The sequence below is a fragment of the Mesorhizobium sp. W016 genome, from assembly GCF_054719485.1.
This window is the reverse complement of sequence record NZ_JBTTIF010000002.1, coordinates 6,254,556-6,311,461: the sequence shown is the minus strand read 5'-3', so window position 1 is coordinate 6,311,461 and position 56,906 is coordinate 6,254,556. Positions and strand designations below refer to the sequence as shown.

The window sequence follows — 56,906 nt, the reverse complement described above, 5'->3', positions numbered from 1 at the left end:
GCCGCCGCCATTCTGCTGAGCCTGCATCATGTCGATGAGGTTGCTGGTGCCGTTCTGCGACGTGTCGACAAGGATGACAACCGAGGCGCCCGACGCTTCCGCGCCGGCAATCGAGCCCGGATTGGCGGCGGTGCCGTCGCCGTCGCCGTCCTGGTCGACATAATAGGTGGTCGGTCCCTGGGCCTCGGAGAGGTCGCCGATGAAGCCGCCATTGGCGCCGTCGACATCCTGGAAATTATAGGTGCCGCCGACCGGGAAAACGCCGGTGGAATTGAGGATGTCGATTGCCTTGACCGTCGACAGCTTGTCGACCGCGCTTTCGCCGTCGCCATAGATCAAGTTGATCGCCGTCGTCGGGGTGAACTGGAAGCCGATGCCGGGTCCGGCGCCGGCGCCGCCGATGGTGGAGGATGCGCCGGCCGTGTTCGGATCGCCGAGCTGGATGGTGCCGGTGCCGGTGGTGTTGGACAGGTTGACGGCGGTGGTGCCGGTCGAGGAAGCACTGGTGAGCGTGAAACCGCCAGTCGTGAAGATGCTGTTGACGACTGCATCGGCGAAGGTGATGCCGGTCGAATTGTCGCCGGGCATGGCGATGGTCAGGCTGGCGAAGTTTACCGTCGAGCCGAGCGTGCCGGAAATGTCGACGCCGGTCGAGGTGATGCCTTGCAGGTTCACCGTGCCGAGATTGAGCGTGCCGCCGCTGACATTGTTGAGCGAAACGCCGGTCGCCGCTCCATTGACCGAGATGGAGCTGAAATTGATGCCGCCGGCGCCGACTGTCGCGTTGTCGAGGTTGAGCGCGGTGCCTGTCGTCGTGGTTATCGAGTTGCCCGTGCCGCTGACGCTGACCGTGCCGGCGCCGAAAGTGCTGGCGGTGAAGCCGGCGCCGCTCGAGGTGGTGATGACCAGGCCGCCATTGGTGAAGTTGAGCGTGCCCATGCCCTGGGTCGGGCTGATGCTGGGCAACTTGACGATCGCGTCGTTGGTGCCGCTGCTGGTGTTGAAGATCTTCGACGCACCGGAGAAGGTGGCCGTCCCGTTAGACGATCCGTCAAACCGCACGCCGATGCCCGTGCCGGTATGATCGATCGTGCTTGAAATACTGTAGACGCCGTTGGCGTTGCCGGTGAAGACGAAGGCCGCCGTACCAATGCCAGTTGCTGCCGTAGTCGAAACGACCGAACCGCTCATGTTGAGCTCGCTCCAGTCGGCCACGGCCTGCACGACCATGCCGGTGTCGACCTTGATCGAGCCGTTGTAGTTCAGCGTGGCGTGAATGAGGTCGTTACCGCCGCTGACGGCGATAGCCGCACCGGTGGTGCTTGTCGTCGCGCCGATGCTGGCGACGCCGCCATTGCCGCCAACGTTGATGATTCCTGCCTGCAGGCCGTTCGTGACAATGCCGGCTTCCCCACCGTCGATGGTCAGGGTGGAGCCGGCGACGTTGGCGATGTTTATGGTGCCCACTTGCGGGCCGCCGATATCGAACCCTCGGTAGCTGACGTCGAGATCGGTCGTGCCGGTGAAATTCACCGCACCGGTGCCGAGCAGGGCGTTCAGCGAGGCGCCCATGTAGCCGGTATCTTTCAGGCCGCCAATGTTGACGTCGCCCGCCAGATTGGACCCTGTCAGCAAGACGCCGGCAGCGTCCGATGTCGATACGGCCGAGACGCTGTCGAAGGTGACGCCGGCGGCGCCGACGTCGGCGAAGACAATGAACAGACCATTGCCGCCGGAGGCGATCTTGTTGCCGGTGCCGGAGACGCTGACGGTGCCGCCGAAGGCGGCGCCGAAGCCTTCTCCGGTCGTTGTCGTTATATCCAGGCCGCCATTGGTGAAGTTGATCGTGCCGTCCGTGTTGTCATACGGGACGATGGCGGAGAGGGGGCCCGTGTAGCCGATCTGTACAGCTGTCGTCGCGCCAGAGCTTATCTTCTTGCTGCTTCCCGAGAAGGTGACGGTCGCCGCCGTGCCGTTGGCGATGCCACCGATGAAGATCTGGCCGCCATCGGCTGCGTTGCCGTCGGTCAGATTGCCCGACAGCGTCACCGAGCCGCCGGTCAGTTCCTGGATCGAGACGGCGGCCCCGGTGCCGTTGCTGGCGATGGTGCCAGCATAGGAGATGATTGCATTGCCGCCGCTCTGATCGGCCGCCGAGCCGACATTGAAGGCTGTACCCGAACCGGTGTTGGTCAGCGTGCCGGTGCCGAGCGCGACCGTACCGGTCAGATGCTGCAGGTCGACACCGCTGCCGGAACTGAAGCTGGCGCTTGTCGAGGCGAAATTGATGTTGGCCGCAATGCCGTCGAGCGCCACCGCTCCCGCATTGGTGGCATTGATCGTTCCGGTCGTGACGTTGACCGAGCCGCCTCCGGTTGCAGTGAACGCCGTTGCGGCGTCCGTGGTGATGTCGACATCGGCGAAGGTGATTGTGGCGCCGGTGTTGTTGGTCAGCGATACGCCGCTGCCGCCGATCGTCGCCTTGTCCGTGAAGTTGACCAAGCCGCCGGTGCGGTTGGCGATTGCGATGCCGCCACCGGTCAGCGTGCCGGGCGTCGCGCTGTTGGGCAAGGTGCCGCGGGTGACCGTAATGTTGCCGTTGCCGCCGTCGACATCGAGCAGCGTGCCGGCAACGTTGATATTGTTGTTGATAATCGACAGGTTGCCGGTGAGGCCGTCGACGTTGAACGCCGTCTGGCCGGCAGCGACATTGCTGACGGTGACGCCTTCGATAACGATGCCGCCGGAATTGTTGAAGCCACCCACGCTCTGGTCGATGGCGAACACCGAGCCGCTGCCGCCGCTGTAGTCGAAGGCGGTGTTGCGCACCTGATTGCTGCCGAGCAGATGAAGGGTGTCGCCCGTGCTCTTGACCACGCCCTCATCGCCGGTGACATTGCCGCCGGTGGCGCCGAGATTGCCCTGCACATTGACCGGCTGGAACGTACCGGAGGTGAGGATGGAATTGCCGTTGCCGAAACCGGTGATCGACTGTCCCGAATCGAGCGTGAACGGCGTCGCGCTGAGGTCGACGATGCCGACAAAGGCGAAGGTCTGCGTGCCAACCATGGCATCGGCCTGGGCGGCCGTCACGGTGGTGACATCGGCGCTCAGCCCGTTCGTGCCCGCGTGAATAGTGCCGCCTGTCTGCGAGATCATGACGACCCCGCCGACAGTTACCGCCAGTTGGGCATCGCCGGTGAAGACGACATCGTCGAAGTCGTAGTTGCCGAGCGCCGGATCCAGCCCGATCGTATTGACAGTGTAGCCGCCGGTTGCGGCGGTGATGAAGGATTCCAGCCCATCGGCGGAATTGCCGTCGCCGAAGGTGAAGTTGGCGTTGGCCGACGTGGCCGTGGTGCCGCCTGACGACAATTCGACACCGACGCCGACATTGTCGATCTTGGAGCCCTGCAGGAAGGTGATCGTCTTGTTGCCGGTCGTCGACGACAGGTCGATGCCGCGCGAGGTCAGGTCGCCGGTGCCGGTAATGCTGGTCAGCCCGAAATCGGCTGTCGTTGACGAGCCGCTGAAGTCAATGCCCGTCTGGTTCAGCCCTTCGCCGAGCAACACCGTCGTCGTACCGAAACTGACGTCGTTGTTTGTGCCGCTGAAGTTGATGCCCGCGCTGCCATCGGCAGAACCGATGACAACGATGGTGGGGCCAGAGAATGTGACTGACCCGGTATTCCCCCCAATATCGATGCCGTTGAGGCCCGGCGCACCGATTTCCGCATAGCCGAAGCTGACGGCGCCGGTGTTGCCGTTGAGCGCGATGCCATTGCCAAGCACCTGGCTGATGAGCACGTCGCCGCTGAAGCCGACCGTTGCCGTGCTGCCGCTGATCGAGATGCCGTCGCCGGTGGTGCTGCCGATCGTCGTCGGGCCGGTAACGCTGACGCTGCCGCTGACGCCCGAAAGGCTGACGCCGGTTGTGCCGCCGACGTGGCCGATGTTGGAGAGCGTGACACCGAGCCCGATATTCGACGCCGTAAAGGCGGATGTGGTGTTGTTGTTGACGGTACCGCCGTCGATCGAAAGCGAGCCGGTGCCAGTTGACGTGGCCTGGACGCCGCTGCCGCCATTGCTGGTCGCGTTGAGCGTCTGGAAGCTGGTGATGGCATTGCTGTTGATCAGCAAGCCGTCGCCGGCATTATCCGACACCGTCGTCGTGCCGGTGAAATTGTAGGTGCCGTCGCCCTGGATCGACAGCCCAGCGCCGCCATTACCGGTCGAGCTCAGATTGCTGCCGGAAACGTCGTTGGCGCCATCGAACAGCACGCCATTGAGGGCGGTCCCCGACACGTTCATGCCGGTCAGCACGACGCCGGTAATGCCGCTGCCATGGATGCCGTTGGCGGTACCGCCGGAGATGTTGAAGTCCTGGAGCGAGGTATTGTTGGCCAGCGTGACGACGTCGCCGCTGCCCGAAGCGGTCAGCGTTGCGGCACCGGCCGCATCCGAGATGGTGCTGCCGTGATCGACGTTGTCGCCGGTCACATTGATCGGCAGGCCGCCGAGCGAGAAGGTGCGGCCGTTGCCGAAAGAGGCCAGGGTCTGCCCCGCTTCGAGCGTAAAGCCGTCGGTGTCGTCGATGACACCGCGATTGACCAGCACGAAAATCGCGGTGCCGTCGGTATTGTTGTCGGCGTCGGTGATCGAAGCCAGGTCCGAAAGCGAGGTACCGTCGCCTGTGCCGCCTGCGGCGACAAAGATCAGCTGCGTCTGGTCGAACAGTTGCGGCCCGTTGAACGTCGTCGTGCCGAATGCGTATTGGCCCGAACCGGAATTGAGGCCGCGTGCGTCGAGCGAGGCGAGGTTGCCGCCGATCGAGCCGCCACCGAAGGTGAATTGGGCGTTGGCGGTGTCGGCCGGCGAGCCGGCAATGCCGAGCCGCACGCCGGTGCCGACATTGGCGATGATGCCGCCATTGGTAATGATGATCGTGCCGCCGTTGGTCTGGACAAGGTCGATGCCGATGGACGTCGTGCCGCCGGTGCCGTTTATGTTCAGCGACTGCGCCGTGAAATTGGTCTGGCTGTTCGAGAAGTCGAGGCCGATGCCGGAGCCGAGCCCGGAGATGATGATGTTGCCGGCGATGACGGACGCATTGACGCCGGTAAACACCATGCCGTCGGTGCCGGGATTGATGATGTCGATGTCGCCGAAGCGGATCGCGGCCGGCGAATCCGTGATCGCGATGGCCGGTCCGGTCGTGTTCGAGATCGTCGTCGCGCCGTTGACGGTGAAGCTGCCCGAAAGATTCTCGAGCACGACGCCCGATGCGCCGCCGGTCTGGGTGATCGAATCCAGCACGATATGGGCGGTGATCGGATCGATGAAGACACCGACCCCGTCGTCGCCGAGCGCCTTGTTGCCCGACACCTGGCCGCCGGTGATGGTGATCGAGCCGGCGATCCCGGTGCCCTTCACGGTAATGCCGGCATCGTTGTTGTCGAGCGCGTTGAGGGTGGCGAAAGTGTAGGTGCCGTGGCCGGTTATATCCAGGCCGTCGTCGCCATTGCCCTGCAGCAGCGTCGTGCCGGTGAAGTTATAGGTGCCGTCGCCTTCGATATGCAGTCCGTCGAGGCCGTTGCCGGTCGCGGTGAAGTTCGAGCCATTGACGCCGGTCGATGTGCCGGTGAAGTCGGCGCCGTGGCCGCCGGTGCCGGTGACCGTGACGTTGGTCAGCGTGGCGCCGGCGATGTTGTTGCCGAAGATGCCGTCCTTGCCGCCGGTGATGGTGATACCGCTCAGCGTGTTGCCATTGGCGAGCGTCAGGACGTTGTTGGCGGGGTTAGTGCCCTGGATGGTGCCGTTGGAGCCGCCGAAATTGTAGGTGCCGATGCTGCCGTCGGCGAGCCGCGCCTGGACACCGCCGCCACCGCCGATAACGGTCTGTCCGTTGGCGAGCGTCACGCCGGCTGTCGTAATGTTGCCCTTGCCGCCCAGCGCGACGACGACGCCGTTAGCGCCGGCGCCGGCGACTGCATTGTCGAGCGTGGTCGGGTCGCCGATCGTGCCGAGGCCGAGCGCGTCGTTGTCACCATCGGCAAAGAAGAACTGGCCGAATGCCGTGTTGGTGGCGGCATTGATCGCCACCCGCGTCGACGTGCCGGTAACTTTGTCCTGGCTCTCGATGCGAACGCCGATGTCGCCGCGTACGCGCTCGTTGACGCGTTTGCGCAGGCCGGGGCTGACCGGATAGACCGGCTCGGCGCCGTCATCGGCCGAAGACGAGCCCTTGTCGAAAGCGTTGAGCGGCACCGTCAGCCGGATGCTGCCGGCGAACTGGGTGTCATCGCGGTTGTCGTTGCGCACCTCGCCGGTGAAGGTCAGCGACGTGCCTTTGCCGATGACGTCGCCGATCGAATATTCCAGGCCGGCCTTGGCGCCGGTGATGCTGCCGTCGTCGCCGTCGGGATCGCCGAAATGGTAGGCGCCGACATCGAAACGCAGTGAATGGTTCTCGGGCAGGTTGAGCGGCACCTGAACGCCGACCTCGCCCTCGATGCCCCAGGCCGCGTAATCGCGGTGGGCGATGGCCGATATCTGCTCGATCAGCTGATGACCGACCAGCGACAGGCTCGACTCTTGCCCGGCCGTGCTGCGGTCGCCGCTGATCGGCAGATAGACGTTTACGTGCGCATCGTATTTTGAGGTGATGGCCTCGAGGCCGAGCGTCGAGGCGACGAACTGGTGACTGTCGTGGTTCTGGATGTTGAGATAGGCGTAGCCGCCGATCATCAGATCCGGATTCACGATGCGGCGAACGCCGAGGCCGACGTCCTGGCCGAAGCCGTCGTCGAAATCGTATTTCGAGCGCACATCGAGAAAGAGAACGGATTCGAGGTTCTGCTTCAGCGGCAGGAAACCCTCGATCGCCGTGTTGCCGCCATTGTTGTTGGCGCCGATGATGGCGCGGACCTGCGGCTGCCACAGTCCGGTGTCGCCGGCATGGGCGGCTATGCCGGAAAGGGCAAGTGCCAGAGTGGACAGCGCAGTCGTCTTCCAGAGATGCCTGGAAAAACCTGACCGGCGATACTTGCTATTCGCCCGGAAGCTTCTTCCGTGCGTCGCCATGCCATTGATCTGCCGAGTTTTCTCGGTCGTCTCCATCCCTTGCGAACCCCGACGAGTACACGCTCCGTCGCTAATACTATCCGAATCCCAGTGTATAGCGAGCATGATTGTTTGCTTTACACGTACAAAATTTCAAAGTTGTTTATTGTGACAAGTCAGCAACAGTAATTTAGCCCGAGCTCATGTACCGTATTGGCTTCCCCGCCAGGCTCGGCTGTTGTATCAACGCGCTCGGCGAAACCCTGACACGACGAGGATCGGATGGCTTCATTGCTGAGAACCGTTTGTGGCCGGGCCGCCTGGGTCGGCGCGCTATGGCTGGTCGTGACGGCAGGGTCGGCGCTTGCCGAAGAGCCGAAGTCAACCACATCTGCCGAGACCAAGCCTGCAGAAGGCAATCCGTGGGCGCTAAACTGCGCCAGCGGATCGGCCGGCATCGAGCTTCAATGCCAGGTCTCCCAAAACCTTACCGAGGCCAAGACGGGGCAGCGCGTTCTTACCGTTACGGTTCGCCGCGACAACGGCAATGGCAACCTCGCCATGCTGCTGGCCTTGCCGCACGGGCTGTTCCTGCCTTCCGGCGCCTCGTACCAGATCGACCAGGGGCAGAAGACGACCATCGCCATCCAGACCAGCGACCAGAACGGCGCCTATGCCGCGACCCCTTTGTCGGCGGACCTCGTCAAGGCGATGAAATCGGGAACCAACCTGAACATCGGCATGGAGTCGGTGACGCGCAAGCCGGTGACCATTCCGGTCTCGCTTGCCGGATTCACTGCCGCGATCGACAAGCTTCAAGCGTTGAAATAGCCGGCCTATCTCGGCAGATGCGTAAGCATCAGCTTACGTTATGGACTGGCCGGGCTCACACGTGCTTGCGGCCGCCTGTCTCGCGGAACCAGCTGTCGGGGTAAGGATACCACCAGTCCTGGATCGCCGGTCTGTGGTCGATGATGACCATCTTGGAGCGTCGGAAGGCGTCGAGTCCCTGGCGTCCCAGCTCGCGGCCAAGGCCTGATGCCTTCCAGCCGCCGAAGGGCAAGGCGTCATTGTCGATCAGCGGGTTGTTGACCCAGACCATGCCGGCCTCGAGCCGCTCGGCCGCCTCATGCGCCTCAGCGAGGTCGGTGGTGAACACCGAGGCGCCGAGGCCGAACGGGCTGTCATTGGCAAGCCGGATCGCCTCGTCGAAATCCTTGACGCGGCAGATCGCGGCGACCGGTCCGAAACACTCTTCGCGCACGATCGCCATATCGGGGGTGACGCCGGTCAGGATCGTTGGCTCGTAGAACCAGCCAGTGTTGTGCGCCGGCGGAATGCGCCCGCCGGCAACGGCTATAGCGCCGTTGCTGATAGCATCATCGACCAGCCGCATCACTTTCGCCCGGGCGGCTTCGCTGACCAGCGGGCCGATCTCGGTCTTGTCCATGCCATTGCCGATGCGCAGCGCCCGCGTATTCTCGGCGAACAGCTCGACGAAGCGATCGTGAACCGAGTCGACGACAAAGAAGCGTTCGGCCGAGGTGCAGACCTGGCCGGTCAGGTGGAAGGCGGCGGTGACGCTGCCGGCTGCCGCCACGTCGAGCGGCGCGTGCTCGCTGATGATCAGCGGATCGCTGCCGCCGGCTTCGATGACGCAAGGCTTCATGCGCTCGGCGCAGGCGACTGCCACGGCTTTGCCGGCGGCGACCGAGCCGGTGAAGGCGACAGCGTGGGTGCGCTCGGAGGCGATCAGCGCCTGCGCGGTGGCGGCCGTGCCAGGCAGGCAGGCGACCAGCCCTTCCGGCAGTGAACGGAACACCGTCATGTAGTCCAGCGTCGACAGCGTCGTCGCTTCGGCCGGCTTGATGATGCAGCCATTGCCGGCGGCAAGCGAGGCCGCAACGGTCCAGCACATCAGCAGGATCGGGAAGTTGTAGGGCATGATGTGCACGGAGACGCCATACGGCTCGTAGCGCGCATACTGGAACGACCCGGCCTGCGTCGTACCGGCGATCTTGCCGGCGTCGTCGCGCGCCATCTCGGCATAGTAGCGGAAGATCGGCGCGCAATTGGCGATCTCGCCGATTGCTTCGGGATAAGGCTTGCCCATCTCGCGCACCATCAGCTCTGCGCAGCGGGTGAAGTCCGCCGCCTCGATGGCGTTGGCGACCGCATGCAGATGCTTTGCCCGGCTCTTGGCATCGAGCTTCTTCCAGGCGGCTTGTGCCGTGGTTGCGGCACACAGCACCGCATCGACCTCACCGTCCGTTGCGGCGGAGATCGAGCCGACGGTCTCCAGCGTCGCCGGATCGATCACCGGTTTTGCCGTGCCGGTCATCGGCCGGTAGTCCGGATTGACGAAGAAAGCCGGCCGTTCAGCGGAGAATTGCATGGTCGTCCTTTCAGGTCCGCTCAGCGGATCATGTAGACCTTCTTGATGGTCTCATGGACGGTGCAGACGCCTTTCCAATTCTGAGGAAAGAACGCCGCCGTGTCCGGCTCGATCTGGATGACCTCGCCCGATTCGTGCACATAGGTGCAGCGGCCCTCGAGGAAGTGGCAGAACTCGTCGCGGGTGACATGGCAGTGCCATTTGCCGGGGGTGCAGACCCACAGGCCGCATTCCGAACGGCCCTCCGGCCCCTTGTAGAGCAGCTTGCCCGAGGTGTGGGACACGCCCTCGATCATGGTCGGGATGACGCCCCAGTCGACGAGGTCGGTGATGGCAAGCGGGGATTGCATGATGGGCGTGGTCATGGCGATTTCCTTTAAAAAAGTGCTCAGCGGCACATGAAGGCCTTGGTCAGTGTTTGCGTGATGGTGGAGGTGCCGGCCCAGCCGGCGGGGAAGAACACCAGCATGCCGGCCTCGACCGGGATCTCTTCGCCATTCTCGCGGACATAGGTCCCGCGGCCCGACAGGAAATGGCAGAACTCGTCGGCGGCAAAGGTAACCTTGCGGCTGCCTGGCGTGCACGACCACAGGCCGCATTCGCTTGAGCCGTCCGGGTTCTGCGAGAGGATCCTGCCCGAGGCGCGCGGCGAGCCGGCAAGCGTGTTGCTGCCCCCGCCCCAGTCCTCCAGTTTCACGGTCGAGGCCTTTGGCCAGTGCGGTGTCGGCATATTGGGAAGCTCCGTTGCTGTTCAAGCCAGCATGTAGACGTTGCGCATGGTCTCATGCACGGTGCATTCGCCTGTCCAGCCGGCAGGGAACATGACCACGGTCCCGGCTGCGACTTCTACCACCTCCCCGGCATCCGACCGGTACGTCGCGCGGCCGGCGACGAAATGGCACAATTCGTCGCGCGGAATTGAGAGCCGCCAGCGGCCGGGCGTGCAGACCCAGATGCCGGATTCCGGCTGGTTGTTGGGTCCTTTGTGGACAAGCCTGCCGGTCGAGTGCGACGCGCCGTCCAGCGCGTCGGACTGGGCGCCCCAGTCGACGAGGTCGGTGCGGGTGGAGGCTTGGTAGAGGTGTGGGGCGGAGGAGGTCACAGCAGCGCCTCCAGCAGCCCGGCTGCCTTCTCAGGCCCGTTCTGGGCCTGCATCTGCGCCGAGGTCTTCGCCAGCCTGATCTTCATCTTGGTGTCAGTCAGGCAGGCTTCGATCCTGCTGATCAGCTGGGCGTCGCTCCAGTCGTAGCGCGGCATACCGAAGCCGTGGCCGGTTTCCTGGACGCGGGTGGCGTTGTCGTGGCCGTCCCAGACATAGGGCATGATGATGGCCGGCTTGCCGAAATAGAGGCACTCTGTGAACGAGTTGTTGCCGCCATGGTGGATGACCGCATCGACTTGCGGAATGACCGAAGGCTGCGGAAACCAGCTCTCGACGATGACGTTGCCCGGCACATCCGTGTACTGGTCCTTGTAGCCGCCGACATTGACCAGCGCGCGGTAACGGGTCTTGCCCAGTGTTGTGATGATGCGCTTCAACAAATCGACATCGCCGGCGCCGAGGCTGCCGAAGGAGACATAGAGCAGCGGCCCGTCATTGTTCTCGGCGAAGGTCGGCACGGCGTATGGCTTTTCCTGCCGCACGCAGCCTTCGAGATACTGGAATTTCGTCGTATCAAGCGGATGGCGGCGTTTGAACTTTGCCGCTTCGGGATAGAGCAGGAGATTGAGATAGGGCGAGGCCTCGAAGAACTGACCGACCGGGTATGGCGCTTCATTGTTTGCGGTGAGGAAGGCGTTGAAGTCGTCGTGGATCGGCTTGATCACCGCATTGAAATGATCGCGATAGCGCTGGTGGCCGACATGGTCGTTCTCGCCGCAACCGGAGAGATGCGGCGGGATGTCCTCATCCTCGATCTCGTTTTCCGAGCAGGAGATGACGCGCACCCAAGGCTTGCCGAACTGTTTGATGGCCGGAAACAGGATCACATTGTCGACGCAAATGACATCAGGCTTGATGGCGGCCAGGACTCGCGGCAAATCCTTCTGCGCCCATTTGGCGCTGTCGACGATCGCGGTCCAGCAATCCTTCACGTAATTGTCGACCTGATCGTAGGGCGATTTGCGGAAGTTCGGGATGTGGCCGTTGATGAAGTCTTCCCAGAATTTCGCCATCTGCTCGGGCGGCATCGGCTCCGACAGGTTCACCGGATGCGCTTCGAAGCCGTAACCCTTGTAGACATCGACAAAGCCGGGGTCGGACAGGAACACTGCCTTATGGCCGCGCGCCTCGACGGCTTGCGCGATGCCGACCGAATTGAGCGCCGGGCCGTAGGCCGCTTCGGGAAAAAACGCGATCGTCTTCTGCGCCATCAAGCTCTCCTATTCCTGAAAAATTCTGACATCGGCGGCGTCCCAGCCGAGTTCGACCTGATCGCCCGACGAGACCGGCCGGCGGTCGGCGGCATCGGCGGTGACGCGCACCAGAAATGGTTTTGGCGACAGAGGCGTGCGGACATGCAGCTGCAGGTCGAGCCCGTGATAGGCCAGCGCCTCAACCGTGCCGGCGGTGCGGTTGGCGGTCTCGGCTGACGGGAACAGCCGGATGCGCTCGGGTCGCACCGAAGCGACAGCGGAAGCGCCGGGTGTGAGCTTGGCGGGAACCTTGCCGGTGATGCGCGCGCCGTTCGCGGCGATCACGCCATCCGCAGACACCTTGCCCGGTACGAAATTCATCACGCCGATGAAGTCGGCGACGAAACGGTCGGCGGGATGCTCGTAGATCGCATGCGGCGCGTCGCATTGCAGCAACTGGCCGTCCTTGAGCACCGCCATGCGGTCGGCCATGACGAGTGACTCTTCCTGGTCGTGGGTGACGATGACGAAGGTGATGCCGACTTCGTGCTGCAGGCGCTTCAGCTCCAACTGCATGGCGCCGCGCAGTTTCTTGTCGAGCGCCCCGAGCGGTTCGTCGAGCAGCAGCAACCGAGGCCGTTTGACCAGCGCGCGGGCGAGCGCGACGCGCTGCTTCTGGCCACCCGACAATTGCTCAGGCTTACGGTCGGCGAAGGGGACAAGCTCGGTGGTGGCCAGAATGGCCTCGACGCGGGAACGGATTTCAGCTTTCGGCAAGCGCTCCATCTCCAACCCGTAGGAGACATTGGCGCGCACGCTCATATGCGGGAACAGCGCGTAGGACTGGAACATCAGATTGACCGGCCGCTTGTTGGGCGGGGTCCGGGCGATGTCCTTGCCATCGAGCAGTATGCGGCCGTCGGTTGGCGTCTCGAAGCCGGCCAGCATGCGCAGCAGCGTGGTCTTGCCGCAGCCGGAGGGTCCAAGCAGCGCGAAGAACTCGTTTTCGCGGATGTCGAGCGAGATGCCGTCGACGGCGGTGACCCGGCCGAACTTCTTCGAAACGTTATCAATGGCCAGCAGCGTGCGCGGTTCGCTCATTGGCCGATGATCCCACGGTTGAGCCGCTGCGACAGGGTCAGCGCGGTGATGGATACCGCCATGACGATCGTCGCCAGCGCGTTGATCTCCGGCGTGATACCGAAGCGGATCATGGCGTAGATCTGCATCGGCAGCGTCGTCGAGGCGCGGCCGGCACCGGCGGTGAAGAAGGCGATGATGAACTCGTCGACCGAGAGCGTGAAGGCAAGCAGAGCGCCGGCGACCACTGCCGGCGCGATGACCGGCAATGTCACACGCCGGAAGGTGGTCAGAGCCGAGGCGCCGAGGTCGGCGGAGGCCTCGACGATCGACCAGTCGAAACTCTTCAGCCTTGCGCGCACCACCGAGCAGACGAAAGCGAGGTTGAAGACGACATGAGCGAGGATGATGGTGTGCAGGCCCATGGTGAGGTTGAGCATCGAAAAGAACGAGAGAAGCGCAATCGCCAGCACGATGTCGGGGATGATCATCGGCGCGAAGATCAGGGCTTCGAGGCCTTTGCCATATTGCCGGCGCATCTCGACGCCGATCGCCAGCAGCGTGCCGAGCAATGTGGCGATTGCGGTCGAGACCAGCGCCACGATCAGCGTGTTGAGCGCTGCAGACAGGATGGCGCTGTTCGAAGTTAGCGAAATGTACCATTTCAGCGAAAAGCCCGACCATGCCGTCGGCAATCCGCCTTCGTTGAAGGACAGCGCCACCAGCACGGCGATCGGGATGTAGAGGAAGGCGAAGACGAGGGTGAGGATCGTCCGCATGCCGAGCGTACGGGTGAAGGAATGGGTCATCGCCGGCCTCCGACAATTGGAGGGCAAGCGAACGACCAGAGTCCTTCTCCCTGTTCGCGGGTAGAAGCTACCGGCAGGCAGACGGGGGGCAGCGTTGAGCGTCGCAAAGGTTGACGCCGCCCCTCATCCGCCCCTTCGGGGCACCTTCTCCCGGTGAACGGGGAGAAGGCAAGAATTGCGCGGCGCTCAGCCATAGGCGTCACCCCTTGCCTCAGCCGCACGCCCCGCGGCGCGGTCGGCGGCGAGCGCCTGCGCCATAAGCACCAGAAGCATGATGGCGATCAGCGCCATCGCCAATGCCGCGCCAAACGGCCAGTCATTGGCGGTCAGGAACTGGTCGTAGACGAGGTTGCCGATCATCTGGAAGCGGCCGCCGCCAAGCAGCGCCGGGGTGACGAAATTGCCGATCGACAGCACAAAGACGAAGACAGCACCCGCAGCGATGCCGGGCACGGTCAGCGGCAGGATGACACGTCGGAAGGTGGTGGCAGCGGAGGCGCCGAGATCGCGTGAGGCCTCGGCCAGTTCCGGGTTGAGGCGTGACAGCGGCGCGTAGCAGGCGAGGATGACGAAGGGCAGATAGTTGTAGACGAGGCCTGCGATGACCGAGCCTTCGGTATAGAGCATCGAGGGCGGTTCGCCGGTGTAGCCGAACCAGCGCAAGAGCTGGGTGATCAGGCCTTCGCGGTTCAGCAGCACGATCCAGGCATAGGTGCGGATCAGGTAGTTGGACCAGAACGGCAGCACGGCGAAAAACAGGAACACCGGCTGCCACCGGCGCGGGGCGGCCGCGATCGCATAGGCGGCGGCATAGCCGATCACCACCGCGATCAGGGTCGCGGTGCCGGCGATACGCGCCGATTTGAGTAAGATGCCGGCATAGAGCGGGTCGAAGACCAACCCGAAATTTTCCAGCGTCAAAGTGTAGTCGATGCCGCCATAGACGCCGCGCCGGAAGAAGGCGAGCGCCAGCACCAGGGCGCATGGGATAACCATCAGCGCGGTCAGCCAGACCAGCGCCGGGGCCATCAGCAGAGAGGAACGAAGTCGGGTCTGGGACAATTTCTCGGGTACCGCTCAGGGCCGGCGGCAGAAGTGCTGCCGGCCGTGAAGTCTGCGCCGCTTACTGCGCGGCCTTGATCTCGCTGACGATCTTGGAATAGTCGCGCTGGGCTTCGCCGACGTCACGCAACTGCTCGAACTTGACGAGATCGGCCACCGGCATCGCCATGTTGGGGAATTTGGCCAGGAAGTCGGCCGGCAGGCTTTCCATCGCCGGCTTGTTCGGCACCTTGTAGTCGATGTTCTGCGCCGCCCAGGCGTGGTTCTTGGCGTCGAGCATGAAGTTGATGAACTTGAAGGCGTCGTCCTTGTGCTCGGACGCCTTCATCACCACCATCGTGTCGACCCACAGGTCCGAACCTTCTTTAGGGATGACGTATTTGATCTCCGGCTTGTCGGCGATGCCGTAATTGCACCAGCCGTCCCAGGCCTGCACCATCAGCGCCTCGCCGGAAACCAGCTTGGAATAGAAGGTGGTGTCGTCATAGGCGAGCAGGGTCTTCTTGGCGGAGATCAGGAGGTCCTTGACCTCGGCCATCTTGGCCGGGTCGGTCTCGTTGACCGAATAGCCCTTGTCGAGCTGCCCGGCGGCCAGCAGCCAGCGATCGGTCGCCAGCATGGTGGTCTTGCCCTTCATCTCGTCGGAAGGGGCGAGCAGGTCGCTCCAGCTCGTGGGCGCCGTCTTGACAAGGTCAGAGCGGTAGCAGAGGCCCGTCGTGCCCCAGGTGTAAGGCACGGAGAAAGCGTTGCCGGCATCGTGCGGCAGCTTGGTCGCTTCGGGATAGAGGTTGGCGAGGTTGGGGATCTTGGCATGGTCGATCGGCTCGGTCAGGCCAAGCTTGTTTAATACTTCGGCGAAGGGCGAGGAGACGAAGACCACGTCATAGCCCTTGCCGCCGGCGGCAATCAGCTTGCCCATGATCTCTTCATTGGTGGCGTGCACCACCACTTCGCCGGCAACGCCGGTGGCGGTCTTGAAAGCGGCCATGGCGTCGGGTGCCATGTACCCATCCCAGTTCGAAATAACGAGGTCGGCTGCGGCGGCCGGCCCCGAGAGCGTCAGGGCGAGACCGAGAGCGATTGAGGATGTATTGAGCGCACGGCGCCGCAGGCTGGTAGCGGTCATGGCAGTCTCCCATTCGGTTTGATCGTCGAAATCATTTGCCGGACCAAGGCCGGCGACGCGCGCGCCTGCCTCGATCCTGTTCCCTCGGTCTTTTCTCGCCGATTGTGCCGACAGTACTATTGCAGAAAAAAGTACGTCAATCCATAATCTGTCAACCGACGGAGGAATTTGGCCGATTGTCCCTGTTCCGGCGATCAGCCAGACCAATGCGCCACATTCGCATTCGAGAAAAGTCATGCAAGCCGTAGCCAGACGACCTCGCACCAACCATCTCGATCTGGCGCAGCGCATCCTGGATGTGGCGCGGCAGCGTGGCTTCGAGCCTGGCGCCCGCCTGCCCGAACAGCAGATCGCCTCGCTGTGCAATGTCTCGCGCACGCCCGTACGCGCCGCACTCGGCCTGCTCGCGGAACGGGGCGTGGTGCGCTGGGAGGCCGACAGCGGTTATCATCTGACGGTCGACCTCGCCGCCCAGCCCGCCATTGCCGCCGAACTACCCAGTGCGGAGGAAGACGAGCTCGCCGAAGCCATCCTGCGCGACCGCTCGGCGCGACGGTTGGACCAGACGGTGACCATCGCTGGGCTGATGCGACGCTACGACGCTGATCGCAAGACGGTACTAAAAGCACTTAACAAACTGACCGACGAGAATCTTCTGGATCGTGCGCCTGGGCAATCCTGGTTGTTTCGCCGCGCGCCGGACGATCCGGAGGCGCAAGGCGAAAGCTACGAGTTCCGCCTGGTGCTGGAGCCGGCGGCCATCCTGACGCCAGGCTTTCGGCTGGACGGGGCGCGGGCAGCAATGTTGCGGCAAGGCATGGAAGCGCTTGCAGCGCTGCCGGACGAGACATTCGACACGCGCGAGTTCCAGCGGCTGGACATGGATTTTCATGGCATGATCGCCGAGGGCTGCGCCAACCGTTTTGTGTCGGATGCATTGGCCGATCATCTCCGCCTGCGCCGGCTGCCGGGCATCTATTCCGGCGTCAACGTGTTTCGGCTGCGGCAATCGTTGCGCGAACACTCGGGCATACTCGACTATCTTGAAAGCCGGCAGTATGAGGTGGCTGCCGATCTGCTTCGCATCCACCTGCGGCTCTCCCGCAGCCAGCGACCGCAAGCAGCCAGCCGCGGAGCTCCCGCACTGTTCGGCATGATCAGCCGGCCGGATTGAAGAGGAATAATTGACGCGTAAAGCCAGCCCGACCATCGCGCTGTTTCCCGAAGCCAGTTTCGGCGCCGCGTTGAATTGCGTCGGTATCGCACAGGCATTGCGCGCACGGGGCGCTCGCCCCGTCTTCATCTGCCATGCCGGCTTCTCCGGCGTCTTTACCGACTATGGCTTCCAGGAATACCATCTGCCGACGGATGAGCCGCTGAGCGACAGCGACCGCCAGAGCTATTGGCAGGCCTTCGTGCGCCGGCACCTGCCGCATTTCCGGCTGAGCCCGATCGACCAGCTCGAGACCTATGTCGCGCCGACCTGGCAAGCGATCGTCGACACCGCCGTCAACGCCGAGGCGCCGCTGCGCCAATTGCTGGCGCGGCTGAAGCCGGACGCGGTTGTGCTCGACAACGTCATCATGTTCCCGGCGATCGCCGCCGCCGGCTGCCCGTGGGTGCGCGTCGTCTCCTGTGCCGAGACGGAACTGCCGGATGCCGAGGTGCCGCCCTATCTCTCGGGGATGGGTGCCGACGACCCGCAACGTGCGGCGTTCGAAGCGCGCTATCTCGCGGCCTCCGCACCCGCGCATGAGCGCTTCAACCGTTTTCGCGCGGATGCCGGCCTGGCGCCGTTGCCCAAGGGCCTGTTCCTCGAGACATCACCCGACCTCAATCTGCTGCTGACGCCAGCGATCGTACGGCGTGAGCGGGCCGAGCCGCTCGACCCCAAACGCTTTGTCTATCTCGAAGGCTGCGTGCGTTCGGAAGGGCCATTCGAGGTGCCGGTGTTTCCGCGCAATGGCGGCCCGCTGGTCTATGTCAGCTTCGGCAGCCTCGGCGCGATGGATGTCGGGCTGATCGAGCGCATGCTCGCCGTCTTCGACAGGCTGCCGGCGCGCTTCATCGTCAATGCCGGCGGCCTGCGCGACGCCTATCGCGCGGTGCCGGACAATGTCTATCTCGACGCCTGGTTTCCGCAGCCTTCGGTGGTGGCGAAGTCGGACCTGTTCATCCACCATGGCGGCAACAACAGCTTTTGCGAGGCGCTGCGCTTCGGCGTGCCGTCGCTGATCATGCCCTATTGCTGGGACGGTCACGACAATGCGCAACGCGCGGGAGAGACGGGCGTGGGCGACCATATCGGCCGCGACGCCTGGACCGAAGGGGGATTGGAGAGAGCCATTCTCGGCCTGCTGGCCGACGATGCGATGCGCGCCCGCCTCAGGGACAATGCTGCCAAGATGGCGCTGACCCCTGGAACGGATGTGGCCGCGCAAGCCATACTCTCTCTCATAGGTACGTGAACCAAAATGCAGGACAAAAATACCAACACCGCTCTCTTCACCGGCAACGATCCCAAGGCCTGGCTCGCCCAGCACGGCATCACGGAGGTCGAGTGCCTGGTGCCCGACATGAATGGCGTGCTGCGCGGCAAGGCGCTGCCGACAGCAAAATTCCTCAAGGCGCTGGAAGACCGCGCACTTTACCTGCCGAGCAGCGCTTTCCTGGTCAGCATCGATGGCCGCTACTCCGGTTCGATCGACGAAGGCTTTGCCTATCAAGACCCGGATATGCGCATGGTGCCTGATATGTCGACGCTGTGCCTGGCGCCGGGCGGTGGCGCTGGCAAAGCCTATGTCTTCGCCGACGCCTTCCACATGGAAGGCAAGCCCTGGATGGCCTCGCCACGACATGTGCTGCGCGCCGTGCTCGATCTCTACCGGAAGCGCGGTTGGCGCGCGGTGGTGGCGCCGGAAGTCGAATTCTATCTGACCGCGCCCAATCCGAATCCCGACCAGCCGCTGACGGCACCGGTTGGCGCCAATGGCCGCGCCGAGGGCTCGCAGCATCCCTATGACATGGTGGCGCTGGAAGAATTCGAGCCGGTGATAAGGCGCGTCTATGATTATGCCGCAGCCGCCGGCCTGCCGGTCGACACGCTGATCCATGAATCGGGCACCGCGCAGCTGGAGATCAATCTGCTGCACGGCGACGCGGTGCCACTCGCCGACCAGGTGCTGCTGTTCAAGCGGCTGACTCGCCAAGCAGCGCAGCAGAGCGGCATGCACGCCACCTTCATGGCCAAGCCGATCGCCGCGCAGGCTGGCAGCTCGATGCATCTGCACATGTCTGTCGTCGATGAAACGACAGGCGCCGCGCTGTTTGCCGACAGAGATGATGCAGACACCGAAATGTTCGGCCATTTCATCGGCGGCCTGCAGAGATATGTGCCCGAGATCATGCCGCTGTTCGCACCCAACGTGAACTCGTTCCGCCGCATCCGGCCGAACCACAGCGCACCGGCCAACATCGAATGGTCGCATGACAACCGCTCTTGCGGCCTGCGCGTGCCGGCAGGTGGCCGCGCCGCCCGGCGGGTAGAGAACCGCTTGCCGGGAGCGGATTGCAATCCCTATCTGGCGATCGCCGGTTCGCTGCTTGCCGGCTATCTCGGCGTCGAGCAGAAGCTGGCGCGCTCGGCTGAGGCCTCGGGCAATGCCTACAAGATCAAAAGCACGCTGCCGAAAACGATGGAGGAGGCGCTTGATCGTTTCATTGCTTGCGAGCCGGTGCGGGCATTGCTCGGCGAGGATTTTTTCCAGACCTATCTGCGCGTCAAGAGCGTCGAACTCGACCTGTTCCAGAGCGTGGTGACGAGCTGGGAACGCGACCATTTGCTGCTGAAGGTGTGATCATGGCCTCCGGCTCAACGGGTTTCAATTCGAGCCTCGATATCGGCAATTCCTATTATGTCGCCACCGCCAATCCGGCGCCGGACCATCCGGCGCTGGTGGGAGATGTCGGCGCCGATCTGGTGGTGGTCGGTGGCGGCTGCACCGGGCTGTCGGCCGCCCTTCATGCCGCCGAGCGCGGCCTGAAGGTGGTGCTGCTCGAAGGCGGCAAGATCGGCTGGGGCGCGTCGGGCCGCAATGGCGGCCAGATGATCCCCGGCCTGCGCAAAGGCGCCAAGGGGCTGGTCAAGCTCTACGGCCCCGAGCGGGCGAAGGCGCTGTTCGACCTCGCCTTCGAGGCGCGGGGCCTGGTGCTCGACATCATCGAGCGCCACGCCATCGACTGCGATCTGCGGCTGACCGGCCATCTCGTCGGTGCCGTTAATGGCTCCGACCTCAGGGATCTCGAAGACGAGGCCAAATGCCTCGAGAGCGTGATGAAGTTCCGCGACGTCGAGATCCTGTCGGCGGCGCAGGCACGCGGCAAGGTGGACACGCCCTATCATGGCGCGATGTATGAGCCGCTCGGCGGCCATATGCATCCGCTGAACTACACGCTTGGCCTTGCCCATGCCGCCGTGGCGGCCGGTGTCGTCATCCACGAAAATTCCGTCGCGGTGAAGCTGGAGCGCGAGCCTTCGATCCGGGTCTCGACGGCGCAGGGGTCGGTAAGGGCCAAACATGTCGTGCTGGCCGGCGACGCGTTGCTGCATGGGCTGGAGCCGCGCGTCAACAGCCGCATCATGCCGGTCGGCAACTACATCGTCGCCACCGAACCGCTGGAGGGCAAACACAATGTCATCCCGGCCAATGTCGCGGTGTCCGACACGCGCTTCGTCGTCAACTACTACCGCATGTCGGCGGACGGTCGGCTGCTGTTCGGCGGCGGCGAGCGCTACACGCCATCGCCGCCGGCCGACATTGCCGGCTTCGTGCGGCCGCATATGGAGGCCACCTTCCCGCAACTGAAGGGCTGCCGCATCGATCATGCCTGGGGCGGCCTGGTGTCGGTGACCACGTCGCGGCTGCCGCATGTCGGGCACTATGGCGAGGTCTATTTCGCGCATGGCTATTCCGGCAAGGGCGTCATCCTGTCAACGCTGTCGGGCAAGCTCTTGGCCGAAGCGATTACGGGCGACGCCTCGCGGCTGGACCTGTTCTCGACGCTGACGCCGATGCCGTTCCCGGGCGGTACGGCGCTGCGGGGCCCGCTCTATGTGCTGGGGATGTTGTGGTACGCGATGCGCGACCGTATCAAGCATTGAGGTTAGTACCGGCGGGTGGATCATCGGAGGATTGCATGCGTGATTTTCAGTTCCCCGGACGCTCGCCGGTTCGCGCGACAGAAGCGATGGCGGCGACATCGCATTCGCTGGCGACGCTGGCCGCCATCGACATGCTGCGCTCCGGCGGCAATGCCATGGATGCCGCTGTCTGCGCTGCGGCGGTGCAAGGCGTCGTCGAGCCGCAATCGACCGGCATCGGCGGCGACTGTTTTGTGCTCTACAGCCCCAAAGGCGAGGGCGAGGTGCTGGCCTTCAACGGCTCGGGGCGATCGCCTGCTGCTGCAAATGCCGATTGGTTTCTGGAGCGGGGCCATGGCGAACTGCCTGGAACCGGACCGCATGCCGTCACCGTTCCGGGCGCCATCGACGCGTGGTGCCGGCTGCTTGAAGATCACGGCAGGAAGGGCATCGACGCCGCGCTGGCTCCGGCCATTCGCTATGCCGAACAAGGCTATGTCGTTCATGATCGCGTCGCCTTCGATTGGGCTGACGAGGTCGCCCTGCTCGCCGCCGACGAACATGCGGCGCGGATCTTCCTGCCGAACGGCCGGGCACCACAGGCCGGTGATGTGCATCGGCAGCCGGAACTCGCGGAAACCTTGCGCATAATCTCGAAGCAAGGTCGCGCCGGCTTCTATGAGGGCGAGGTCGCCGGTGATCTGGTGGCGCGTCTCGGCGCGCTGGGCGGGCTGCATGCGCTGGACGATTTCGCTGCAACCAAGGGCGACTACGTCACGTCGGTGAATACGTCCTATCGCGGCTACGATATCCATCAGATGCCACCGAACAATCAGGGCATGACGGCGCTGATCATGCTGAATGTGCTTTCGGGCTTCAGCCTTGGTTCGTTGGAGCCGAACAGTGCCCAGCGGCTGCATCTCGAGATCGAAGCCGGCCGGCTTGCCTACCAGGACCGCGATACTTTCATCGGCGACCAGGATTTCGTCCAGGTCCCCGTCGAACAACTGCTGTCGGCAGCTTATGCGGAGCGGCTGCGCGCCGCCATCGATCCGGCGCTCGCCATGACGCATCTGCCGCGGCTTGAGCTGCCGCGCAGCGACACCGTCTATATCTCCGTGGTCGACCGCGACCGCAATTCGGTCAGCTTCATCAACTCGACCTTCGGTTCCTTCGGCAGCGGCGTCGTCGGTCCCAAGACAGGCGTCGTGCTGCAGAATCGCGGCAGCAGTTTTCGCCTTACGGAAGGCCATCCAAATCGTATCGCGCCGCGCAAGCGACCGATGCACACCATCATGCCTGGCATGGCGACGCGAGGGGGTAAGGTGGTGATGCCGTTCGGGGTGATGGGCGGCGGCTACCAGCCGTTCGGCCATGTCCATCTGCTGACCAACATGATCGATTTCGGCATGGACCCGCAGCAGGCACTGGATGCGCCACGGGTGTTCTACAAGGACAATGCCGTGCTGGCCGAGCGCGGCATTCCGGCTGAGGCGATCGCCGGCCTGCGTCAGCGCGGCCATCAGATTTCGATCGCCGAGGAGCCGCATGGCGGCGGCCAACTGGTGCTGATCGATTGGGAAAAGGGCACGCTCACCGGTGCCTCCGATCCGCGCAAGGACGGTTGTGCGCTGGGCTACTGATCTGCGTTGCCGGAATGCGCATTCAGAACCAGATCAGCCAGACAAGCTGCAGGATTACCAGTGCAATGGCGTCCCAGAAGATGAGTTCCCCCATCGAGAACCAGCGCCGCGACCGGTTGAAGCTGTAGAACAGCCGCCAGACAAGTGCCGCGGCGGCGAGCGGCACCAAAGCGAGTAGCGAGCTCACGGCAGCCGCGCTCCCGACACCGCATCGAACGTGTGCAGCGCCGCCGGCGGAAAGCGTAGATAAAGCGGCTGGCCGGGATCGAAAGCGCGATCGACATTCACTGTCCTGACGATCAGCGCATTCGCCTCGCTCTTGGCGAAGATCAGCACGTCCGGCTCGACCGGTTCGACGACGTCGACGGCAAACAGGATGGCATCGCCGGCAGTCGCGTCGACAAGCTGGATCTGCTCGGGGCGAATGCCGAGTACGATAGGACCATCAGGCTTTCCCGGAAGCGGGCAAGTGAAACCGCTGGCGTGGAAGACGCCGGCGCGGACATCGCCATCGAACGTGTTCATCGCTGGACGGCCGATGAATTCGGCGATGAAGCGATTGGCAGGCCGCCGATAGATCTCGCGCGGGTCGTCGTACTGGATCAGTGCGCCTTCGCGCAATACCGCGACCCTGGTCGCCAGCGTCATCGCCTCTTCCTGGTCGTGGGTGACGAAGACGAAGGTCTTTTTCAGCTCGCGATGCAGACGCTTCAGCTCGGTGCGCATGTGGAGCCGCAACAACGCGTCGAGATTGGACAGCGGCTCATCCATCAGACAGAGGCTCGGCTGCCAGACGAGTGCGCGGGCCACAGCGACGCGTTGCGCCTGGCCGCCCGACAATTGCGAAGGGCGGCGGTCGAGGTAACGGGTGATTTCGAGCAGCTCGGCCATGGCGCGGACGCAGCGGTCGAGCTCGGCGGCCGGCATTTTTCGGATGCGCAAGGGATAGGCGATGTTCTCGTAGACGCTCTTATGGCTGTAGAGCGCATAGTTCTGGAACACCATGCCCATGCCGCGCAGGCGCGGCGGCAGGTCGGTGACATCCAGGCCCTCGACCATGATGCGCCCGGCCGTGGGACGTTCAAGGCCGGCAAGCAGCCGGCAGGCTGTCGTCTTGCCGGAACCAGAGGGCCCGAGCAGAACCAGGAATTCGCCGGGCTCGAAAGCAAGATCGAGCGCCTGCAGCGCCACCGTCCCGTCCGGGAAGGCCTTGGTGACGCCGTCGAAAACAATTGCCATGCAAGGATCCCTTCAACCCTTGACCGCGCCGAAGGTGAGGCCGCGGACGAGCTGTTTCTGGACAAGGAAAGTGAAAAGCACGATCGGCAGCGTCGCCACGATGGCGACCGCCGCGACTTGGCCCCATAGCGTGCCATGCGGCGTCACCAGCCCCGGTATGCCGACGGTCAGCGGCCGCCCGTCGAAAGCGACGAGGATGAAGGCATAGAGGAACTCGTTCCACGACAGGATGAAGCAGAGCACCGCTGTGGCGCCGATGCCGGGTGCGGCCAGCGGCGCGACGACGAGGAAGAATGCGCCGAGCCGCGAGCGGCCGTCCATCATCGCGGCTTCGTCGATCTCCCTGGGGATTTCGGCGAAGAAGCCGCGCATCATCCAGACGACGAGCGACAGGTTGAAGGAGGTGTGGGCGATCACCACGGCGTAGATGGTGTCGATCAGGCCAAGCGAGGTGAAGAACAGGAACAGCGGCACGGCGATCGAGATCGGCGGTGCCATGCGCGTGGTCAGGAAGAAGAAGAACAGGTCTTCCTTGCCGGGGAAATTGGAGCGGGCAAAGCCGTAGGCAGCCGGCGCGCCGATGACGATGCAGAGCACCGTAGACGACACCGAGATCAGCACCGAGTTGATTGCCAGCGGCCAGTATTCCTTGTCGATGAAGACGGCGGGATAGTTGGCAAGCGTCGGCGAAAAAATCCATTTCGGCACAGAAGACAGAAGATCGACGCGGTTCTTGAACGACGCCAGCACCATCCAGACATAAGGCGTCAGCGCCACCACGACGGCGACGAGCAGCACGGCCCAGGCAAAGCTCCTCCAGGCGCGGTTGGTGGATTGATCGATCATCGCAGCGCCCTCAAAACGCCCCCACCTGCTTGCGGCTCGACCAGTAGACGGCCTTGTAGAAGACCGAGCACAGGATCAGCACGACGAGATAGATCATGAAGGCGACCGCGGCGCCGTAGCCGAGGTCCCAGTTGCGGAAGTTGACGCGGTAGGCGTAGATCGACACCAGTTCGGTCAGCGTTCCCGGACCGCCGCCGGTCATCAGGAAAACCTTGTCGAACTCCTTGAAGGCATCGATGCCGCGCAGCAATAACACCAGCGCGATGACGGGCCGCAGCAGCGGCAGCATGACATCGCGAAAGATCTGAAACGGTTTGGCGCCATCCATCATCGCCGCCTCGAACGGCGCGCGCGGCAGGCTCATCATCCCGGCGAGCATGATCAGGGTGACGAAAGGCGTCCACTGCCAGACATCGATGGCGACGATGGTCGGAAACACCAGGTCGGGTGCCGAAAGCACCGCCGAATTCTGCGCCAGCAGGCCGACCTTGCGCATGTAGAAGGTGAGCATGCCGAAATCGCCCTGCAACAGCAGCCGCCAGATCAGCCCGACGGCGACCGGCGCGATCATCATCGGGATGAGCAGCAGTGTGGTGAGAAGCCGCTGGCTGGCGACGAAGCGGAAGATCAGGAAGGCCAGCGCAAAGCCGAGCAGGAACTCAAGGCCGACGGCGATGACGACGAATTTCACCGTCAGCAGGAACGATGCCCAGAAGAATGGGTCGTTGCGCATCAGCTTGCGGAAATTGTCGAAACCGACGAAGGCGCCAGCATGGCTGGCGTCGGCGAAGCTGAGGTCGGTCAGCGCGGTGTAGACCATGTAGTAGAACGGGCCGACCAAAAAGACGACGACGAGCAGTGTCGCCGGCAGCATCAAGAGCGGCCCCACCCCACGGTCGAGAAGCGGCATTCCGCGCGGCGATGGAGTGCGGTTCGTCACGGGCGTTTCCTGCGGACAAGAACGGCTACCCGCTTGTGCGGGTAGCCTCTGCGCGACATCTCAAGGCCTATCGTGCCGGATAGGTCATTGGTGCGCAAGAACCGAGCAATGTCGAGATATCGGTGGCGGCGGTGTCGAGGGCGGCCTGCGCCTCCTTTTCGCCGGCAAGGTAGGACGACAGTTCGCGCACCAGTATGTCGGTCATCTCGGCCGATTGCGGCAGCGTCGCCTTCGGCACCGCATGCTCGTTGGCCTCCATCGAAGCCTTGGCATAGGGCAGCTTCTGCACCTCCGCCGAAGCATAGACATCGGGCCGACCTGAAGCGCCGCCATTGAGATGCTGCTCGAGCTGGCGGTCATAGCCCATCATCCACTGGACGAAGAGGAAGGCGGCCTGCTGGTTCTTCGAATAGACCGGGATCAGATAGGTCCAGCCCTCGACCTGGCCGATCTTGCCGCCGTCGCCTTGCGGCACGAGATCGAAGCCAACCTTGCCGACCACGGTGGAGGCCGTGGTGTCGACCGATACGGCATAGGTTGCGTCGTTCCACATAATCAGCTCGGCGACCTTGGCTTGCTGCATCAGCGCCATGACATCATCCCAGAAATAGTTGAGGCTGTCCGGCGGCGAGAATTGCAGCAGGCTCTTGTAATATTCGAGCGAGGCGACGGCCTTGGGGCTGTTGACGATGACCGGGCCGCAGGCCGAGCCGCTCTTCACGTCGAGCACGTCGCCGCCGAAGGAATAAAGGAAATTGAGCCACTCATACCACAGCGCCTCATGGCGCTTGCCCTGCAGGGCGGTGCCGTAAAAACCCTGGTCGGGGCGATAGAACCATTCGGCGATATCGCGGTATTGCTTCCAGTCCTTGGCGGGAGCGAGGCCGTAGCCATACTTGGCCTTGAAGCCTGCCTGCTCCTTGGGATCGGCGAGCAGGTCCGAGCGATACCACATGAACATGTTGAGCACTGTGAAGGGGAAGCCGTACTCCTTGCCGTCATACCAGGAGATTTCGTGCCAGGCGGTCTGGTAGAGCTGCTTCTCCGGCTCGAAGCTCGGATCGCGCAAAGCCGGGTCGGCCATCATCTTGGCGATTTCGACCAGATGGTTGTTGGTGGCGAACTTGCCGAGTTCGCGATGCGGCTGGATGATGACGTCGTAGCGGCCGCGGTGCGAGTTGAGATCGAGCTGCACCTTGTTGACGGCTTCCGAGTGCTCGTACATCTCGACTTCGACATGGATGCCGGTCTGTTTTTCAAACTCCGGCGCCATCTTCTTCAGCGCTTCGAGCGGCGGCAGCGCCTCGCCGACCATGCGGATGGTCTGGCCGCTATAGGGTTTCGACGCCTCTTTCAGATCCCACGCGGCCGCTTGTGTCACTTGCCACGTCAGGGGCCACACAAATACGGCTGCGACGAGCAGTCTGGACGCGGTACGTCTCAGCGGCTTGAGCATTCTTCCCTCTCCCTAGAAGTCGTGCCTGGCGGGCCGGCGCCCGTTCTGTCATAAAATGTGTGGTACTGCAAATCAAAATGTGGCACCTTGCAACAAATGGCTGGGAGGTGTTAACAGACCGGCAGCAAACCGGCTTTCCCGACCAGGCGAGGGACCTTTCGGATGGACTTCATCTTCATGCTGACGCGCCACGATCGCACGGTCGAGGACTGTCTCGACCTGGTCGATTTGATCGAGCCGGTCGGCCTGAAGCATGTCGGCTTCAAGGATATTGGCGTCGCGCCGGATGTGCTGCGCAAGCTCGCTGTCGCCATTGGCCGGACAGGCGCCACCACTTACATGGAAGTTGTCTCGACGACGGCTGAGGCCTGCCTTAATTCCGCGCGCATCGCCAGGGATCTCGGCATCCAGCGCCTGCTCGGTGGTACTCAGGTCGACGAGATCATGGCGCTGCTGGAGGGGAGCGGCACCGAATACTACCCTTTTCCCGGGCGGCCGGTCGGCCATCCAACCAAGCTCGGCGGCTCGGCCGAGGACGTCGAGGCCGACTGCCGGGCCTTCGCCGAGAAGGGTTGTGCGGGATGCGACATCCTCGCCTATCGCGCCACCGAGGCCGACCCGGCCGAACTGGTGCGCGCAGCCCGGCGCGGGCTTGGTCCGTCGCGGCATCTGATTGTCGCCGGCGCCGTGGCATCAGCCGATCGGCTCAAGGCGATCAAGCTGGCCGGCGCCAACGCTTTTACCATTGGCACAGCGATTTTCGATGGCTCCTATTCGCCGACGAAAGGTTCTATCCTCTCGCAATTGCGGGATGTCCTCGCGGATTGCGAGCGCGTCTAATGCCAGTCATCGGCATCGATCTCGGCACACAAAGCCTGAAGGCGGTTGTTGTCGATGACGAATTGCAGCTGCGTGGCGAGGCCGGTGTGTTGTACCAACCGGCCTTCCCGGCGCCCGGCTGGGCCGAACAGAATCCGGCGCTGTGGCTCGCCGCGCTCAAGCCGGCGATTGCCGGCGCGCTCGACAAGGCTGGGCTTGCACCGTCCGATATCAAGGGCATTGCCATTGCCGGCCAGCTCGACGGCTGCGTCGCGGTCGACGACAGCGGTGAGGCGCTGGCGCCGTGCATCATCTGGATGGACCGGCGCGCGGTCGCAGAGATCGCCGGCATCGATCCGGACTTCATCCGTGAGCGCACCGGTCTCGTTCTGGACGCCACCCATATGGCGGCGAAAATCCGCTGGGCCGCGCGCAACCTGCCCGAAGCGCGCCGGGTGGCGCTCTGGCATCAACCGGTATCGTTCGTGGTCGCGGCGCTGTGCGGTCGTGCCGTCATCGATCACGCGCTGGCCTCGACAACCATGCTCTATGGACTGAAGGAGCACAACTATGCCGGCGATCTGCTGGCGGCCTTCGACATCGATGCGACCAAATTGCCCGGCATCGACGATGCATCTGAGATCGCCGGCGCCTTGACCCACGCCGGCGCCGAGCTCACCGGTCTGCCTGTGGGCACGCTGCTGGCGGTCGGCACCGGCGATGATTTTTCGGCCGCCATAGGCGCCGGGGTTGTCGTGCCCGGTGTCGTCGCCTGCAATCTCGGCACGGCCGAAGTGGTCGGCGCGGTGTCCGGCACGCTTCGCCTCGACCCCGGCGGCCTGGTCGAGACCCATGGCTTTCTCGGCGACGGCTATTTCATCTCCAACCCCGGATGGCTCTCGGGCGGCGCGGTGACGTGGTTTCTAACAACCTTCGGCGTCGATTCGCCGGCGGCGATGTCGGAACTGGCGGCGGCGGTGGTTGCCGGCAGCGACGATTTGCTGTTCCTGCCGGCCTTGTCCGGTGCCATGGCGCCGCGCTGGATCGCCGAAGCGCGTGCCGCTTTCTACGGCCTGACATCCTTCCACGGCAAAGCGGCCTGCGCTCGCGCAGTGCTGGAAGGCTGCGCCTTCGCCATGCGCGACGTTGTCGACCGGCTGGACGAGCTCGGCATAACAACCGGGCGCATCCGGCTCTCAGGCGGTGGCGCGCGCAGCCGGGTGTGGGGGCAAATCCGGGCAGATGTCAGCGGCAGGCCGGTCGAGATCGCGGGTGCGGCCGATGCCTCGCCGATCGGTGCGGCAATCCTTGCCGCCGCAGCCATCGGCCTTACCTCCTCAGTGCAGCAGGCGGCTGAAAGGCTGGCCGGCCACGTCGAGACGATCGACCCTGATCCTTCCGCCAAGGCCGCCTACGACAGAAGTTACCGCCGGTATCGCACCTTGTTCGATGCCCTGACCCCGCTTCATGCTGACTGACCGGACTGCATCCTATGTCCAGACAAATGCTCGATCGCCTTATTGCCGGCACGCTGCCTGACCCGGACAGCCAGGGAATGCTGTCGGTGCCGCTGAAGACCATCGTCATAGGGCGCGGTCTCGGCGACGAGGCCGATGCGCTGGTCAAGCCGCTGCCGCTCGGCCGCAAGCTCGCCGTGGTCATGGATCCCGACACAGGGCTGGCGCTGGGTGAGAGGGTGTCGATCGCACTGCGTGGCAGCAGCGATGTCGACAAGATCATCCTGCCGCGCCATCCGCATCCGGACATGGACGCGGTGCGATCGGTGATCGCACGCACGAAAGACGCCAGCGGCCTAGTCGCGGTCGGATCTGGCTCGATCAACGACATCACCAAATATGCTGCCCATCTCACCCAAAAACCTTATGCGGTGTTCGGCACCGCGCCATCGATGAACGGCTACACCTCGGTGTCGGCGGCAATCACCGAGGACGGCCTCAAGAAATCGCTGACGGCCAGCCTGCCGGTCGGCGTCTTCCTCGATCTCGATGTCATGGCGCGGGCGCCGCACCGGCTGATCGCTGCCGGCTTCGGCGATTCGATGGCGCGGCCGACCGCGCAGACCGATTGGCTGATGGCGCATCTGTTGCTCGGCACGCCCTACAGGCAGGCGCCGTTCATGCTTCTGGCCGAGGACGAGAAGGCGCTCATCGCCAATGCCGGCGAACTCGGGACCGGCGACCTTGAGGCGATGGAAGTGCTGGTGCGCACGCTGGTCATGTCCGGTCTCGGCATGACGCTGTGCGGCGGCTCTTATCCGGCCAGCCAGGGCGAACATCTGATCGCCCACTATATCGACATGCGGGGCCAGGGATTGCCTGAGGCGCATCACGGCGAACACATAGCGGTGACGACGTTGACGATGGCGCGGCTGCAGGAGCGCGTGCTGGCACTGCCGGAGCTGCAGCTCGCGCCGTCCGCGGATACGCCAGAACGCTTCATCGAGATCTTCGGCGAAACGCTCGGACGTTCCTGCTGGGCGGCATTCAAGCCCAAGCTGCTGGACCGCGAACGGGCAAACGCCATCAACACCATGCTGGCCAAGCAATGGCGCTCGCATCGTGAAAGGCTGGTGCGGGTGGCACGCCCGGCGCGCGAGATCGCGGCAGCACTGCGCGCCGCCGGCGCGCCGACCACGCCGCAGGAGGTTGCCATACCGGCTGGCTTCTACGACGAGGCGGTCGCCAATGCCCGGCTGATCCGCGACAGGTTCACCATGCTCGACGTCGCGGCTGCCTCGCTCGAAACGGTTGCGGCGGGAGCCTGAGCGGGTGCTGCGTCCGCTTGCCGACTTCACCGCGCTGGACCGGCGCAACATCGCCGTCGTTCTGACCGATATCGACGACACCTTGACCGACAAGGGACGGCTGCCGGCAAAAGCCTATGCGGCGCTCGAGCGGCTGAAGCAGGCCGGCTTTCTTGTCGCGCCGGTGACCGGCCGCCCTGCCGGCTGGTGCGACCTGATCGCGCGGCAATGGCCGGTCGATGGCGTGATCGGCGAGAACGGCGCCTTCTATTTCCGCTATGACGACGCCAAAAAGCGGATTGTTCGCCACTACGCCAAGAGCGCTGCCGAACGGCAGGCCGATGCCGCGCGCCTCAAGGAGATCGAGCAAACCGTTCTGCGCGAAGTTCCGGGTGCGGCGGTCGCGGCCGACCAGGCCTATCGCGAGGCCGATCTGGCGATCGATTTTTGCGAGGACGTGGCGCCGCTGCCCAAAACCGAGGTTCTGAAGATCGTCGGCATCTTCCAGCGCTACGGCGCGACGGCGAAAATCTCGTCCATCCACGTCAATGGCTGGTTCGGCAAATACGACAAACTGTCGACAAGCCGGCTATTCTTGCGGGACTGTTTCGGTATAGATATCGACCACGACAAGGACAGCATTGTCTTCGTCGGCGATAGTCCAAACGATGCACCAATGTTCGGCTTCTTCCCCAACAGCGTCGGCGTCGCTAATGTGCTGGACTTCGCCGGCGAGCTTCCGGCGTCTCCCGCCTTCGTCACAAGCGGTCGCGGCGCGGAGGGATTTGCCGAGCTTGGCGACGCGCTGATTGCTGCAAAGGGAATGGAATAGTCATGGACCAAGGCCGACTGACGAAGAAGGAGCGGCACGCGCTTATCCTTTCGGAAGTGCGCCGGTCGGCGTCGATACGCATCTCCAAGCTCGCACGGCGCATCGGCGTCGCCGGCGAGACCATCCGCCGCGATCTCATCGAACTCGGCGATGCCGGGCTGATCAACCGCACCTATGGCGGTGCGACGATCTCGCTGGTGACATCAGAACCGGTGATTTCCGAGCGTGGCCTGACCCTGATCGAGGAGCGCGCCCGCATCGGCCGCGGCGCGGCAAGCCTTGTCGAGAAGGGCCAGATCGTGATGATCGATGGCGGTTCGACCACCTATGAGGTGGCGCGCAACCTTTCGCAGCTGAAGCGCGACCTGACCATCATCACCAATTCCACCGGAGTGGCCTCTGTGGCCGGCGCCAATCCGACCTTTCGGGTGCTGCTCTGCCCCGGGACCTATGATAGCCGGGAAGGCAGCGTGTTGGGCGAAGACACCGTCGAGTTCCTGCGCCGCTACAATGCCGACGTCGCCATTATCGGGGCATCGGGGATAAGCGCTGATGGTCCGAGCGACATGATCTCGGGTGCCGCAGCCGTTAAACGCGCGATGATATCGCGTTCATTGTCGACGGTGCTGGTGGTGACCCACGACAAGTTTGGCCGCAGCAGTCTCGAACGCATCTGCGGGCTCGATGACATTGCCGATATCGTCACCGACAGCGAACCGAAGGCCGACCTGCGCACTGCTGCCGAACAGGCGGGCACGGAGCTGCATGTGTTTGCCGCCGGCTGATCAGCAACTGCCTATCCGGCGGCATCCCGGTTGGTCAGCGCGATGTGGCAGCAGCCGGAGCCGTGGCCCGGCGTCCAGGTGACATTGTCGAAGCGCACGCCCGTTGCCTCGAACAGACCACGGTCGAAAGCGCCGGCGATGCGGCAGAGCGTGGCGAGTTTTTCATCACCGACACCGGCCTCGACCCAGGCGTCCTTCAGCGGACAACGCTTCACCTTGAAAGCGATGTGGTCCGGCCCGCGCTCGACATCCGTCGGATACATCAGGCCGCCATCCGGGCTGACGGCCAAAAATGCCTCGCCGATGGCCGGCGCGTCGTTAGGTCCGAAACGGGCGAAGGCGGCCGCCGCCACCTCCTTGCCGCGCTGCTCGATGGCGCGGATCATGATCGCCTCGGCCTTTTCCGCGCCGAGTTCGCCGGTCAGCTCGTCGAGAAACAGACGGTAGAGATCGGCGCGGTTGCGGAAGGCGGAATCGAGTTCGAGCGACAGTTTTTCGGCTCTGGCTTCTGGTTCGGTCATGGTACCTGCCTGCTACTTTTGTTCAATCTTGGCGCCGCCGCAACCAGCGCCTTGCCGATTGCCGACTGCGGCGCGTCGATTACGTTGCGGGCGTCGCCGCTCTCGGCGATCCGCCCGGCGTCGAGAAGAACGACGCGGTGGGCGATGGCCCGCACCACGCCGAGGTCATGGGAAATAAAGAGATAGGTGATCCGTTCCCTGACCTGCAGGTCGAGCAGCAGCTCGAGGATCTGTCCGCGCACCGAAACGTCGAGCGCCGACACCGCTTCGTCGAGCACGATCAGCGACGGTTTGGTCGCGATGGCTCGGGCGATGGCGACGCGCTGGCGCTGGCCGCCGGAGATTTCGTGAATGGCGCGCGAGGCGAGATCGGCTGCCAGCCCGACGCGCTCCAGCAAGGCAGCAATGCGGGCCGGCCTCTCGGCGCGGGAAGCGATGGCATGGATGCGCAAGGGATCGTCAAGCACGCGAGCCACCGTGGCGCGCGGGTTGAACGCGGCGAGCGGATCCTGGAAAACCATTTGCAGGCGCGCGCGCTTGGTGCGCAGGGCCGCACCCTTCAAGAGCAGAAAGTCATCGCCTTCGAACTGGACGGTGCCGGCGTCGGGCTCGATCAACCTAAGCACCAGCCGCGCGATCGTCGACTTGCCGCTGCCGGAGGGCCCGGCCAGCGCCAGCGTCTCGCCGGGTTCGATGGCGAAGGAGACACCGTCGACGGCCGCGATGGCCTTGCCGCCACGACGGTATCGCTTGGTAAGACCGAAGACGGTGAGCAAGTTCATGCCGGCGCCCGTCGTAGCAGCGGATCGGCGTCGAGGCCGAGATGGGCGTCGAGCAGCGTTCGCGTATAGGCATGGCGCGGGGCGTTTATGATTTGCTCCGTCGGGCCGAGTTCGATCAGTTCGGCGTTCCGGAATACAGCGATACGCTCTGCGAGTTCGGCGGCCAGCGCGATGTCGTGGCTGATGAACAGCAGCGTCATGCCGTCCTCCGCCACCAGTTGCCGAATGAGGCTGACGATTTCCGCTTGCACAATGGTGTCCAGCGCGCTGGTCGCCTCGTCGGCGATCAGCAGTTTCGGACCGGCTGCAATGGCCGCGGCAACAGCAACGCGCTGCTTCTGGCCGCCGGAGAGCTGGTGCGGGAAAGCACGCATGGCGGTTTGTGGGTCGGGCAGCCGGACACGTTGGAGCAGGGTTTTGGCTTTGGCGTAAGCTTGTGGCCAGTCGAGGCCGAGGTGGGTGCGGGCGACTTCGGCGATCTGTTTGCCGACGGTCATGACGGGGTCGAGGCTGGCGGAGGGGTCCTGGAAGACGAAACCAATGTCGCGGCCGGGAAGGGGGAGCGTGCTGGGCTCGGTTAATTTGAGAGGTCGGCGTTCCGTCACACCCCCCTCTGTCCTGCCGGACATCTCCCCCGCAAGGGGGGAGATTGCTCTCTCATCTCCGCCTTCGCCAACCACGAACGTTGCAGAAGGGAAGCCGTCGGCAAAGCTGCTGATCTCCCCCCTTGCGGGGGAGATGTCCGGCAGGACAGAGGGGGGTGGGAAGGATCGCGGCGCCTGAAATTGCCACTTGACATGCCCTTCAATCTTGGCGCTCGCCGGCAGCAGTCCAGCCACCGCCAGCGCCAGCGTGCTCTTGCCCGAACCGCTTTCGCCAATGACCGCCAGCCGCTCGCCGGCAATAACATCCAGGCTGACCCCCTTCAGCGCCGTCACCTCGGTCCCATCCCGCCGATAGTGCACCGAGAGATCGCGAATCTCAGCCAGCGCGGTCACGACAGGCTCCTCCGCACGACCGTCGTCTCCACCACGCCTTCGCCGGCGAGATAGATACCGAGCACGGTCAGCACGAGTGCGATACCTGGAACGATCGACAGGAAGGGCGCGGTGCGCAGCACAGTGCGGCCCTCGGCAATCATGCCGCCCCAGGTGACGCGATTGGGGTCGCCGAGACCGAGGAAGGAAAGCGCTGCCTCGGTGAGGATCGCGGCCGCCACGATTACCGAGGACAAGGCCAGCACCGGCGGCAGAGCGTTGGGAAGCACTTCGCGAAAAGCGATCTCAAGCGGATGCATGCCGATGACGCGAGCGCCGGCGACGTAATCGCGCTCGCGGATCGACAGCACTTCGGCGCGGGCTACACGCGCCGGTCCGGTCCAGGCGCCAAGCGCTATTGCCGTGACGACGACGCCGAGCGACGGCCCGACGACACTGACGAAGGCCAGCGCCAGGAGAAAACTCGGCACGGTCTGGAAGGCATCGGTGATGCGCATCAGCCCCTCGTCGACAAGGCCGCCGGCAAAGCCGGCCAGCGTGCCGACGACCGCGCCGATGAAGAGTGCCGCCGCCGCCGCCGCCAGGCCGACCGCCAGCGAGCTGCGGGCGCCGTGGAACAGTTCGGCCAGCACGTCACGGCCGAGCCGGTCGGTGCCGAGCGGCAGCGACCAGTCCTGGAACGGCGGCAGCAGTGCTGGTCCGGCAATGGCTTGCGGGTCGCCGGGGAAGAGCAGCGACGCAAACAGCGCCATGGCGAACAGAAGCGCCAGGATGATCGCGCCGGCGACCGCTTCCGGCCGGCGCAGGAACCGCGGCAGCGCGCTCACGCGCTGGCCTCGCTGGCGCCGACGCGCGGGTCGAGGAAGGCGTAGGCGATGTCGACGGCAAGGTTGACGGCAATGACGAGGACGGCGCTGGTGAGGATGATGCCGAGCAGCAGCGGCGTATCGCGCGAGGCAACCGCTTCCTGCGCCAGCCGGCCGAGGCCGGGCACGGCAAAGACGCTCTCGATGACGACACTGCCGCCAAGCATCTGCGCCGATTGCAGGCCGAGCATGGTGAGCAGCGGCAAGAGCGCGTTGCGGGCGACATGGGCGAGCACGATGCGGCGGCGCGACAGCCCCCTGGCGCGGGCGGCGAGCACAAAATCCTGCCGCCACGCCTCGGCCATGCCGGCGCGCATCATGCGCAGATAGAGCGCGAGATAGATGAAGCCGAGCGCGGAAACCGGCAGGACGAGGTGGACGGCGATGTCGGTGGCGCGGTCAAAACCGGTCTTGTCCGAGGCCAGGCTCTCGATGCCGCCGATCGGCAGCCAGCGCAGGTCGACGGCAAAGACGACGATCAGCACCAGGCCAAGCCAGAAACCCGGCACGGCATAAAGCGCCAGCGAGCCGATCGACAGGAAGCGGTCGCGAAAGCTGCCGGGTCTGGCGCCGGCATAGATGCCGAGCGCCGAGCCCAAACCGAAGGAGAGCGCGGTGGCGGTGACCATCAGGAGCAGTGTCGTCGGCAGGCGTTCCAGGATGACGTCGCGAATTGGCCGCGAGAAGGTAACGGACTGGCCGAGGTCGAAATGCAGCAGCGCCCAGAGATAGTTCGCGAGCCGTGTCAGCTCGGACTGGTCGAGGCCCCAGCGATGACGCAGCAATTCGATCATGCCGGCGTCGCCGCCGGTCGAGACGATGTAGGCGTCGACCGCGTCACCGGGGGCGGCTTCCAGGAGGAGGAATGTGCCGATGATGACGATCAGCAGCACGAAGATGCTGCCGACGAGGCGACGGCGCATGAGGGTGAGGGCGCGGGTCATGGGAAAGGCATAGCGCTGCGCCAGTCGGGAGAGGTGCGGTGTCTAGGCACCCCCCTCTGTCCTGCCGGACATCTCCCCCGCAAGGGGGGAGATTGGATGTCGCCTCTGCCTTCGCCAATCTTCGATGCCGAATGTACGCGACAGCGAAGCTGCTGATCTCCCCCCTTGCGGGGGAGATGTCCGGCAGGACAGAGGGGGGTGTGATGAAACGCGGCCCTACGCCATGCCTTCACACCAATTTCTTTGCGAACTTTCATCCGCGCAAATGTGTCACGATTCCAGATAGGTGTCCGCCCAGTTCGACACCGCCCATCGCGGGTTGTTGGCGATGTTGCCCACGGTATCGCGCGCGACGCTGATGAAGCTCCATTCGGCGACGTTGATCAGCGGCAGGTCCGCCGCGACCTGTTTCTGGAATTCCTTGTAGAGGTCGGTGCGCGCTGACGTATCCAGCGTCTCCGAAGCCTTGGCGATCAGCGCGTCGAGCGCGGCGTTCTTGTAGCCGCCCTGGTTGGAGAACGGCACGCCGTCGGGAATGCCGCTCTGCACCAGGATGGTGGTCGAGATCGCCGGGTCGCCGCGGAACACCGGCGGGCCGACGGCGAGGTCGAAGGTGTGGTCGGTGTAGACGGCCTTGATGTGCGCGGCCGAGTCGTTGTTGACGATCACGGCGTCGATGCCGATTGCCGCCAGCGCCTGGCGCAGATAGTCGCCGAACTGCTTCGTCTCGTTGAAATAGGGTGCCGGCAGGAGTTTCAGCGCAAAACGCTTGCCGTCATCGGCGCGCTTGTACCCCGCGTCGTCGAGAAAGGCGTTGGCCTTGGCGACGTCGAATGGATAGATCGGCACGTCGGCAGTGTAGAATTGCGGATCGTTCTTCGGCACCGGGCCGGTGGCGGTGGCGGCATAGCCGAGGAACACCGTCTTGACGACGAAGTCCTTGTCGATGGCATGCGCGATCGCCTGGCGGACCTTCACGTCGGCCAGTTCCTTGCGGCGATGGTTGATCTCGACGACGAGCTGATAGGTCAGCCCCTCATAGCCCTTGGAGATCACCTTCAGGCCCGGCACCTTGGAGATGCGGTCGAGATCGGCGAGCGGCACGGCGGAGAAGGCGGCGAGCTGGATCTCTTCGGCCTCGAGCGCCGCTGCAGCCGACGTGCGGTCGGGCAGCACCTGGTAGATGATCTCGTCGAGATACGGCTCGTCCTTGGCCCAGTAATCCGCATTCCTGGTCAGCTTGTAATACTGGCCGGCCTTGTATTCGCCGAACTTGAACGGTCCGGTGCCGATGGGTGCATTGTTGGCCGGGTTGTCCTCGATCTTGCCGACCTCGTAGATGTGCTTCGGCACCACGCTTGACAGCGCCGGCAGCGCGTTGCGGATCAGCTGGAACGGCGTTGGCTTGGCGAATTTGAAGACGGCGGTCAGATCGTCAGGGGTGTCGACGCTGGCCAGATCCTTGAACACGGTGCGGCCGAGATTTTGCAGCGGCTTCCAGATCTGCAGCGCCGAGAAGGCGACGTCGGCCGAGGTGAACGGCTTGCCGTCATGCCACTTGACGCCGTCGCGCAGTTTGAAGGTCACCGACAGCCCGTCGGCAGCACCTTCCCAGGAGAGCGCAAGGCGCGGTTCCAGTCCGTCCTTGCCTTCGAACGAGGCTTCGGCCAGCGTTTCGACGATCTTGCTGGAGATGAAGAAGACGCCGTTGGAGGCGACGATGGCGGGATTGAGGTTGCGCGGCTCGGAATCGGCGGCAAGCACGAGGCGACCGCCCTTCTTCGGCGTCTGCGCCCAGCTGAATGTGGGCATGGCGGTGGAGGCCAGCAGTAAAACTGAGCCGCCAAGCAGCGTGCGTCTGGAAATATCCGACATGATCAACCTCCGTCCTCTCCGCGACCAGATGGGCGCACCCCTCGAAGCTGGCGGCACCCGCCAGCATCCTCGCGGCGATTATGGCCCTTGCCAAGGGTTTCGCCAGAGACGGAATTGGCGCATCTTTGCTTGGCTTTGAAATTTTCGTCCTCTGGACCAGTTTTAGAGGTGGCCCTTTCATTCTGGTATTCTGGTAGGACCAGATTGCCTTAGTGTGCAGCAATGACGAGTGGTGACAGCCTGCCGAAGCAATCTAACCTGTTTCTGGCTGGACCAGAGTTAACGAAATGGTGCAGATTTGATCGAAGCCAAGGGATTGGACGCAGTACGGCCGACGATCCCACTGATATCAGGGAGAGAAAGATGAACATCGCCCCGGGCAAGAGCGCCGTCAGCAATATCCCGTTCGATCAGGTGAGGGTCGACCGGCTGATGGAAGAGGCCGGCATCGATGTTCTGCTCGCGACCTCCAAGCACAACACGCAGTATCTGCTTGGCGGCTACAAGTTCATCTTCTTTGCCGCCATGGATGCGATCGGCCATAGCCGTTACCTGCCTATCGTCCTCTATGAAAAGGGCGGGCCCGGTCATGCCGCCTATATCGGCAACCGCATGGAAGGCGCCGAGCACCAGAACAGCCCGTTCTGGACGCCGACGCTGCATGCCGCCTGCTGGGGCACGCTCGATGCTGCCAATCTTGCGGTCGAGCACATCAGCAAGATCGGCAAGGCCGGCGCCCGCCTCGGCATCGAGCCGGCCTTCCTGCCGTCGGACGCCTATGCGCTGATCCGCAAGGCGTTGCCGGATGCCAGGCTGATCGACGCGACCGGCATGCTGGAGAGCATGCGCGCCATCAAGACGGACGCCGAGCTGGAAAAGCTGCGTATCGCCTCCGAGCTGATCACCGATTCCATGTTGGCGACCATCCGGTGGGCGCATGAAGGCACGACCAAGGCGGAGATCATCGAGCAGCTGCGGTGTGAGGAAACCAATCGCGGCGCGCATTTCGAATATTGCCTGCTGACGTTGGGCGCCAGCCACAACCGTGCGGCGTCACCGCAGGCGTGGAAAAAGGGCGAAGTGCTGTCGATCGATTCCGGCGGCAATTATCACGGCTATATTGGCGATCTCTGCCGCATGGGCATTCTGGGCGAACCGGATGCCGAGCTTGAGGATCTATTGGCCGAGGTCGAGACGGTGCAGCAGGCGGCGTTCTCGAAGGTGAGGGCGGGCACCATCGGCGGCGACATGATTTCGCATGCCGAGGGTGTGCTGAAGGCCTCCAAGGTCGCGCACTACACGGATTTCTTCGCCCACGGCATGGGCCTGATCACGCATGAGGCTCCGTTCCTGATGACCAACCATCCGGTGACCTATGAAGGCACCTATGCCGCCAAGCCGCTGGAGACAAACATGGTGCTGTCGGTGGAGACGACCATGCTTCACCCGACGCGGGGGTTCATCAAGTTGGAGGACACGTTGGCGGTGACGGATGCGGGATATGTGATGTTTGGGGATCGGGCGCGGGGCTGGAATAGAGGTGGGGCTTTATAGAACGAAGGCCGGCGCCGCCCCTCATCCGCCTGCCGGCACCTTCTCCCCGTAGAACGGGAGAAGAAGGCAGCTCGGGCGATTGGCGAAATCGCCGATGAAAGCATCTTTCTCCCGGTCACTATACGGGGAGAAATGTCCGGCAAGACAATGAGGGGCGGCGCTACCCCTGGAGGAAATCATCATTTCCCCGCCGGGATCAACCTGAAATCCGGCAACTCCCGCAGCACCAGTTCGGGTCCAGCCGGCGAATAGACAACGAAGAGCTGCATCGGCCCATCGCCCGTGTTCAGCGTCGAATGGAAACGGCTTTCCGGCACATAGATGGTGCAGCCGGGGCCGACCTTGGCGACGACCGGATTGCCCTCCTCGTCCTCGACCATCTGCTCGCCATTGCCCGAAATAACGAAGATGATCTCTTCCGCGCCGGGATGGTTGTGGCGCGTGTGTCCCTTGCCTGAGGGCAGGTCGACGACACCGCCGGAAAAGCGCTCAGCGCCATTCACTTCAGGCGCCACCGTCAGCGACAGCTTGCCCCAGTCAAAGCCGAAGGCGCTCACGTCCTTCGGGTATACGAATACCTTGCTCTTGTCGGTCATGATCTCATCCCCTTCTTTTTCTTATGGTCGTGCAGCATGACGGCCTTGAAATCCGCCGTCTGCCTGGCGATCGCGGCTTCAGCCGGCAGCCGTTCCATCGAACTCGCGCCATAAAAGCCGTGCAGGCCCTTGCAGCGGTCGAGGATGTAGCGGGCATCATCCGGCATCGAGATCGGCCCGCCATGGCAAAGCAGGATGACATCCTTGCGCACCGAGCGCGCCGCGTTGGCGATGACGTCGATCTCGACCACGCAGTCGTCGAGCGACTTGGCCGACGTGGCTCCGATCGAGCCGCCGGTCGTCACCCCCATATGGGCAACGACGATGTCGGCGCCGGCTTTTGTCATGGCGCGCGCCTCGTCGGGGTTGAAGACATAGGGCGTGGTCAGAAGATCGAGCTTGTGCGCCTCGGCGATCATGTCGACCTCCAGCCCGAAGCCCATGCCGGTTTCCTCAAAACTCTGGCGCATGCTGCCATCGAACAGGCCGATGGTCGGGAAATTCTGCACGCCTGAAAAGCCCATCGTCTTCAGCTCGGCAAGCAGCAGCGGCATGATGACGAAGGGATCGGTGCCGTTGACACCGGCCAGCACCGGCGTCTTTTTGACCACCGGCAGCACCTCATAGGCCATTTCCTTGACGATCTCGTTGGCGTTGCCATAGGCGAGCAGGCCCGCAGCCGAGCCGCGCCCGGCCATGCGATAGCGGCCGGAATTGTAGATGATGATGAGGTCGATGCCGCCGGCTTCCTCGGCCTTGGCCGACAGGCCAGTGCCGGCGCCGCCCCCAACGATGGGCACGCCGTCGGCGATCATCGCCTTGAACTTCTTCAATATGTCCTTGCGCGGTATTGCGGGCATTTGTTGGCTCTCACTATCTGGCGATGTCGAGGAAGGCCGCGGTTGCGGCTTTGGCAAATTCCGGATCGTTGATGTGCAACGGCAGGCGTGAGACCCGGCGCGCGGCGTTCGGCTTGATGGTGCGCTCGACGGCATCGAACAGCACGGCGTCGGCTTCGGGGTCGAAGAAGGCGCCGCCCTCGATGTCGAGTGCCGAGACGCCTTTTTCGGGGATCAGGAAATGCACAGGGCCCTCGCAGCGAGCGAGCCTGGTGCCGATCCACTCGCCTATACCGCGGCATTCATCCACCGTGGTGCGCATCAGTGTGACGTTGGGATTGTGCTCGTAGAACAGCCGGCCCCTAAACTTCTCGGGAATGGTCGGCGGCGCCCAGAAATTGACCATGTCCAGCGCGCCGACCGAGCCTACATAGGGCAGCTTGGTGCGGGCGATGGCGCCGAAGCGGTCCTCCGTCGCAGGCAGCACGCCGCCGAACAACAGGTCGCAGACTTCCGTCGTGGTGATGTCGATGACGCCGGCGAGCAGGCCCGAGTCCGCGAGCTTCTCCATCGAGCGGCCGCCGGTTCCGGTGGCGTGGAAGACCATGCAGTCGTAGTTGGCGCGCAGCTGGTCGGCGATGGCGGTCACGCAAGGCGTGGTGACGCCGAACATGGTGAGCCCGAGTGCCGGCTTGCCAGTGGCGACTGGCGCCGGCCTGGCGGCCATGCCGGCGATTGCCTGCGCCGCATTGTGCAGCACGACGCGTGACAGCCGGTTCAGTCCCGCCATATCGGTGACCGATGGCATCATGATGATGTCGGAGACGTCGACATAGGGCGCGGTGTCGCCGGAGGCGAGCGTCGAGACCATGATCTTGGGCAGCCCAAGCGGCAGCGCGCGCATGCCGGCAGTGATGATCGACGTGCCGCCGCCGCCGCCAATGCCGATCACGCCTGATATGTCGTCGCGCGACTGAATGAAACTGGTGAAGGCGGCGCCCATGCCGGCCACTGCCGTGCCGCGATCATCGATGCCGAGCACGCCACTGGCTCCATCCGGATGATGCGCCGCGACCTCGCTGGCCGGGATATCGACCGGCACGGTGGCGCCGCGCGTTCCGATGTCGACGCGGGCAACCGAACTGCCGGTGGCGGCAATAGCATCGGCCAGGAAGGCAAGTTCCTCGCCCTTGGTGTCGGCTGTGCCCACCACGTAGATGCGCTTCATCGCGTTTCTCCCGTCACCGGCCGACCGGCGCCGGGCCGCCTGTCGCCCTTTGCCGGCCTTTCGGTGGGCAAAGGTCATTGCAATTTTTTGAGACGCGCGTATCGTATTGACATGGAAGTCTCACGTCAACAAGCCGCTGGGAACGACGACGCCAACGAGGCTGCCGAACGCGGCCCGCGGGCCCGCACAAAACGGCTGATGCTGAAGACGGCGACGCGGCTGATGCAGGCGGGCGTCACCCCGTCTGTCAGCGAAGTCGCGGAGGCGGCGCAAGTGTCGCGCGCCACCGCCTATCGCTATTTCCCCAGCCAGGCAGCCCTGGTGCAGGCGGTGGTCGACGAGGGGCTTGGGCCGATCCTGACCTGGCAATCGACGTCCACCGATGCCGGGCGCCGCGTCGCCGAACTGTTCGACACCGCCATGCCGCGCATCGAGGCTTTCGAGGCAACTTTCAAGGCGGCGCTGAAACTGTCGCTCGACCAATGGGCGCAGCGGCAGGCGGGCACGTTGGACGGCGAACCGCAATTTACGCGCGGACATCGCGTCCAGCTGCTGAAGGACGCCATCGCACCGCTCAAGGGCCGGCTGCCGCCGCGCGAGTTCAAGCGACTGGCGCAGGCGCTGTCGATGATGTTCGGCGTCGAAGTGCTGATCGTGCTGAAGGATATATGGGAGCTCGATAGCCGCGGCATGCGGTCGGTCGCGCAATGGGCGGCGGGCGCGCTGGTGCGCACGGCGATGGCGGAATCAACGGCTGAAACCGATGCGGCCCTGCCAGCGGCATCGGCGAAATAGCGCCAATCTGGTTCGACCAGATTTGAACGACCACTACTGATGTTAACCAGGATGTAGATGCCGAAACAAGGCTCTCCTATATCAAGGAGTAGGAAAATTAAGGGAAAACAGTCGGATACATGAAGAATCCGGTTATGCAAGCTCCGATAGCGATCCAAGAAAGAGCTTGACGGCTATCCAAAATTGGTAATACCAGATTAGGAAAGAAAAGGCGGATCGAGAATGACAGCCGCAGTCCATTTCGGCAGGGCGAGGAGAATCATACGGATGGCGCGTGTTCCGTCCGCACGAGGTGGCGCATCGTGACGCAGACGTCGCCTCGCGCCAGTGACGGCAAGGGGATTGCGCTGCGCCTCGATGGGCTCAGCAAGGCCTATGGATCCGTGCGCGCCATCAACGACCTGAGCTTCGCCGTCGACGAAGGCCGCTTCTTCGTACTCTTCGGGCCGAGCTCCGTTGGCAAGACGACGACGCTGCGCACTATCGCCGGCCTCGTCCAGGCCGACTCCGGCACGCTTGAGATCGGCGGCCGCGACATGGCCCATGCGCCGATCGCCGGCCGAGGCATCTCGATGGTCTTCCAGTCTTTCGCGCTTTACCCCCACCTCACGGTCTATGACAATCTCGCCTACCCGCTGCGCGAGGAGAAAGCCGCGCGCGCCGAGATTGACAAGCGGGTGAAAGAGACCGCCGAGATCCTGAAGCTGACACACCGCCTGAAGGCCAAGCCGGCAACCCTGTCCGGCGGAGAGCAGCAGCGCGTCGCGCTCGGCCGCTCCCTGATCCGCCGGCCAAAGATTCTTCTGCTCGATGAGCCGCTCACCAATCTCGACGCCAAGCTTCGGCACGAGACGCGCGCCGAGCTGAAGCGGCTGCACCGCCAGTTCGGCATGACCGTGATCTATGCCACGCCCGACGAGATCGAGGCTCTCTCGATGGGCGAGACGATCGCCGTCATGCGCGATGGGGGCATCGTCCAGATCGGCACGCCAGACGAGCTTTACGAGCAGCCGATCAATACCTATGTCGCCAGCAAGATCGGCTCGCCGCACATGAATCTGTTCACGGCCTCGGTGCGCGCCGACACCAGATCTTTCGACACGCCGCTCGGGACTCTGGTTCCGGCGACGGCGCCAAAGACTGCCGATGCCAACGAGGCCGCGCTGATCGGCATTCGCCCGAGCGACATTCGGCTCGCCGCCAAGGGCGAAGCCGGGGTTGCCTCGAAGGTGCATCTGGTCGAACCGCTCGGCGACATAACGATCGTCTCGGTCGAGGCCGGCGGCGAGATGTTGCGCATGGTGCTGCCGGAAGCGATCGCCGCCAGCATCAGGACCGGCGATTCGGCATCGATCGCCATCGATAACAGGAAAATCCACGTCTTCCGCGCCGCGAGCGGCCAGGCAATGACCTGACTCGAACGGCGAGAAGCAATCCGGTTAACCAAGGGAGGAAACGCGAATGACGGCGATGACCAAACTGAAAGGGCTAGCGACAGCCGCAAGCTTCGCTGCCACACTACTGGTGGGAGGCGTGACCTATGCCTCTGCCGAAGAAGTGACGTTGACGATGGCGGTGCCGGATTGGCCCCCGACCCGCATTATGAAGAAGTTCTTCGACGAGCAGTACAAGCCGAAGTCTGGCAATACTGTGAAGCTCGATGTGGACTTCATTCCGTGGCCGGATTTCTACACCCGCGTCAACGCCTCGTTGACCTCGGGCGAAAAGAAGTACAACTTCATCGTGTCGGACTCGCAGTGGCTGGGCGCCTTCGTCGAAGGCGGCTACTTCCGCAAGATCAACGATCTCATCGATGCCGACCCGGAACTCAAGGCGACGATGGAGTCGATGCATCCCGCCGTGCTCAACGCCTACTCGACCTATCCCAACAGCACGCCGAACTACTACGGCTTCCCGCAGTTCCCGGACGTGCTGGTCACCTACGGCCGCAAGGACGTGCTCTGCAACAACGACGAGCAGGCCGCCTACAAGGCGAAGTACAATGAGAAGCTGCCCTGCACCGGCGAAGAAATCGACGCCATGGACTGGAACACGTTCGAGCATGTTGGCGAATTCTTCCAGCGCAAGAAGGGCGACAAGCTCGCCGGCCAGGTGCTGGATGACGATTTCTATGGCATCGCCTATCAGGCAGGCAAAGGCTACGACTTCTCGACGAGCTCGGTCCACACGTTCGTCTGGGAGCATGGCGGCGGCATCTGGGATGAAACCAAGGCCCCGACCGGACATGCCGAAGGCGTCGTAAACTCCCCGAAGTCCATCGAGGGCATGGAGCATTTCCTCAAATTGCTGAAGTTCATGCCGCCGGTGGTCAAGACCGGCACCATGGACATCTTCGTCTCGGACCAGTTGTTCCGTGAAGGCAAGGTGGCCATGAACATCGACTGGATCGGTCTCGCCGAAGCCTCGCTCGATCCCAAGACGTCGAAGGTTGCCGACAAGCTGGTGTTCGGATTGGCGCCAGGCCTGCGCGGTGCCGACGGCAAGGTGAATCGTACGTCACAGATCGGCGGACAGCCTTTCGTTCTCACCACCTGGACGACGCCTGAGCAAATCAAGGAAGCGGTTGGCTTCGTGAAGTGGTGGCTCTCGCCTGATATCCAGCACCAGTTCGCCGCCGGCGGCGGCCAGTCCGCGATCAAGTCGGTCTACAGCGATCCGAAGTATGTGACCTATCGTCCGTGGGACCGCGCCTGGGCGAACTCGCTCGACTGGCAGAAGGACATGTGGCACGTGCCGCAGTTCTTCGAACTGCTCACCCAGCAGCAGGACCAGTACGACCTAGCCATCACTGGCAAGCAGGACGCCAAGACCACCTTGGATAACATCGCCAAGTTCCAGGAGGACCTCCTGAAGAACGATGGTCTTATCCAGTAACCTTCCGACATAGCTGCGGGGAGCGGGCAAAAGCCGCTCCCCGTCATTGCCACTTCAGGCGCTCCATATTTCGGACTCCCATGACCGCTGTTTCAAGCACGCTGCTGACACCACGCCTTACCGCGGTTGTTGCCCACAACTGGAAACTCGCCATCGCTGTCGCTGTCGTCGTGTCGGCCATATCAATGGCGGGCTTGCCTGCGGCTGTCTCCTTCTGGGTGGTGGGCGCCGCGGTGGCGTTGGTCGCGGCCGCATTTACCGTCAACGCGTATCGCCGCCACTACTTCGGCGCCTTGCTGGTCGCTCCGGCAATCGCCGTTCTGTTTGTGATGAATATCTTCCCCCTGCTGTGGTCGCTGGGCCTTTCGTTCTTCGCCTACCAGGCAAACCAGCAGACGATCCGCTTCGTCGGACTCGGGAACTACATCCGGATCCTTACCAACGATCTCGCTGCTCACGCGACTTGGGGCGCGCTGATCAACACCGCCATGTTCGTCGTGTTCACCGTCTCCGCGCAGATGATCGTCGGCTTTCTGCTGGCCATCCTGTTCGCCAAGCAATTTCCGCTGCGCAAGTATTTGTTGATCCTGGTGCTGACACCGATGATGCTTTCGGTTGTCGCCTCTGGCGTGTTCTTCACCTACTACTATGACCCGACATTCGGGATTCTCAGCTACGTCATCAATTCCATCTCCGGCAACCAGTTCATCCTGATGAGCAACAAAGTCGGTGCCGTGGCGGGAATCGTTTTCGCCGACGCATGGATGTGGTCGCCCTTCGTCATGCTCCTTGTGCTGGCGGGCCTCGTCTCGGTGCCGAAATACCTTTACGAGGCCGCTGCCATCGACCGTATTTCCAGCTGGCGGCAATTCTGGATGATCACCTTCCCCTACATCCGCGGCCTTCTGATGTTGGCCCTTCTCTTCCGCACCATCGAGGCATTCAAGCTGGCGGATCTCGTCATCCTCCTCACCAAGGGCGGCAACGACACGCTGACGATCTCCTATCACTTGATCCGCATCGCCAACGAGCAGAACAAGACGAGTGAGGGCGCGTCGATCTCCTATCTGATGCTGTTCATGGTGATCGTTCTCACCAACCTCTACCTGTACCTCGCAAACCGCCGTACGCAGGGAGCCTAACCCGTGACCGAATCGATATTGGGAAAGCTCGGCTTCCGCAGGGCCAGCGGAGTAGACGAGGCCGGCTGGGGGCGGACGCTCGCCGTGGCCGTCGTCGCCTTTATCTATTTTCTGCCGGTGCTGTTCATCATATTCACCGCCTTCAAACCGCAGGGCGACGCGCTTCTGGTGCCTCCGACGCTGTCGCCCACGTCGCTGTTCGGCTTGATTCCGGATCATTTTGTGTTCAAGCCCACGCTCGAAAATTTTGGGTCCGTCTTTTCTCGCTCGATGACGTCGGGCGGTGCCCCGGAAGCGACAGGATTCGACCGTTATTTCTTCAACTCGATCTTCATCGCCTCGGCTTCGGTGCTGCTGGCGCTGGTCATCGGCACCCTGGCGGCCTTCGGCTTCTCGCGCTATCCGCTGAAAGGCAATGACACCTACCTGTTCATCATCCTGACCACGCGCATGCTGCCGGCGATTGTGGTGATCATTCCGGTGATCCTGATGTTCCGCGTAGTGGGCCTGTCGGGCTCGTATCTCGGCATCATCATGCTCTACACCGCCTTCAACTTGGCCTTCACCATCTGGATGATGAAGAGCTTCTTCGATGAATTGTCGCCAGACGTCGAGGATGCCGCCCGCCTCGACGGATCGTCCGGAATGCGGGTGTTCTTCAAGATTTGCCTGCCCCAGGTCATTGCCGGGCTCGCCGCCACGTTCGTGTTCGGCCTGATCCTCACCTGGAACGAGTTCCTCTTCGCCCTCTTGCTCTCGGGGCCTGACACGAGGACGGTCCCGGTCGCCATGAACCAGGCCGTGTCGTCGGGTGGACGCGGCACCGACTGGACTTTGCTTGCCGCCATCGAAACCCTGTTCCTCGTCCCAGTCTTCCTGGTCACCTTCTTCTTGCAAAACCATCTGTTGCGCGGTGTTACCTTCGGCACGGTGAAGCGCTGAGATGTCAACCATCGAACTCCGCAAAGTCACCAAGCGCTTCGGCTCCTTCACCGCGGTCAAGGACGTTGACCTGTCGGTGGCCGCCGGTGAGGTCGTCTGCCTTCTCGGCCCGTCCGGCTGTGGCAAGACGACGACCTTACGCGTCATCGCCGGGCTGGAAAGCGTCACTGACGGCGAGGTCGTCGTCGCCGGCAAGGTGATGAACAAACTGCCGCCCGAAAAGCGCGACATCGCCATGGTGTTCCAGTTCTACGCGCTCTACCCGTCGGCATCGATCGCCGAGAACATCGCCTTCCCGCTCTATCATGACGGCATTTCCGGGGCTGAGCGGACTGCCCGCGTCAACCGCGTCGCCGCGATCCTTCACTTGGAGCACGTTCTCGACCGGCTGCCGAACCAGATATCCGAGGGCGAAAAGCAGCGCGCCGCCATGGCCCGCGCCATCGTCCGCGACCCCAATTGCTTCCTCTTCGACGAGCCCTTGTCGCGTCTCGATGTCGAACTGCGCCAAACCATGCGTGGCCAGATCAAGGAAGTGCTGCAGGGCCTCTCCAAAGCGACCGTGATCGTGACCCATGACCAGCTCGAAGCGCTCACCATGGCCAACCGCATCGCCATCATGAAGGACGGCCTGATCGAGCAAGTCGGGTCACCGCACGAGGTATTTGCCAAGCCCGCCAATGCTTTCGTGGCGAGCTTCATCGGCACGCCGCAGATGAATCTTCTCGAGGCCGACCTCAAGGCCTTCGCCGATGGCACGGCGGACATGACCGTGGCCGGCATTAGTCTGGCGATCCGCACGGACGCGGCGGTCGCGCGCCTGCAGCCCGGCAAGGTGACGATCGGTGTCCGCCCCCGTGCTTTCACCGTGACCGATACGGGGGACCGTGGCACCATCTCCGCCAGAGCCGAGCTCATCGAGCCCATGGGCGCCGAAACCCTTATTCATGCCCGCACGGCGGCAGGCGCCGACATCCGCGTCGTGGTGACGAGAAGCCAGTGGGTCAAGGTCGGCGAGGCGCTGAATCTACGCCCCGATCCCAGGCAAACCCATGTCTTCGATGGCGCCGGAAAGGCGGTGCGGTCATGAGCGACAGTTCTTCCGGCATGAGCCGCGCCGGCGCGTTCCGCCTCGAGCTCTTCATCATTGGCCTCGGCGTCTTGGCGCTGGTGCTGATCTTTCAACCCTTTTCCATCGGCCTGTACGCGGTCGGCAGCGGTCTCGTGGTGCTTGCCGGGCTCATCAACAACCTGCTGCCGTTGGCCCAGCCGGGCGTCAAGGTGCGCAGTGTGGTGACCGTAGCGCTGGTCGTGGCGCTGGTCTTCTGCATTGCGCTGCTGGTATCGATCACGGCGGCGCATCTCTACGGCGTCTTCTTCCTCAATCCACCGGACCCCAACACTCTCGCCGGCAAGGCGCAGCTCGCCACGCCGCCTTTCTACAAGCAGGCTTTCGTGTGGGAAATCGCCGCCGCGGCGGTGATTCTCGCGCTGATCGTCACCGCTCTCAACAAGACAGCGCGATGATCAGCAGCTGACGCTATCCGGCAGGTCGCGCTCGCGCCCGTCCGCGACGGTCGGTGTGCGTCGCCCTCTCAACTCTCACGCCGTCATCCTCCGGCTTGACCGGAGGACCCGACGCCGAGATCAAGGATCGTGTCGACCGCGCCGCCAAAACACTCAGGATCGAACATCTGCTCGACCGCAAGACCGACCGCCTTTCAGGCGGCGAAATGCAGCGCGTCTCTATCGGGCGCGCCATCGTGCGCAAGCCGCGCGTGTTCCTGATGGACGAACCGCTGTCGGCGCTCGACGCCAAGCTGCGCGAGGCGCTGCGCACGGAACTGAAGAACCTGCAGATCCAGTTCGGCGCCACCTTTCTGTTCGTCACTCACGACCAGATCGAGGCGATGTCGATGGGCGACAAGGTGGGCGTGCTCAACCATGGCCGCATCATCCAGACCGGCACGCCGCACGAGATCTACAACAATCCGCGCGATACCTATGTGGCCAGCTTCGTCGGCTCGCCGCCGATGAACCTGATCGATGGCAAGCTGGTCAACGGCCGCGCGGTGATGGCGCCGCTGAATTTCGAACTGCCTTTCTCTGGGGGTGCCAAGGCGGGCGGTGCGACCGACGGTCGCCCGCTCGTCTTCGGTATTCGACCTGAGGATGTGTATCTTGAAAGCGGTGCGCCGGTCGAGGCACGCGTCCACGATGTCGAGAACCATGGCGTGGAAAAGATCCTGACTCTGCGGGTCGGCGACACGACGCTGCGCGCCACGGTGCCGGCCAGAACCGATGTCCAGATCGAGCAGCCGGTGCGCTTTGCCTGGAATCAGGACAAGGTGGTGCTGTTCGACAAGGGCAGCGGCGTGAGCTTGCGGCACGCCAGCTAGTTGCGGTCGAACGACGGCGCCGCCTGACTATTTCTGGAAGTAGGTCTCGTAAGGCGTATCGTTGATCAGCAGGATCACGCACTCCGTCTCTGAGAGGCAGGCGTCGTCGTGCATCTCGTTGGCCTTCTGGGTCCAGTAGGATCCCGGCGGCAATTCGACCTTCGTCGCTTCGCCGCCGTCCATTTGCCAATGCGCCCACAGTCCCTTGATGACCACCGCGCGATAGTCGGCGGTGTGCGCATGAACCGGCGCGCGCCAGTTGCCGGGAACTTTCAGCAAGGTGCCCGCCGGGCCTTTGGCCCGGTCACGCCACAACGGGCCAAGGCGATGCGGCTGGTCTGGCACTTCGGCGACATAGGGGATCTTGTCGGCCGGGAGATAGCTGTCCTCGAGGGCATAGGCGCGAGCGGGAAAGACGCAAGAAACGGCGAGCGCCAGAAACGCGCCGTCTTCGGCGGCCTGGTGGTCGACAATGCCGGTGTGGCCAGCGCCTTCGCCTATTGTGGCGCTGCGACCTTGCTGGCGGCGATCGTTGTGTTCGCGCGCGGCCCTAAGCGCGTCGAATAGCCGATAGCCATCCTTGGCTGAAGCAGCGGGCCCGAGAACTATCAAGGCTTTCGGGGCGTTGCTTTTGTGGTGAGAGGCCACCGTAGGGTCAGACCGCGCGGCCGTCGAAGTCGAAGACCGGCAGGCCGGTGGGATCGAAATCGGCGACGCAGTTGAGGTTGATGTAGGCGCTGCGTTCGCTGCCCTGACTGACATCCTCGGCAAAGGGATGGATGCCGCAGGTGCGGCAGAAGCGATGCGCCATTGCATGATTGCCGAATGTGTAGGTGCCGAGATCGTCGCCCCACGCCAGCACCGTCAGGCTGTCATGCGGGATGGCGGCCAACAGCGCGCCCTTGCGCGAGCAGATCGAACAATTGCACCGCACGGCGCCGGTCAGCTGCGCCTTGAATTCGAACGCAACCTTGCCGCAGTGGCAGCTGCCTTTGTACAGCATCAGTCCCTTCCTATCGCTGGCAGGTGCAAAGGCACGCTGTCCGGGCTATTCCTTCCGCTGACCTAGCGGCCCATATGCCTTAAAGACGCTCCACCTTGACGGAATCCGACATCGACATGCAATCAATCCGCGATCGTCTCGAGATCATCCTGTCACGTCTTGCCAGTTGCGCGGCAGGCGAGAAGGTGTTCACCAAACTCTATGCCGAGGCGGCGCGCGCAGCGGCCGAGGCCACCGATGCGCGCAAGAAGGCCGGCGTATCGCTCGGGCCGCTCGACGGCACCATCGTGTCGATCAAGGATCTGTTCGATGTCGCCGGCGAGCCGACCACGGCCGGGTCGCTGATGCTGAGGGACACCGCGCCCCGTCGGCACGACGCTGCGGTCGTCAGCCGTCTGCGCCAGGCCGGCGCCGTCATCATCGGCAAGACCAACATGACCGAATTCGCCTTCACCGCTATCGGCGACAACATGCACTACGGCACACCGGGCAATGCCGCCGACACCAGCCGCATTCCAGGCGGTTCGTCGTCGGGCGCCGCCGTGTCCGTTGGCGAGGGGACGAGCGACATTTCCATCGGCTCCGACACCGGCGGTTCGGTGCGCATCCCGGCATCGCTGAACGGCGTCGTCGGTTTCAAGCCGACGGCGCGGCGCGTGCCGCTGACTGGTGCCTATCCCCTTTCCGCGACGCTGGATTCGATCGGGCCGCTGGCGCTGAGTGTTGCTGCGTGTGCCCTGGCTGACGCCGCGATGACGGGCGAGCAGATGCCGCAACTGCCCCTGCCGTTAGCGCTTGCCGGGCTTCGTGTCGGCATTCCGCGCGGCCTGCTTTTCGAAGACACGGAAACGGAGATTGCCGCCGCGTTCGATCGCAGCCTTGCCGGGATCGAGCAGGCAGGCGCGTGGCTCACGGACATTTCGATCGACGACCTCATTGCCGATCTGCGCCTGGCCACCAAACGCGGCTCGATCGCGGCCATGGAAGGTTCTGAAATCCATGCCGACTGGCTGGCGACGGGCGCATCGGTGCCGGTCGATCCCCATGTCAGCGGGCCGCTGTCGCGGGCGGCGGCCATACCGACGCCGGTTTATATCAGGGCAATGCGTCGTCGCGCGGCACTGTGCATAGCCATGGACGAGCGGTTGGGTTCGGTCGATGTGCTAGCTCTGCCGACCACGCCGGTGACAGCGCCGACTATCGTTTCGATGGCCGAGGATACGGCTCTGCGTGAACGCACCGAAGGTCTGCTGCTGCGCAATACCCAGGTCGCCAACCAGTTCGACCTCTGCGCGATCTCGCTGCCGATGCCCGGCATGACGCTGCCGGCCGGACTGATGCTGGTGGCGCGCAATGGCCACGACCACCATCTGCTGCGCATCGCGGCTGAAGTCGAGCGGCTGCTCCGATAGGCAGCGAGCCGTAGGTCGGCAGTCAACGTGCCGCGCAGCGCTTGCGCTCGCTTTTCTTGGAGGAGCGTTCGATTTTGGTAACGACCAGCATCGGCGGATCGTTCGGCTGGCCGCGATGCTGGATCGATCCTCGGACGACGAGTTTTCCAGCATAAAGCTTGTCGGAGAGGTCAGGTGCCGATCTGTCCAGCGGCGGCAATTCCGTAGTGTTGAGCTCCACGCCTTTAACGACATTGCCGGTGGTCAGATCCAGCGCATTGCCTGACGGGCAGGGCGCCATCATGCAGACGATCCCATTGCTGCAATAGACATAATCGCTGCTTTGTGCCGCCGCGAGCGAAGGTAAGGCCACGATCGACGACACTGCGAGAACCAGAGATGCGAAGCGAAAACCGGACATGGTTCACGCGTCCGCCGGGAACCGTCTGCGGTAATGCTCGACCACGTCGGGATTGCGCAGATTGACAGGCAGCCGGTTGGCCAGCACCAGCAAGGTCTCGCCGGCCGCGCCCACGCCCATGCGCATCATCGATTGCTCGGTAATCCCCGCCATATGCGGGGTGACGATAACATTGTCGAAACCGAAATAGGGATGGTTTGCCGGCAGCGGCTGCGTGGCAAAGACGTCGAGTGCGGCGCCGCCAATCCGGTCTTGGCGCAAGGCCTCGATCAGCGCCTCGTCGTCGATCACCGGTCCGCGCGAAATGTTGATCAAAAGCGCGTCCGGCTTCATGCGGGCAATGCGTTCGCGGCTGATCAGGCCGCGCGTTTCCGGCGTCAGCGGGCAGCAGAGCACGATGATGTCGCTCTGTTCGATCAGCGCATCGATCGACAGGAAGCCGATCCTGTCGGGTGCCGGCTGCATGCTGCGGGTCGTCGCCACGACGTCGAGGCCGAAGCCGTGCGCGGCGATATGGGCGACCGCCTGACCGATGGCGCCGAAGCCGATGATGCCGATGGTCTTGCCGGCAAGCTCGCTGGCATGGCTGGCGTGGTCGCGGCCGGCATTCCAGCCCTTGGCGCGCAAGTCGCGGTCGACCGAACGGAAGCGCCGAAGCAGGGCAAGGGCCGCGAACATCACATACTCAGCGACGGAACGCGCATTGACCGCCGGCACGTTGGCGACCAGCACGCCGGCCGCGGCCGCGGCCTCCATCGGCACCATGTCGAGCCCGGCGCCGTGGCGGACCGCTGCTCTGAGTTTCGTGGCGTTTTCGAACAGCGACGGCGGCAGCGGTGCGCGAACGATGATGACGTCGGCATGCTTCGCCTCGGCGGTCAGCGTTGCCGCATCAAGCGCTGAGGCGACGACGAGTTCACCGGCGCCCGCCAGCATTGCGGAGGCACGCGGATGCAGCGTGTGCGTCGACAGGATTCTGGGCATGGGGCTCTCGCTAGTCGCAATTCTCAAAGGAAAGCGCCGCGCGCTTTTCCCAGAAAAACCGTTTCACACCTTTCCTGGAATTGCACTAGACCTTCTCAAGTGCCAGGCTTTGCGCTTGCGCCTCCCGGCCCTCGATGATCCCCTTCCAGTAGCTTTCCGCGCCTTGCAGGTGGGCGCTCATCAGCGCCTGGGCGAGATTGCCGTCGCGACGCAGCAGCGCCTCGTAGATCTGGATATGCTCGGCATGCGAGCGCACTGAGCGCTCGGGATCGTTGAAGTAGATCGGCAGCCGCTGCTCGCCCATCAGGTAATAGACACTGCAGATATTGTGGAAGACGCCGTTCTTGGTCGCCCGCACGATTTCGAGGTGGAATTCGCGGTCTTCCTTGGCGAGGCCTTCGCCGGCGGCGATGCACTCCTCCGAGGCTTTCAGGATCTCCCGCAGGCGTTCGAAATTCTCTTCAGTGGCGCGGGAACAGGCAAGTTCGGCGGCCTTTATCTCGTGGATCTTGCGCAGTTCGACGGTCTCGTAGATTTGCACCGGGTCGAGCGGCAGGCCGGCACGGGCAAACAGCGCCAGCGCCTCGACACTGGCCTGCCTGGTGTCGACATAGATGCCGGATTTGGCGCGGCGCTCGACGATGCGCATGGCCTCCAGAATGGCCAGCGCCTCGCGGATCTGGCCGCGACTGACGACGAAATGCTCCGCCAGTTCGCGCTCCGAAGGCGTGCGGCCGGTCTCCTTGTCCGAATGGGCGAAGAGATAGGCGGCGAGCTCGGCGAGAAGGTTCTTTTCTTTCATCGTCAACCGCGTTGCGCGTGCGCCTCCAGGAACCGCTCCGAAATGGTGAATCCCAGACCCGGCTTTTCAGGGATCGCTATCATACCGTCCCTTGCTTCGACAGTCTCTTCGATAAGATCGTGGATCATCGGGTTGGCGCCGATCGAATATTCGACGGTAAAACTGGCAGGCGAGGCCGCACAAACATGCAGGCCGGCGAAGAAGCATGGCGCGCCGGCCCACAGATGCGGGGCAAAGCGCAGATTGAAGGCACTGGCGATGGTGCCGATCTTCATCGCCTCGCTGATACCGCCGCAAAAGGCCGGATCCGGCTGGAAGATGTCGGCGGATTTCAGCACCGCGAGATCGCGGAAGGCGTAGCGCGTCGCTTCGCTTTCGCCGGTGGCGATCGGGATCGAACCCGAGGCGCGCACCTCGGCCATACCAGCCTTGTCGTCGGCGATAACAGGCTCCTCGAACCAGGCGAGGTCGAGATCGCTGGCCAGGCTGATGAAGCGCTTGGCCTCGGCCACCGTATAGGTGCCGTGCGCGTCGACCATCAACTCGACGTCAGGACCGAGCGCCTGCCGTGCGGCGCGGACGCGGGCGGCGGAAATGTGCGGGGCGCCGTCCATGGCGCCGACGCGCATCTTCAGCGCCTTGAAGCCGCCTTTGGCGATGTAGGATTTGAGCTGCTCGCCGATAGCGTCGGCGGCAGCCCAGCCGCCGGAGGCGTAGGCCGGCATGCGGTCGAGCTTGCGGCCGCCGATGAGCCGCCACACCGGCTGTCCCAACGACTTGCCCAGAATATCCCAGAGCGCGATATCGACGGCGCTGATTGCCGCAATGCTCATGCCGCGCCGCGCCAGCTGCGGCATGGCATGGCCGGCGCGCGCGGCACTGTCATGGCGCACGCCGTTGTAGAGCATCTCCCAGATCATGCCGATGTCGGCGGGGTCGCGGCCGATCAGCTGCGGCCCGACCTCGTGATTCAGCATGTAGACCAGCGCACCATAGCTGCCGGCGCTGCCGGCGGCGTTCTTGCCCTCGCCCCAGCCGATCAGCCCGTCGTCAGTCTCAATGCGCAGGATGGCGGCGTCGAACGTCGTCACCTGGCCAAAGTCGCTGCGATGCTGCTTCGCGGCCTCAATCGGCACGCGGACCCACCACGCCTGGACCGTTTTGATGCGCATCCCGATCGGCTACTTGATTAGCGGCAGCAGCGTTTCGGCCGTGATGCGCATCTGGTCGGTGTAGAATTTCTCCGTCAGCACGCTGGAGCCGTGATCCTGGATGAACTTCAGCTGTTCGGGAGAAATGTCGACCGGATTGCGCTCGACCATGTCGGGATAGGGCGCGGCGGGTGTGCGGTCGACTGGCGCGACAAATTCGTTCGTCAGCGCGCCGTCATAGCCGACTTCCTTCAGCGTCTGCACGATCCGTGGCCAATCAATCTGGCCAAGGCCGGCGGCAAAGCGGTTGTTGTCGGCGACGTGGAAGTCGAACAGCCGTTTGCCGACCTGACGGATCGCGTCATGGACGTTAAATTCTTCCATATGGATGTGATAGGCGTCGAGGCAGACGCCGCATTCGGGGC

General features: G+C 63.7%; 52 protein-coding genes (2 of these 52 cut by a window edge). 21 read left to right on the top strand and 31 right to left on the bottom strand.

The window, feature by feature from the left end:
* Positions 1–7,083: the 5' portion of an inverse autotransporter beta domain-containing protein gene (locus ACYG9V_RS30845; protein ID WP_352762675.1), read on the bottom strand. The gene continues 5,853 nt to the left of window position 1, outside the view; only the first 7,083 of its 12,936 coding nucleotides appear in the window; the start codon lies at positions 7,081–7,083; the stop codon falls past the left edge of the window.
* 261 nt (positions 7,084–7,344) lie between these two features.
* On the opposite strand from ACYG9V_RS30845, the gene ACYG9V_RS30840 reads away from it, so the two are divergent.
* Positions 7,345–7,893 carry an invasion associated locus B family protein gene (locus ACYG9V_RS30840; RefSeq protein WP_031196023.1) on the top strand — a complete coding sequence of 183 codons (549 nt, stop codon included), beginning with the start codon at positions 7,345–7,347 and terminating at the stop codon, positions 7,891–7,893.
* Positions 7,894–7,948: 55 nt separating this feature from the next.
* On the opposite strand, the gene ACYG9V_RS30835 is transcribed toward ACYG9V_RS30840, so the two are convergent.
* From ACYG9V_RS30835 to ACYG9V_RS30795, 9 genes are all read right to left on the bottom strand, one after another.
* On the bottom strand, positions 7,949–9,457 hold the full coding sequence (locus ACYG9V_RS30835; protein ID WP_352762673.1) for an aldehyde dehydrogenase family protein: 1,509 nt from the start codon (positions 9,455–9,457) through the stop codon (positions 7,949–7,951).
* Positions 9,458–9,477: 20 nt separating this feature from the next.
* Positions 9,478–9,822, bottom strand: a complete 345-nt coding sequence (locus tag ACYG9V_RS30830) for a cupin domain-containing protein (protein ID WP_023672951.1) — start codon at positions 9,820–9,822, stop codon at positions 9,478–9,480.
* A gap of 23 nt (positions 9,823–9,845) precedes the next feature.
* Positions 9,846–10,187, bottom strand: a complete 342-nt coding sequence (locus ACYG9V_RS30825) for a cupin domain-containing protein (protein ID WP_023672950.1) — start codon at positions 10,185–10,187, stop codon at positions 9,846–9,848.
* Positions 10,188–10,208: 21 nt separating this feature from the next.
* The gene (locus tag ACYG9V_RS30820) at positions 10,209–10,559 is read right to left on the bottom strand and encodes a cupin domain-containing protein (RefSeq protein ID WP_023672949.1); all 351 of its coding nucleotides are present in this window, start codon (positions 10,557–10,559) and stop codon (positions 10,209–10,211) included.
* The gene (locus ACYG9V_RS30815; protein WP_023707560.1) at positions 10,556–11,830 is read right to left on the bottom strand and encodes a glycosyltransferase; all 1,275 of its coding nucleotides are present in this window, start codon (positions 11,828–11,830) and stop codon (positions 10,556–10,558) included. The genes ACYG9V_RS30820 and ACYG9V_RS30815 overlap by 4 nt, the downstream gene beginning before the upstream one ends.
* Before the next feature lie 9 nt (positions 11,831–11,839).
* The gene (locus ACYG9V_RS30810) at positions 11,840–12,913 is read right to left on the bottom strand and encodes an ABC transporter ATP-binding protein (RefSeq protein ID WP_023707561.1); all 1,074 of its coding nucleotides are present in this window, start codon (positions 12,911–12,913) and stop codon (positions 11,840–11,842) included.
* Positions 12,910–13,701 carry an ABC transporter permease gene (locus tag ACYG9V_RS30805; protein WP_352762672.1) on the bottom strand — a complete coding sequence of 264 codons (792 nt, stop codon included), beginning with the start codon at positions 13,699–13,701 and terminating at the stop codon, positions 12,910–12,912. The genes ACYG9V_RS30810 and ACYG9V_RS30805 overlap by 4 nt, the downstream gene beginning before the upstream one ends.
* Before the next feature lie 186 nt (positions 13,702–13,887).
* The gene (locus ACYG9V_RS30800) at positions 13,888–14,730 is read right to left on the bottom strand and encodes an ABC transporter permease (protein ID WP_023712268.1); all 843 of its coding nucleotides are present in this window, start codon (positions 14,728–14,730) and stop codon (positions 13,888–13,890) included.
* A gap of 94 nt (positions 14,731–14,824) precedes the next feature.
* Positions 14,825–15,889, bottom strand: coding sequence for a polyamine ABC transporter substrate-binding protein (locus tag ACYG9V_RS30795; RefSeq protein ID WP_023698839.1), 1,065 nt, complete (start codon positions 15,887–15,889; stop codon positions 14,825–14,827).
* 235 nt (positions 15,890–16,124) lie between these two features.
* Here ACYG9V_RS30795 and ACYG9V_RS30790 point away from each other — a divergent pair, with 235 nt between their 5' ends.
* The 5 genes from ACYG9V_RS30790 to ggt are packed head-to-tail and all read left to right on the top strand — an operon-like array spanning position 16,125 to position 22,672.
* Positions 16,125–17,063 (top strand): GntR family transcriptional regulator, encoded by a 939-nt coding sequence (locus tag ACYG9V_RS30790; protein WP_023685712.1) that lies wholly within the window; start codon positions 16,125–16,127, stop codon positions 17,061–17,063.
* Between the two features lie 10 nt (positions 17,064–17,073).
* Positions 17,074–18,357, top strand: coding sequence for a glycosyltransferase (locus tag ACYG9V_RS30785; RefSeq protein ID WP_023698837.1), 1,284 nt, complete (start codon positions 17,074–17,076; stop codon positions 18,355–18,357).
* A gap of 6 nt (positions 18,358–18,363) precedes the next feature.
* Positions 18,364–19,746, top strand: coding sequence for a glutamine synthetase family protein (locus tag ACYG9V_RS30780; protein ID WP_023830124.1), 1,383 nt, complete (start codon positions 18,364–18,366; stop codon positions 19,744–19,746).
* 2 nt (positions 19,747–19,748) lie between these two features.
* Positions 19,749–21,050, top strand: a complete 1,302-nt coding sequence (locus ACYG9V_RS30775; protein ID WP_031207726.1) for an NAD(P)/FAD-dependent oxidoreductase — start codon at positions 19,749–19,751, stop codon at positions 21,048–21,050.
* A gap of 35 nt (positions 21,051–21,085) precedes the next feature.
* A complete protein-coding gene (gene ggt / locus ACYG9V_RS30770; RefSeq protein ID WP_023692044.1) occupies positions 21,086–22,672 on the top strand; it encodes a gamma-glutamyltransferase in 1,587 nt (528 codons plus the stop codon).
* Between the two features lie 22 nt (positions 22,673–22,694).
* Here ggt and ACYG9V_RS30765 read toward each other — a convergent pair whose 3' ends face one another.
* The 5 genes from ACYG9V_RS30765 to ACYG9V_RS30745 form a co-directional block, all read right to left on the bottom strand.
* On the bottom strand, positions 22,695–22,859 hold the full coding sequence (locus ACYG9V_RS30765) for a hypothetical protein (RefSeq protein WP_023726413.1): 165 nt from the start codon (positions 22,857–22,859) through the stop codon (positions 22,695–22,697).
* A complete protein-coding gene (locus ACYG9V_RS30760; RefSeq protein ID WP_352762670.1) occupies positions 22,856–23,911 on the bottom strand; it encodes an ABC transporter ATP-binding protein in 1,056 nt (351 codons plus the stop codon). The genes ACYG9V_RS30765 and ACYG9V_RS30760 overlap by 4 nt, the downstream gene beginning before the upstream one ends.
* Before the next feature lie 12 nt (positions 23,912–23,923).
* Positions 23,924–24,757, bottom strand: a complete 834-nt coding sequence (locus tag ACYG9V_RS30755) for a carbohydrate ABC transporter permease (RefSeq protein WP_352762668.1) — start codon at positions 24,755–24,757, stop codon at positions 23,924–23,926.
* A 10-nt stretch (positions 24,758–24,767) separates the two neighbouring features.
* Complete coding sequence (locus tag ACYG9V_RS30750; protein ID WP_155927090.1) at positions 24,768–25,697, bottom strand: carbohydrate ABC transporter permease; 930 nt, start codon at positions 25,695–25,697, stop codon at positions 24,768–24,770.
* 67 nt (positions 25,698–25,764) lie between these two features.
* Positions 25,765–27,078: an ABC transporter substrate-binding protein gene (locus tag ACYG9V_RS30745; RefSeq protein WP_352762666.1), complete on the bottom strand. Its 1,314-nt coding sequence runs from the start codon at positions 27,076–27,078 to the stop codon at positions 25,765–25,767.
* Between the two features lie 237 nt (positions 27,079–27,315).
* Here ACYG9V_RS30745 and ACYG9V_RS30740 point away from each other — a divergent pair, with 237 nt between their 5' ends.
* The 5 genes from ACYG9V_RS30740 to ACYG9V_RS30720 are packed head-to-tail and all read left to right on the top strand — an operon-like array spanning position 27,316 to position 32,353.
* Positions 27,316–27,993 carry a beta/alpha barrel domain-containing protein gene (locus ACYG9V_RS30740; protein WP_023692039.1) on the top strand — a complete coding sequence of 226 codons (678 nt, stop codon included), beginning with the start codon at positions 27,316–27,318 and terminating at the stop codon, positions 27,991–27,993.
* Positions 27,993–29,450: a xylulokinase gene (locus tag ACYG9V_RS30735; RefSeq protein WP_352762664.1), complete on the top strand. Its 1,458-nt coding sequence runs from the start codon at positions 27,993–27,995 to the stop codon at positions 29,448–29,450. Before ACYG9V_RS30740 ends, ACYG9V_RS30735 begins: the two co-directional genes overlap by 1 nt.
* Positions 29,451–29,464: 14 nt before the next feature.
* Entirely contained in the window at positions 29,465–30,757 is a 1,293-nt protein-coding gene (locus ACYG9V_RS30730) for an iron-containing alcohol dehydrogenase (RefSeq protein WP_081726918.1), read from the top strand.
* A gap of 7 nt (positions 30,758–30,764) precedes the next feature.
* On the top strand, positions 30,765–31,568 hold the full coding sequence (locus ACYG9V_RS30725) for an HAD-IIB family hydrolase (RefSeq protein WP_023824656.1): 804 nt from the start codon (positions 30,765–30,767) through the stop codon (positions 31,566–31,568).
* Positions 31,569–31,570: 2 nt separating this feature from the next.
* Complete coding sequence (locus ACYG9V_RS30720; protein ID WP_023672930.1) at positions 31,571–32,353, top strand: DeoR/GlpR family DNA-binding transcription regulator; 783 nt, start codon at positions 31,571–31,573, stop codon at positions 32,351–32,353.
* An 11-nt stretch (positions 32,354–32,364) separates the two neighbouring features.
* Here ACYG9V_RS30720 and ACYG9V_RS30715 read toward each other — a convergent pair whose 3' ends face one another.
* The 6 genes from ACYG9V_RS30715 to ACYG9V_RS30690 all read right to left on the bottom strand — a co-directional run bounded on the left by ACYG9V_RS30715 (position 32,365) and on the right by ACYG9V_RS30690 (position 38,339).
* Positions 32,365–32,874: an L-2-amino-thiazoline-4-carboxylic acid hydrolase gene (locus ACYG9V_RS30715; protein WP_352762662.1), complete on the bottom strand. Its 510-nt coding sequence runs from the start codon at positions 32,872–32,874 to the stop codon at positions 32,365–32,367.
* On the bottom strand, positions 32,871–33,656 hold the full coding sequence (locus ACYG9V_RS30710; protein WP_023672928.1) for an ATP-binding cassette domain-containing protein: 786 nt from the start codon (positions 33,654–33,656) through the stop codon (positions 32,871–32,873). The genes ACYG9V_RS30715 and ACYG9V_RS30710 overlap by 4 nt, the downstream gene beginning before the upstream one ends.
* Positions 33,653–34,654: an ABC transporter ATP-binding protein gene (locus ACYG9V_RS30705; protein WP_023754218.1), complete on the bottom strand. Its 1,002-nt coding sequence runs from the start codon at positions 34,652–34,654 to the stop codon at positions 33,653–33,655. Before ACYG9V_RS30705 ends, ACYG9V_RS30710 begins: the two co-directional genes overlap by 4 nt.
* Complete coding sequence (locus ACYG9V_RS30700) at positions 34,651–35,481, bottom strand: ABC transporter permease (RefSeq protein WP_352762659.1); 831 nt, start codon at positions 35,479–35,481, stop codon at positions 34,651–34,653. Before ACYG9V_RS30700 ends, ACYG9V_RS30705 begins: the two co-directional genes overlap by 4 nt.
* Positions 35,478–36,464 carry an ABC transporter permease gene (locus tag ACYG9V_RS30695; RefSeq protein ID WP_352762656.1) on the bottom strand — a complete coding sequence of 329 codons (987 nt, stop codon included), beginning with the start codon at positions 36,462–36,464 and terminating at the stop codon, positions 35,478–35,480. Before ACYG9V_RS30695 ends, ACYG9V_RS30700 begins: the two co-directional genes overlap by 4 nt.
* Before the next feature lie 270 nt (positions 36,465–36,734).
* Positions 36,735–38,339 carry an ABC transporter substrate-binding protein gene (locus ACYG9V_RS30690; RefSeq protein WP_460222061.1) on the bottom strand — a complete coding sequence of 535 codons (1,605 nt, stop codon included), beginning with the start codon at positions 38,337–38,339 and terminating at the stop codon, positions 36,735–36,737.
* A 363-nt stretch (positions 38,340–38,702) separates the two neighbouring features.
* Here ACYG9V_RS30690 and ACYG9V_RS30685 point away from each other — a divergent pair, with 363 nt between their 5' ends.
* Positions 38,703–39,893: a Xaa-Pro peptidase family protein gene (locus ACYG9V_RS30685; protein WP_352463297.1), complete on the top strand. Its 1,191-nt coding sequence runs from the start codon at positions 38,703–38,705 to the stop codon at positions 39,891–39,893.
* 179 nt (positions 39,894–40,072) lie between these two features.
* On the opposite strand, the gene ACYG9V_RS30680 is transcribed toward ACYG9V_RS30685, so the two are convergent.
* From ACYG9V_RS30680 to ACYG9V_RS30670, 3 genes are read right to left on the bottom strand one after another with little or no spacing between them, the layout of a single operon-like run.
* Positions 40,073–40,489, bottom strand: a complete 417-nt coding sequence (locus ACYG9V_RS30680; RefSeq protein ID WP_023669853.1) for a cupin domain-containing protein — start codon at positions 40,487–40,489, stop codon at positions 40,073–40,075.
* On the bottom strand, positions 40,486–41,349 hold the full coding sequence (locus ACYG9V_RS30675) for a phosphoenolpyruvate hydrolase family protein (RefSeq protein ID WP_023828299.1): 864 nt from the start codon (positions 41,347–41,349) through the stop codon (positions 40,486–40,488). Before ACYG9V_RS30675 ends, ACYG9V_RS30680 begins: the two co-directional genes overlap by 4 nt.
* Before the next feature lie 13 nt (positions 41,350–41,362).
* The gene (locus tag ACYG9V_RS30670; protein ID WP_352762651.1) at positions 41,363–42,556 is read right to left on the bottom strand and encodes a Tm-1-like ATP-binding domain-containing protein; all 1,194 of its coding nucleotides are present in this window, start codon (positions 42,554–42,556) and stop codon (positions 41,363–41,365) included.
* 111 nt (positions 42,557–42,667) lie between these two features.
* On the opposite strand from ACYG9V_RS30670, the gene ACYG9V_RS30665 reads away from it, so the two are divergent.
* From ACYG9V_RS30665 to ACYG9V_RS30630, 8 genes are all read left to right on the top strand, one after another.
* Positions 42,668–43,351 carry a TetR/AcrR family transcriptional regulator gene (locus ACYG9V_RS30665; RefSeq protein ID WP_352762650.1) on the top strand — a complete coding sequence of 228 codons (684 nt, stop codon included), beginning with the start codon at positions 42,668–42,670 and terminating at the stop codon, positions 43,349–43,351.
* Positions 43,352–43,653: 302 nt separating this feature from the next.
* The gene (locus ACYG9V_RS30660) at positions 43,654–44,766 is read left to right on the top strand and encodes an ABC transporter ATP-binding protein (protein WP_031205525.1); all 1,113 of its coding nucleotides are present in this window, start codon (positions 43,654–43,656) and stop codon (positions 44,764–44,766) included.
* A gap of 46 nt (positions 44,767–44,812) precedes the next feature.
* Entirely contained in the window at positions 44,813–46,246 is a 1,434-nt protein-coding gene (locus ACYG9V_RS30655) for an ABC transporter substrate-binding protein (protein ID WP_023728574.1), read from the top strand.
* A gap of 80 nt (positions 46,247–46,326) precedes the next feature.
* Positions 46,327–47,388: a carbohydrate ABC transporter permease gene (locus ACYG9V_RS30650; RefSeq protein ID WP_023835039.1), complete on the top strand. Its 1,062-nt coding sequence runs from the start codon at positions 46,327–46,329 to the stop codon at positions 47,386–47,388.
* 3 nt (positions 47,389–47,391) lie between these two features.
* Entirely contained in the window at positions 47,392–48,330 is a 939-nt protein-coding gene (locus tag ACYG9V_RS30645) for a carbohydrate ABC transporter permease (protein WP_023728572.1), read from the top strand.
* 1 nt (position 48,331) lies between these two features.
* Entirely contained in the window at positions 48,332–49,420 is a 1,089-nt protein-coding gene (locus ACYG9V_RS30640; protein ID WP_023733630.1) for an ABC transporter ATP-binding protein, read from the top strand.
* Positions 49,417–49,857, top strand: a complete 441-nt coding sequence (locus ACYG9V_RS30635) for a hypothetical protein (protein WP_023728570.1) — start codon at positions 49,417–49,419, stop codon at positions 49,855–49,857. The genes ACYG9V_RS30640 and ACYG9V_RS30635 overlap by 4 nt, the downstream gene beginning before the upstream one ends.
* A 53-nt stretch (positions 49,858–49,910) precedes the next feature.
* On the top strand, positions 49,911–50,729 hold the full coding sequence (locus tag ACYG9V_RS30630; RefSeq protein WP_460222060.1) for an ABC transporter ATP-binding protein: 819 nt from the start codon (positions 49,911–49,913) through the stop codon (positions 50,727–50,729).
* 27 nt (positions 50,730–50,756) lie between these two features.
* On the opposite strand, the gene ACYG9V_RS30625 is transcribed toward ACYG9V_RS30630, so the two are convergent.
* Together ACYG9V_RS30625 and ACYG9V_RS30620 are read right to left on the bottom strand one after the other, a co-directional pair.
* The gene (locus tag ACYG9V_RS30625) at positions 50,757–51,167 is read right to left on the bottom strand and encodes a DUF4437 domain-containing protein (RefSeq protein ID WP_352762746.1); all 411 of its coding nucleotides are present in this window, start codon (positions 51,165–51,167) and stop codon (positions 50,757–50,759) included.
* Between the two features lie 217 nt (positions 51,168–51,384).
* On the bottom strand, positions 51,385–51,732 hold the full coding sequence (locus tag ACYG9V_RS30620; protein WP_023669842.1) for a GFA family protein: 348 nt from the start codon (positions 51,730–51,732) through the stop codon (positions 51,385–51,387).
* A gap of 116 nt (positions 51,733–51,848) precedes the next feature.
* Here ACYG9V_RS30620 and ACYG9V_RS30615 point away from each other — a divergent pair, with 116 nt between their 5' ends.
* The gene (locus ACYG9V_RS30615) at positions 51,849–53,144 is read left to right on the top strand and encodes an amidase (RefSeq protein WP_023692019.1); all 1,296 of its coding nucleotides are present in this window, start codon (positions 51,849–51,851) and stop codon (positions 53,142–53,144) included.
* Positions 53,145–53,166: 22 nt separating this feature from the next.
* Here ACYG9V_RS30615 and ACYG9V_RS30610 read toward each other — a convergent pair whose 3' ends face one another.
* The 5 genes from ACYG9V_RS30610 to ACYG9V_RS30590 all read right to left on the bottom strand — a co-directional run.
* Positions 53,167–53,544, bottom strand: a complete 378-nt coding sequence (locus ACYG9V_RS30610) for a hypothetical protein (RefSeq protein ID WP_023692018.1) — start codon at positions 53,542–53,544, stop codon at positions 53,167–53,169.
* A gap of 3 nt (positions 53,545–53,547) precedes the next feature.
* Positions 53,548–54,528, bottom strand: coding sequence for an NAD(P)-dependent oxidoreductase (locus ACYG9V_RS30605; protein ID WP_023686626.1), 981 nt, complete (start codon positions 54,526–54,528; stop codon positions 53,548–53,550).
* A gap of 85 nt (positions 54,529–54,613) precedes the next feature.
* Entirely contained in the window at positions 54,614–55,330 is a 717-nt protein-coding gene (locus tag ACYG9V_RS30600; protein ID WP_023686625.1) for a FadR/GntR family transcriptional regulator, read from the bottom strand.
* A gap of 2 nt (positions 55,331–55,332) precedes the next feature.
* Entirely contained in the window at positions 55,333–56,502 is a 1,170-nt protein-coding gene (locus ACYG9V_RS30595) for a mandelate racemase/muconate lactonizing enzyme family protein (protein WP_352762648.1), read from the bottom strand.
* 9 nt (positions 56,503–56,511) lie between these two features.
* Positions 56,512–56,906 carry the 3' end of a sugar phosphate isomerase/epimerase family protein gene (locus ACYG9V_RS30590; RefSeq protein ID WP_352762646.1) on the bottom strand. Its footprint extends 493 nt past the window's final position, so 395 of the gene's 888 nt are visible here — the last part of the coding sequence; the start codon falls outside the window, past its right edge; it ends in the stop codon at positions 56,512–56,514.

What these genes read in the sequence shown, in the direction of transcription:
- ACYG9V_RS30840 (WP_031196023.1), top strand. Translation starts at nt 7,345, where the DNA reads ATGGCTTCATTGCTGAGAACCGTTTGTGGCCGGGCCGCCTGGGTCGGC.
- ACYG9V_RS30835 (WP_352762673.1), bottom strand. Translation starts at nt 9,457, where the DNA reads ATGCAATTCTCCGCTGAACGGCCGGCTTTCTTCGTCAATCCGGACTAC.
- ACYG9V_RS30830 (WP_023672951.1), bottom strand. Translation starts at nt 9,822, where the DNA reads ATGACCACGCCCATCATGCAATCCCCGCTTGCCATCACCGACCTCGTC.
- ACYG9V_RS30825 (WP_023672950.1), bottom strand. Translation starts at nt 10,187, where the DNA reads ATGCCGACACCGCACTGGCCAAAGGCCTCGACCGTGAAACTGGAGGAC.
- ACYG9V_RS30815 (WP_023707560.1), bottom strand. Translation starts at nt 11,830, where the DNA reads ATGGCGCAGAAGACGATCGCGTTTTTTCCCGAAGCGGCCTACGGCCCG.
- ACYG9V_RS30810 (WP_023707561.1), bottom strand. Translation starts at nt 12,913, where the DNA reads ATGAGCGAACCGCGCACGCTGCTGGCCATTGATAACGTTTCGAAGAAG.
- ACYG9V_RS30805 (WP_352762672.1), bottom strand. Translation starts at nt 13,701, where the DNA reads ATGACCCATTCCTTCACCCGTACGCTCGGCATGCGGACGATCCTCACC.
- ACYG9V_RS30800 (WP_023712268.1), bottom strand. Translation starts at nt 14,730, where the DNA reads ATGGCCCCGGCGCTGGTCTGGCTGACCGCGCTGATGGTTATCCCATGC.
- ACYG9V_RS30795 (WP_023698839.1), bottom strand. Translation starts at nt 15,889, where the DNA reads ATGACCGCTACCAGCCTGCGGCGCCGTGCGCTCAATACATCCTCAATC.
- ACYG9V_RS30790 (WP_023685712.1), top strand. Translation starts at nt 16,125, where the DNA reads ATGCAAGCCGTAGCCAGACGACCTCGCACCAACCATCTCGATCTGGCG.
- ACYG9V_RS30780 (WP_023830124.1), top strand. Translation starts at nt 18,364, where the DNA reads ATGCAGGACAAAAATACCAACACCGCTCTCTTCACCGGCAACGATCCC.
- ACYG9V_RS30775 (WP_031207726.1), top strand. Translation starts at nt 19,749, where the DNA reads ATGGCCTCCGGCTCAACGGGTTTCAATTCGAGCCTCGATATCGGCAAT.
- ggt (WP_023692044.1), top strand. Translation starts at nt 21,086, where the DNA reads ATGCGTGATTTTCAGTTCCCCGGACGCTCGCCGGTTCGCGCGACAGAA.
- ACYG9V_RS30760 (WP_352762670.1), bottom strand. Translation starts at nt 23,911, where the DNA reads ATGGCAATTGTTTTCGACGGCGTCACCAAGGCCTTCCCGGACGGGACG.
- ACYG9V_RS30755 (WP_352762668.1), bottom strand. Translation starts at nt 24,757, where the DNA reads ATGATCGATCAATCCACCAACCGCGCCTGGAGGAGCTTTGCCTGGGCC.
- ACYG9V_RS30740 (WP_023692039.1), top strand. Translation starts at nt 27,316, where the DNA reads ATGGACTTCATCTTCATGCTGACGCGCCACGATCGCACGGTCGAGGAC.
- ACYG9V_RS30735 (WP_352762664.1), top strand. Translation starts at nt 27,993, where the DNA reads ATGCCAGTCATCGGCATCGATCTCGGCACACAAAGCCTGAAGGCGGTT.
- ACYG9V_RS30730 (WP_081726918.1), top strand. Translation starts at nt 29,465, where the DNA reads ATGTCCAGACAAATGCTCGATCGCCTTATTGCCGGCACGCTGCCTGAC.
- ACYG9V_RS30720 (WP_023672930.1), top strand. Translation starts at nt 31,571, where the DNA reads ATGGACCAAGGCCGACTGACGAAGAAGGAGCGGCACGCGCTTATCCTT.
- ACYG9V_RS30715 (WP_352762662.1), bottom strand. Translation starts at nt 32,874, where the DNA reads ATGACCGAACCAGAAGCCAGAGCCGAAAAACTGTCGCTCGAACTCGAT.
- ACYG9V_RS30710 (WP_023672928.1), bottom strand. Translation starts at nt 33,656, where the DNA reads ATGAACTTGCTCACCGTCTTCGGTCTTACCAAGCGATACCGTCGTGGC.
- ACYG9V_RS30695 (WP_352762656.1), bottom strand. Translation starts at nt 36,464, where the DNA reads ATGACCCGCGCCCTCACCCTCATGCGCCGTCGCCTCGTCGGCAGCATC.
- ACYG9V_RS30690 (WP_460222061.1), bottom strand. Translation starts at nt 38,339, where the DNA reads ATGTCGGATATTTCCAGACGCACGCTGCTTGGCGGCTCAGTTTTACTG.
- ACYG9V_RS30685 (WP_352463297.1), top strand. Translation starts at nt 38,703, where the DNA reads ATGAACATCGCCCCGGGCAAGAGCGCCGTCAGCAATATCCCGTTCGAT.
- ACYG9V_RS30680 (WP_023669853.1), bottom strand. Translation starts at nt 40,489, where the DNA reads ATGACCGACAAGAGCAAGGTATTCGTATACCCGAAGGACGTGAGCGCC.
- ACYG9V_RS30675 (WP_023828299.1), bottom strand. Translation starts at nt 41,349, where the DNA reads ATGCCCGCAATACCGCGCAAGGACATATTGAAGAAGTTCAAGGCGATG.
- ACYG9V_RS30670 (WP_352762651.1), bottom strand. Translation starts at nt 42,556, where the DNA reads ATGAAGCGCATCTACGTGGTGGGCACAGCCGACACCAAGGGCGAGGAA.
- ACYG9V_RS30665 (WP_352762650.1), top strand. Translation starts at nt 42,668, where the DNA reads ATGGAAGTCTCACGTCAACAAGCCGCTGGGAACGACGACGCCAACGAG.
- ACYG9V_RS30655 (WP_023728574.1), top strand. Translation starts at nt 44,813, where the DNA reads ATGACGGCGATGACCAAACTGAAAGGGCTAGCGACAGCCGCAAGCTTC.
- ACYG9V_RS30650 (WP_023835039.1), top strand. Translation starts at nt 46,327, where the DNA reads ATGACCGCTGTTTCAAGCACGCTGCTGACACCACGCCTTACCGCGGTT.
- ACYG9V_RS30640 (WP_023733630.1), top strand. Translation starts at nt 48,332, where the DNA reads ATGTCAACCATCGAACTCCGCAAAGTCACCAAGCGCTTCGGCTCCTTC.
- ACYG9V_RS30635 (WP_023728570.1), top strand. Translation starts at nt 49,417, where the DNA reads ATGAGCGACAGTTCTTCCGGCATGAGCCGCGCCGGCGCGTTCCGCCTC.
- ACYG9V_RS30620 (WP_023669842.1), bottom strand. Translation starts at nt 51,732, where the DNA reads ATGCTGTACAAAGGCAGCTGCCACTGCGGCAAGGTTGCGTTCGAATTC.
- ACYG9V_RS30615 (WP_023692019.1), top strand. Translation starts at nt 51,849, where the DNA reads ATGCAATCAATCCGCGATCGTCTCGAGATCATCCTGTCACGTCTTGCC.
- ACYG9V_RS30610 (WP_023692018.1), bottom strand. Translation starts at nt 53,544, where the DNA reads ATGTCCGGTTTTCGCTTCGCATCTCTGGTTCTCGCAGTGTCGTCGATC.
- ACYG9V_RS30605 (WP_023686626.1), bottom strand. Translation starts at nt 54,528, where the DNA reads ATGCCCAGAATCCTGTCGACGCACACGCTGCATCCGCGTGCCTCCGCA.
- ACYG9V_RS30600 (WP_023686625.1), bottom strand. Translation starts at nt 55,330, where the DNA reads ATGAAAGAAAAGAACCTTCTCGCCGAGCTCGCCGCCTATCTCTTCGCC.
- ACYG9V_RS30595 (WP_352762648.1), bottom strand. Translation starts at nt 56,502, where the DNA reads ATGCGCATCAAAACGGTCCAGGCGTGGTGGGTCCGCGTGCCGATTGAG.